The following is a 52564-nucleotide window of genomic DNA, read 5'->3' as shown; positions in this document are numbered from 1 at the left end:
GTCACCCGCGAGGAGGTGATCGAGTTCGCGCGCAAATACGATCCGCAGCCCTTCCATCTCGACGACGAGGCGGCGGCACAGACGCATTTCGGGCGGCTCTCGGCGAGCGGCTGGCATACCTGCGCAATGATGATGGCGATGCTGGTCGAGAACATGAAGACCACCCGCCAGGCGGGTCTGGGATCGCCCGGCATGGACAATCTGCGCTGGGTCAAGCCCGTCTATCCGGGCGACACCCTGCGCATCGAGACCACGATCATCGAGAAGCGCCGGTCAAAGAACCGTCCGGACATGGGGCTGTTCAAGTCCGATCTCGTCATCTTCAACCAGAATGACGAGCCGGTGATGACGCTGCGCAGCAACGGCCTGATCAAGGTCCGCAACCCCGAAGCACCGATCGAGGACTGAGCGCGCCCGCGCTCAGTTGCAGGCCCAGTACCCGTCCTTGTAAGCAAAGGCCGGTCCGTCGCTGTCACTGACCTGCATGCTCGCCGCGCTGCCCGCTGCCTCCTTGCCCGCGGCCGAGACCATCAGCGTCACGCCCTCGCCCGCAAAGCTGCCCCCGGTATGCTGAACCGGGCCGGACGGCGCAAGCTGCACTGTTCTGCCACCGACCGAGACCATCGCCTTGCCGCCGGTCTTGCTGGCAACCAGCACCGGCAGCGCGCCCTGGGCCGGGCTGAACCGGCACGCTCCGGTCTCCAGCCCTGCCTCACCGATCGCGCTGGAGAGCAGCGGTTCAAGCTTCGATCCCTCGGCGTCGACCGCCTGCACGCCGGTCGCCGGAGCAGGCGTCGTGCCACCTGCAGAGGCCGACACCGTGCCTTGCACGGCGGTTGCCCCACCGTCGAGCGTCACCAGCTCATCCTGCTTGGCAGGCTCGCTGCTGCACGCGGCCAGCAGCGCCAGCGGGAGAACCACGGTCAACCTTTTCATCAAGAAATGCTCCCTCAACCGGGCAGGATGCCCACCGCCAGTTCAGCCCAGACGAGCAGCAAGGCAAGTGCAATTGCCGCAAGCAGCATCGCCCGGTGTACCGGCTTGCGACCAAATCGCATGGCCAGCTCAACCGCGAGACCGCCAACCCCAATCAAAAGCGCCAACGCGGCAAAATCCTCGGCGCCCCAGTTCACCTCACGCGTGAACAGCATCGCGATGGCAGGCGCCACGAGCAACGCGGCCGCGAGGGACCACGCCATCTGGCGCGGCGTGAATCGGGCATTGTGCGCAGTCGTGATGTTCATCGTTCGATCTCCTGCCCCCGCGGGTCCAGATTATACTGGCAGTTCAGCGGCTTGCACAGCCCCTGCTGATGACCGGGCTACCACCGGGAAAAACAGGCCGTGAGCCCTCCCCGCCTCTCCCTCGATGGGAGAGGCAGTGAGACTTGGCCACGAAGGAGCCAAGTTGCAGCGGTGCAGGTGTGGGTGCGGCGGAGCGCAACGGCGCGGCCATGACAGCGGGGTACAATCCGGCGCGATCACCCCCACCCAACCCTCCCCCATCGAGGGGGAGGGCTGACGTAGCGATGCTGCAATCCGGGCGAGTTTACCCGTTCAAGACGTCTGAGATCTGACCGGCGACGGCATCCATGCTCGCCATGCCGTCGACGCGGCTGACGATGCTGCGCGCTTCGTAGATCGGCAGGATCGGTGCGGTCTTGGCGCGATATTCAGCCATGCGCGTGCGCACGGTTTCCTCGTTATCGTCGGGACGGCGCTTGAACTCGGTCGAGCCACACTTGTCGCACACGCCCTCTTTCGCGGGCAGCTTGTACCGGTCGTGATAACCCTCGCCGCAATTGGCGCAGGTGAAGCGGCCGGTGATGCGATCGACCAGCGCGTCCTCGTTCACCTCGAGCTCGATCACATGGTGCAGGGTGCGGCCACGCGCTTCCAGTATCTCGTCGAGCGATTCGGCCTGGGCCGCGGTGCGCGGATAGCCGTCGAAGATGATGCCGGTCTCGGGCGACAGCTCGTCGAGCGCATCGCCGATTATGCCGGAGACGATCTCGTCGGAAACGAGCTCGCCTGCCTCCATCACCGCCTTGGCCTTGAGCCCGATCGGCGTGCCCGCCTTGACCGCCGCGCGCAGCATGTCGCCGGTCGACAGCTGCTTCATGCCGCGTTCGTCGACCAGACGCTGGGCCTGGGTGCCCTTACCCGCGCCCGGAGGGCCCAAAAGAATGATATTCATGGGTAATCCATCCCCCAACGGGCCGGTTGTGCCCGGCCCCGACTATCCTCAAACACCGCGCTTAGCGCAAGCGTCCCTTCAGCTTCGCCTTCTTGATCAGGTCGGCATATTGATGCGCCAGCAGATGGCTCTGGATCTGGGTGATCGTATCGACGGTCACGTTGACGACGATCAGCAGGCTGGTACCGCCCAGGAAGAACAGCGGAATGCCGGTCTGCGCGATCACATATTCGGGCAGCACGCAGACAAAGGTTAGATAAGCCGCGCCGACCACCGTGATGCGGGTGAGCACATAATCCAGATAGGTCGCGGTGTTCTTGCCGGGACGGATGCCGGGGATGAAGCCGCCATTCTTCTTGAGATTCTCCGACGTCTCTTCCGGGTTGAACACCACCGCAGTGTAGAAGAAGCAGAAGAAGATGATGCCGAGCGCATAGAGCGTCATGTACAGCGGCTGGCCGTGCGCCAGATACTGGTTGAGCGTCTGGAGCACGCCACCGGCGGTCGAATTGGGATCGACCGAATTGCCCGCGAACTGCGTGATCGTCAGCGGCATCAGCAGCAGCGACGAGGCGAAGATCGGCGGGATCACACCGGCGGTATTGATCTTGAGCGGCAGGTGGCTGCGATCGGCCTGCATCACGCCGCGCTGCGTCGCGCGCTTGGGATACTGGATCAGCACGCGGCGCTGCGCGCGCTCCATGAAGCTGATCAGCAGCACCAGGCCGACGATCATCGCGATCATGGTGACGATGGCAAAGGGCGAGATCGAACCGGTGCGGCCGCCTTCGAACAGCTGTGCGCCGAACACGGGCATCTGCGCGACGATGCCCGCCATGATGATCAGCGAAATGCCGTTGCCGATGCCGCGCGCGGTAATCTGTTCGCCCAGCCACATCAGGAACATGGTGCCGCCGACAAGGCTGATCACCGCGCCGACGCGGAACATGATGCCCGGATCGATCACCGCCTGGATGCCGCTGGCACCGGCATAGGATTCGAGGCCCACGGCGATGAAATAGCCCTGCATGGCGGTGAGGAACACGGTGCCGTAACGCGTGTACTGATTGAGCTTCTTGCGGCCCGACTCGCCTTCCTTCTTGATCGCGGCGAGCTGCGGCGAGAGCGAGGCGGCGAGCTGCACGACGATCGAGGCAGTGATGTACGGCATCACGCCGAGCGCGATCAGGCTCATGCGCTCGAGCGAACCACCCGAGAACGTGTTGAAGATGTCGAGAACGCCGCCCTTGGTCTGCTGATACAGCGCGGCAAGCGCGGTGGGATCGACGCCGGGGAGCGGAACATAGCTCAGCAGGCGAAAGATGATGAGAGCACCGATGGTGAACCAGATGCGGTTCTTCAGATCGGTCGCCTGGCTGAATTTCGCCAGGCTGAAATTGCTAGCCAGATTGTCGGCCCGTGATGCCATGAAACCTGTATCCCAAAAAGCGGCCCATTGAGCGCCCATGCTGGCGCGTGGCCGAAAATTCTGTCCGAAGCGCCTAAGCCCCCGCGCCTGTCCGCCCCAGCGACAACAGAGCGCAGCGATACCGCCTTGGGGCGCTTCAAGCAAGACGCCCCGCGCTCACCATATCGGGAGGCGGGGCGTGCTTGACAAGCCGACCTTCGAGGTCAGGCTTTCTTTTCGCGTTCCGGCTTGCGATAGGGCTCGCGCGGAGCGATGATTTCAACCTTGCCGCCAGCCTTTTCGATGGCTTCGACCGCCGATTTCGACGCGCCGGCCACCGCGAAGGTCACCTTGGCAGTCAGTTCGCCCTTGGCGAGCAGACGCACGCCATCCTTGCCGCCGCGCGACAGACCGGCAGCGCGCAGCGCAGCCTGATCGACAGTGCCATCGGTGGCGAGCTTGCCGGCATCGATGAACTTCTGGATCATGCCCAGGTTGACGATGTCAAAGTCCTTGCCGAACGGATTGTTGAAGCCGCGCTTCGGAATGCGCATGTGGAGCGGCATCTGGCCGCCTTCAAATCCGGCGATCGACACGCCCGAGCGGCTGGTCTGGCCCTTCTGGCCGCGACCGCTGGTCTTGCCCTTGCCCGAACCGATGCCGCGTCCAACGCGCATACGGCCCTTGCGGGCGCCCTTGTTGTCGTTGATTTCGTTCAGTTTCATGGTTGCACTCGCTTTCGCTTTGTTCGCGCCAAATAAAAACTCTCTCCCCTTCAGGGGAGAGATACGCAGCCTTGCCAGCGTGCTGGCTAGGCGCAGTAGAGAGGGGCAGACGTCAACGCAAGTCCCCTCTCCCAACCCTCTCCCCTTCAGGGGAGAGGGCTAGTGAGATCAGTCGACGATGGTCACCATGTGACGGACCTTCTGGATCATGCCGCGAATTTCGGGCGTGTCCGTGTGTTCCACCACGCGGTTCATCTTGCCGAGGCCCAGGCCAGCCAGCACCTTGCGCTGCGATTCCGGGCGACGGATCGGCGATCCGGTCTGCTTTACCTTGATGGTTGCCATGTCGATTACTCCGTGATCGCGGCGGCTTCGACCTCGGCGACAGCAGCCGATGCTCCGCCACGGCCCAGCAGGTCGGCAACCTTCTTGCCACGACGCGCTGCCACCGACTTGGGGCTGGTCTGTTCGCCGAGCGCCTCGAAGGTCGCGCGGATCATGTTATAGGGGTTCGAGGTGCCGTTGGACTTGGTCACAACGTCGGCCACGCCCAGGCTTTCGAACACGGCGCGCATCGGACCACCGGCGATGATGCCGGTACCCTGGGGCGCGCTGCGCAGCGTCACCTTGCCGGCACCGAAATGGCCCTTGCCATCATGGTGCAGCGTGCGGCCTTCCTTGAGCGGGACGCGGATCATCTTCTTCTTGGCAGCGGCGGTCGCCTTGCTGATGGCTTCAGGCACTTCGCGTGCCTTGCCATGGCCGAAGCCCGCACGACCCTGACCGTCGCCGACCACGACCAGCGCCGCGAAACCGAAGCGCTTGCCGCCCTTGACGGTCTTCGACACGCGGTTGATGTGGACGAGCTTCTCGATCAGCTCTTCGCCCTGCTCTTCATCGCGCTTGTTGCGATCGTCGCGACGGCCACGGCCACCGCGCTCGCCGCCACGATCGTTGCCGCCACGGCCGCGACCGCGACCACCACGGCCCTGACGCTGCTCACCCTGGGGGAAGCCGTCGGTGCCGCCTTCTGCGTTGTTCAGTTCATCTGCCATCGCTTAAAACTCCAGACCGCCTTCGCGAGCGGCATCGGCCAGGGCCTTGACCCGGCCATGAAAAATGAAACCGCCACGGTCGAAGACAACGGTGGTGACACCGGCCTGCTTGCCGGCCTCCGCGATCTTCTTGCCAACGGCAATCGCATCGGCGACGGTCGCGCCGGTGCCCTTGCTGCCCTTGGTCAGCGTCGATGCCGAAGCCAGCGTCTTGCCGGCGGCGTCATCGATGATCTGCGCGTAGATGTGCTTGCCGGTGCGATGCACCGAAAGACGGGGACGTCCACCTGCCCGGGCCCGCAGCGAAGTGCGGACGCGCTGACGGCGACGATCGAACAAAGAGAGCTTCGCCATGGCTTACTTCTTCTTCCCTTCCTTGCGGAAGATAAACTCGCCCGCATATTTGATACCCTTGCCCTTGTAGGGCTCCGGCTTGCGCCAGCGACGGATCTCGGCAGCCACCTGGCCCACCTTCTGGCGATCGCTGCCGGAGATGTGGATGGTGGTCTGGTCCGGGGTCTTGATGTCGATGCCATCGGGGATGGCGAAATCGACGTCATGGCTGTAGCCCAGCTGCAGCTTGAGGTTGCTGCCCTGCACGTTGGCACGATAGCCGACACCGGTGATGTTCAGCGTCTTGGTGAAACCTTCGGTCACGCCGACCACCAGGTTCTGCACCAGCGTGCGCTGCATGCCCCAGAACGCGCGAGCGCGACGGGTGCCGTTGGCCGGCTTCACCGACAGCTCACCATCGGTGAGGTCATAGGTAATGTCGGGAACGGTCGGCATCGACAGTTCGCCCTTGGGGCCCTTCATGGTGATGACACCATCGCCCATGGTGGCGGTGACGCCTGCGGGAATTGCCACAGGCTTTTTACCAATGCGGCTCATATCAGAATACCTCCGCCAGCACCTCGCCGCCGACATTCTGTTCGCGCGCTTCAGCGTCGGACAGAACACCGCGGGGGGTGGATACGATGGTGATGCCAAGGCCGTTGCGCACGATCGGCAGTTCCTTGGAACCCGAATAGACGCGGCGGCCAGGCTTGGACACGCGCGCGACATGCTTGATCGCGGGCTGGCCCTCGAAATACTTCAGCTCGATGCGCAGGCCCTTGTGGCGGCCCAGCAGCTCCTCGCTATATCCGCGGATATAGCCTTCGCGCTGCAGCACGTCGAGAACGCGGGCGCGCAGGTTCGACGCCGGCGACATCACGCTGTCCTTCCTGGCCTGCTGGCCATTGCGGATGCGGGTGAGCATATCGCCCAGAGGATCGGTCATTGCCATATCATCAAATCCTTACCAGCTGGACTTCGTAACGCCCGGGATCAGGCCCTTGTTGGCCAGATCACGCAGCTCGATACGGCAGAGCCCGAACTTGCGGTAATAAGCGCGCGGACGACCGGTGGTGTTGCAACGGTTGCGCACGCGCGTGGGGTTCGCGTTGCGGGGCAGCTCAGCCATCTTCAGCCGGGCGATCAGACGCTCGGTCTCATCCAGGCTGGTGTCTTCTGCCTTCGCACGGAGACGCGCATAACGGCCAGCATATTGCTTGACCATCTTCTTGCGACGCTCGTTCTTGTTGATGGAACTCAGTTTCGCCATGACTTAAGTTCTCGCCTTTCTAAAATGCGAGACGGTAGGCAATCAAGCCGCCGCCTTTTCCTGGGTTTCCTCAACCGGGAACGGGAAGCCGAAGAGGCGCAGCAGTTCGCGCGCTTCATCGTCCGTCTTGGCGGTCGTGGTCACGATGATGTCCATTCCACGCACAGCGTCGATCTGATCGTAGCTGATTTCGGGGAAAATGATCTGCTCCTTCAGGCCCATGGCATAGTTGCCACGACCGTCGAAGCTCTTGGGGTTCAGGCCGCGGAAGTCGCGGATGCGCGGCATCGCGATCGTCACCAGACGATCGAGAAACTCGTACATGCGCTCCTTGCGCAGGGTCACCTTGCAGCCGATCGGCATGCCTTCGCGCAGCTTGAACTGGGCGATCGACTTGCGCGCCTTGGTGATCACAGGCTTCTGGCCGGCGATCAGCTCCATTTCGGCAGCGGCGGTGGTCACCTTCTTCTTGTCCTGGCTGCCTTCGCCGACACCCATGTTGATGGTGATCTTTTCCAGCTTGGGAACCTGCATCGGGTTCTTGTAGCCGAACTTTTCCTGCATCGCCTTGGCGATGACGTCGTCATAGCGCTGACGCAGACGGGGCACGTACTTATCAGCCATCGATCTTCTCCCCGGACTTCACGGCCACGCGGACCTTCTTGCCGTCGACGGTCTCGAAGCGGACGCGCGTGGGCGCACCGGTCTTCGGATCGGCCACGGCGACCTTGGAAATGTGCAGCGGAGCCTCGACGCGGTCCAGGCCACCCTGGGGGTTCGCCTGGCTCGGCTTGCGATGGCGGACCATCACGTTCAGGCCCGAAACGACGACCTTGTCGTCCTTCGGCATCACCTTGGTGACGGTACCGTTGCGGCCCTTGTCCTTGCCGGACAGGACGACGACCTTGTCACCCTTTTTGATCTTAGCGCTCGCCATGATTACAGCACCTCCGGAGCCAGCGAGATGATCTTCATGTGCTTGCGCGCGCGCAGCTCACGGACCACCGGGCCAAAAATACGGGTGCCGATGGGCTCATCGTTCTTGTTGATGAGCACGGCAGCGTTGCTGTCGAAGCGGATGACGCTGCCGTCGGCGCGGCGAACGTCCTTGGCGGTGCGCACGATGACGGCGCGGTGCACGTCACCCTTTTTCACGCGGCCGCGCGGAGCGGCTTCCTTGACGGAGACGACGATGATGTCGCCCACGCCGGCGAAGCGACGCTTCGATCCGCCGAGAACCTTGATGCACTGGACGCGCTTCGCGCCACTGTTGTCAGCGACATCAAGATTGGATTGCATCTGGATCATGGATCCGTTTCCTTCTTGTCTGGCTTGCCGGAACCGGTCCGGCAGTTCCTAATGGCTTACGCTTCGCTCGAAGCTTCGGGCGCCTTGTGGGTGTTCACCCGATCCAGCACCTTCCAGGTCTTCAGCTTGGAAATCGGAGCCGTCTCTTCGATGCGGACGGTTTCGCCTTCCTTGAAGCTGTTGTTCTCGTCATGCGCGTGATACTTTTTCGAACGACGGATGATCTTCCCGTACAGCGGGTGCTTCACCTTGCGCTCGACATTCACCACCACGGTCTTGTCGCCCTTGTCGGAGACCACCGTTCCGGTCAGAACTCGTTTCGGCATATCGGCCTCCTTACTTGGCTGCAGTGCGAGCGCGCTCGCTCTGCAGGGTCTTGATGCGGGCAATGGTGCGACGCACTTCGCGGACGCGTGCGGGACGCTCCAGCTGGTTGGTCGCGGCCTGGAAGCGCAGGTTGAACGCTTCCTTCTTCAGCGCACCCAGTTCAGCGGTCAGCTGATCGTCGGTCTTCTGCTGAAGGTCTTCAAAAATCTTGCTCATCACTCACCTCCCAGGTGCGACGTATCGCCCAGGCGTGCCACGACCTTGGTCTTGATCGGCAGCTTCATCGCTGCACGCTCGAACGCCACGGCGGCGATCGGACCGGGGACGCCATCCAGTTCGAACAGGATGCGGCCGGGCTTCACGCGGGCTGCCCAATATTCGACCGAACCCTTGCCCTTGCCCTGACGGACTTCGGCGGGCTTCTTGGTCACCGGCACGTCGGGGAACACGCGGATCCACAAACGTCCCTGACGCTTGATGTGACGCGTGATCGCACGACGGGCGGCTTCGATCTGGCGCGCGGTAATCCGCTCGGGCTCCAGCGCCTTCAGGCCGTACGACCCGAAATTGAGGCTGGTTCCGCCCGGCGCATTGCCGCTGATCCGGCCCTTGAAAGCCTTGCGGAACTTCATTTTCTTCGGTTGCAGCATGATGCTCTACCTTGTCTGTCTGTTCTGGGCTCAGCGGGCCGGGCGGACGCCGGAAGTCTGCGCTTCCATCATCAGCCGGTCCTGCGCCATCGGATCGTGACCAAGGATTTCGCCCTTGAAGATCCAGCACTTGATGCCGATGATGCCGTACGCGGTCAGCGCCTCGGCTTCGGCATAGTCGACATTGGCACGCAGCGTGTGCAGCGGAACGCGGCCTTCGCGATACTGCTCGGTGCGGGCGATTTCGGCGCCGCCGAGACGGCCGCCGCACATCACCTTGATGCCTTCTGCGCCCAGACGCATCGCCGACTGCATCGCGCGCTTCATCGCACGACGGAAGGCAACGCGGCGGATCAGCTGGTCGGCAATGCCCTGCGCGACGAGCTTGGCGTCGATTTCGGGCTTGCGGATCTCGACGATGTTGAGCTTGACCTCACCACCTTCGATCAGACCTTCCAGCGTCTTGCGCAGCTTCTCGATGTCCGCGCCCTTCTTGCCGATGATGACACCGGGACGAGCAGCGTAGATCGAGACGCGGCACAGCTTGGCCGGGCGCTCGATGACCACCTTCGAGATCGCGGCCTGGGGCAGCGTCTTCATGATGTACTTGCGCAGCTCGATATCTTCCTTGAGCAGACGCGCATAATCGCGACCTTCGGCGAACCAGCGGCTGTCCCAGGTGCGGTTGATCTGCAGACGCAGGCCAATCGGATTGCTCTTGTGACCCATGGCTTACGCTTCCTCTTGTTCGCGCACGACGATGCGCAGGCGGCTGAACGGCTTCACGATGCGGCTGGAACGGCCACGTGCGCGGGTCATGAACCGCTTCATCGTGATCGCCTTGCCAACGCTCGCTTCAGCGACGACCAGCGCGTCGACATCGAGGTTGTGGTTGTTTTCCGCGTTGGCAATAGCCGACGCGAGGACCTTCTTGGCGTCGACAGCCATGGCCTTCTTCGAGAAGGAAAGGATGTTCATCGCCTCTTCGGCCTTCTTGCCACGGATCAGGGCAGCCACGAGGTTGAGCTTCTGCGCCGAACCACGGATGGTGGTGCCGACGGCCAGCGCCTCATTTTCGCCCACGCGGCGCGGAGATTTTGCCTTGCCCATTAGCGCTTGCCCTTCTTGTCAGCAGCGTGGCCAGGGAAGGTGCGGGTCGGGGCGAATTCGCCCAGCTTGTGACCCACCATGTCTTCGTTGACCGCCACGGGAATGAATTTGTGGCCGTTGTACACGTTGAACGTCAGGCCGACGAACTGCGGCAGGATCGTCGAACGACGCGACCAGGTCTTGATCGGAGCACGGCCGCCAGCGTCCTGCGCCGCTTCTGCCTTCTTCAGCAGATACAGGTCGAAGAACGGCCCTTTTTTGATGGAGCGAGCCATGACTTACCTCTTCTTCTTCGCGTGACGCGACCGGATGATCATCTTGTCGGTCGACTTGTTCTTACGAGTGCGCATGCCCTTGGTCGGCTTGCCCCACGGCGTGACCGGATGACGGCCACCCGAGGTGCGGCCTTCACCACCACCATGCGGGTGATCGACCGGGTTCTTGGCAACACCGCGGGTCAGCGGGCGCTTGCCCATCCAGCGCTTGCGACCAGCCTTGGCGAAGTTCTGGTTGCTGTTGTCGGGGTTGGAAACCGCGCCCACGGTGCCCATGCAGGCGCCGGGGATGTAACGCTGTTCGCCCGAGTTCAGACGGACCATCACCATGCCGCGGTCACGACCGACGACCTGTGCATAGGTGCCTGCCGAACGTGCGATCTGACCGCCCTTGCCCGGCTTCATCTCCACATTGTGGATGATGGTGCCGACCGGCATCTGCGCCAGCTTCATGGCGTTGCCCGGCTTCACGTCGGTCTTTTCGCCAGCGATCACGGTGTCGCCCACGGCCAGACGCTGCGGCGCCAGGATGTAAGCCAGTTCGCCATCTTCGTACTTGATCAGCGCGATGAAGGCGGTGCGGTTGGGATCATATTCGATCCGCTCCACGGTGCCAGGAACATCGAGCTTGCGACGCTTGAAGTCGACAATGCGGTAACGCTGCTTGTGACCACCGGCGATGCCGCGCGAGGTCACGTGACCCTTGTTGTTGCGGCCACCGGTCTTGCGCTTGCCTTCGGTCAGCGCCTTGACCGGGCCACCCTTGTACAGGTCGCTGCGGTCGACAAGGATCAGGCCGCGACGGCCCGGGCTTGTCGGATTATAGGATTTGAGTGCCATATCTGTATCCTGTCAGCTTGCCGACCGCGCTCAGACGCCGGTGGTGACGTCGATCGACTGGCCTTCGGCCAGGCGAACAACGGCTTTCTTGATGTCGGTGCGGGTATAGGGACGACCCTTCCAGCGCTTGGTCTTGCCCTTCTGGACGAGGGTATTGACACCCACGACCTTGACATCGAACAGCGCTTCGACCGCAGCCTTGATCTGCGGCTTGGTGGCGTCCTGGCTGACCTTGAAGACCACCGAGTTGCTTTCGCTGAGCAGCGTCGACTTTTCGGTGATGTGCGGGGCCACGATCACGTCATAATGACGGGTATCGATGGTGTCGGATTTCTTAGCCATTGAACCGGGCCTCCAGCTTTTCAACAGCGGCGCGGGTCAGCACCAGCGTATCGTGTTTCAGGATGTCATAGACATTGGCACCGACGGCGGGCAGCACGTTCAGACCGATCAGGTTGGCCGAAGCCTTCTTGAAATTGTCGTTCACGGCATCGCCATCGATGAACAGCGCCTTCTTGCCCAGGCCGAGCTTGCCGAGCTGAGCAGCCAGCGCCTTGGTCTTGGCTTCGCCGAGATCGAGCGATTCCACGACGATCAGGCTTTCGCTGGCGACCTTCGAGGAAAGCGCCATCTTCAGGCCGAGCGCGCGGACCTTCTTGTTGAGCGCGGGGTTGAAGTCACGGACGCGGGGACCGTGAGCCTTACCACCGCCGACGAAGATCGGGGCACGACGATCGCCGTGACGCGCGGTACCGCCGCCCTTCTGACGACCGAACTTCTTGCCGGTGCGCGCAACATCGCTGCGCTCGCGGGCCGCACGGGCGGTGCCGCGGCGGTTTTCGAGCTGCCAGGTGATCACGCGGTGCAGAATGTCTGCACGCGGGGTCACGCCGAACACGTCATCGGCGAGTTCGATGTCGCCCTTGGCAGTGGCGTCGAGGGTTTGAACCTTGAGCTTCATGACCGATTAACCCTCCTGGCCGTCGGTTGCTTCCACGGCAGCCACGTCTTCAGCAGGCGTGTCGGCGGGAGCATTGTCGTTATTGCCCGCAGCAGAGCGGATCGCCGCGGGGTACGGAGCGTCGGCGTGGCGCGGAACCTTGACGGCATCGCGAACCATCAGCCAACCACCCTTCGAACCGGGGACCGAGCCCTTGACGAAGATCAGGCCGCGCGCCTCGTCGGTGCGGACGACTTCCAGGTTCTGCTGGGTGCGCTGACGGTCACCCATGTGACCGGCCATCTTCTTGTTCTTGAAGACCTTGCCCGGATCCTGGCGCTGACCGGTCGAACCGTGTGCACGGTGCGAGATCGAGACACCATGCGATGCGCGCATGCCCCCGAAGCCCCAGCGTTTCATGGCGCCGGCAAAGCCCTTGCCCTGGGTGTGGCCGGTAATGTCGACCAGCTGACCGGGGATGAAGTGGTTGGCGGAAATGGTGGCGCCCACGTCCAGGATCGCATCGTCGGCGACGCGGAACTCGGCCATCAGCATCTTGGGAGCGACTTCTGCCTTGGCAAAATGCTCGCGCTGCGGCTTGTTGACGTTCTTGGGCTTGGCAGCTCCGGCACCCAGCTGGACAGCGACGTAACCGTCACGGTCCTGGTTCTTCACCGAAACCACCTGGCAATCTTCTAGCGACAGGACGGTGACGGGCACGTGCCGGCCATCTTCCTGAAACAGGCGGGTCATCCCGACTTTTTTCGCGATCACGCCAGTGCGCATGATCATTCTCCCAATAGAGGCCCGTCTGCGTGATTGCTCGCGGGCGTATCCAACGAAAAACCCCCAAGGCGTGAACCTTGAGGGCCAACCCGAATTTTGATGATCACCCCGTCCGGGTTGGCTTTTTCCATATGCCCGAAGGCAGACCGGAAAAGACGGGGGACCAGAGCCGCAGCAATGGCTGCGCGGTATCCCTTAGGCCCCTGCCCTGTCGGGCAGAGATGCCCGGACCTGGGCCCGGGCGTTACTGGCCTCAGGCCAGCTTGATCTCGACGTTGACGCCAGCGGCCAGCTCGAGCTTCATCAGAGCATCGACAGTGGCCGGGGTCGGCTGAACGATATCCAGCAGACGCTTGTAGGTGCGCACCTCGAACTGCTCGCGCGACTTCTTGTCGACATGCGGGCCGCGGTTCACGGTGAACTTCTCGATGCGCGTCGGCAGCGGAATGGGACCACGAATGAGAGCGCCGGTGCGGCGGGCGGTGTCGGCGATGTCGCCGGTCGCCTGATCGAGCACGCGATGATCAAATGCCTTGAGGCGAATACGGATATTCTGCGTTTCCATTACCACTTTACCGATGCGAAAGAGCGAAAAACAAACCGCCCCAGAAACCCGTTGATCCCTGGTGGGACCGAACGCCGGGGCGGCCTATAAAAATTCCATCTCCCGGACGAATCAGTTCCGTCCGGGAGATGGCCCTATATTACTTGGTGATCGTGCTGACAACCCCCGAACCGACGGTACGGCCACCTTCGCGAATTGCGAAGCGCAGACCCGGATCCATCGCGATCGGAGCAATCAGCTTCACGCCGATCGTCACGTTGTCGCCCGGCATCACCATTTCGGTGCCCTCGGGCAGGATCACTTCACCGGTCACGTCGGTCGTGCGGAAGTAGAACTGCGGACGATAGTTGGCGAAGAACGGCGTGTGACGGCCACCTTCGTCCTTCGACAGCACGTAGACTTCTGCGTTGAACTCGGTGTGCGGCGTAACCGAACCGGGCTTGCAGAGAACCTGACCACGCTCGACTTCTTCACGGGCAACGCCGCGAACCAGTGCGCCGATGTTGTCGCCAGCTTCACCCTGGTCGAGCAGCTTGCGGAACATTTCGACGCCGGTCACGACGGTCTTGCGGGTGTCCTTCAGACCGACGATTTCGACTTCTTCGCCAACCTTGACGATGCCGGTTTCGACGCGGCCGGTCACAACGGTACCACGACCCGAGATCGAGAACACGTCTTCCACGGGCATCAGGAACGGCTTGTCGACGGGGCGAGCCGGCTGCGGGATGTACGAGTCAACAGCCGCCATCAGCGCGTTGATCGAGTCCTTGCCGATATTGTCGTCGCGACCTTCGAGAGCGGCCAGAGCCGAACCCTTGACGATCGGAATATCGTCGCCGGGGAAGTCGTACGAGCTGAGCAGTTCGCGAACTTCGAGTTCGACGAGCTCGAGGATTTCCTCGTCATCGACCTGGTCGACCTTGTTCATGTACACGACCAGCGCGGGCACGCCGACCTGACGGGCGAGCAGGATGTGCTCGCGGGTCTGCGGCATCGGGCCGTCAGCAGCGTTCACCACCAGGATCGCGCCGTCCATCTGGGCGGCACCGGTGATCATGTTCTTCACATAGTCAGCGTGACCCGGGCAGTCGACGTGCGCATAGTGACGGGCTTCGGTTTCATATTCGACGTGTGCGGTCGAAATGGTGATGCCGCGCTCGCGCTCTTCGGGAGCCTTGTCGATGTTCGCATAATCGGTGAAGGTCGCGCCGCCGGTTTCAGCGAGCACCTTGGTGATGGCTGCGGTCAGCGTGGTCTTGCCATGGTCGACGTGACCGATGGTACCGATATTGCAGTGCGGCTTGGTCCGCTCAAATTTAGCCTTGGCCATTTTTTCCTACCTTCGTTCTTTACTATCTGTGGGATAGTCCGGGCCGCGCTCTGGCCGGACTGCCCAAAACTGTCAACACCCTAATGAAAGCCCGACGCGCGTATCAGCGCGATTCGGCGGGCTAAGGTCGAGCGCCTATAGCGATTATGCCCGGCTTATGCCAGCTTCTCCTTGACCTCGGCCGCGACATTCGCCGGGACCTCGTCATAGTGAGAGAACTGCATCGTGTACTGCGCACGTCCCTGGGTGAAGGAACGCAGCTGGTTCACGTATCCGAACATGTTTGCGAGCGGCACGATCGCTTCCACCGCCTGCGCGTTGCCGCGCGTGTCGGTGCCCTGGATCTGGCCACGACGGCTGTTCAAGTCGCCGATGACATCGCCCAGATAATCTTCCGGGGTGACCACCTCGACCTTCATGATCGGCTCGAGCAGCTTGATGCCGGCCTTCTGCGCGGCTTCGCGCATACCTGCACGGCCCGCGATTTCGAACGCCAGCGCCGAAGAGTCGACGTCATGGTACGCACCGTCATACAGCTCGATCTCGAAGTCGATGATCGGGAAGCCGACCAGCGAGCCCGAAGCCGCCGTCTCGCGCATGCCCTTTTCGACAGCCGGGATATATTCCTTCGGAATGTTACCGCCCTTGACCGAGTCGACAAAGGTGATGCCCGCTCCGCGCTCGCCCGGCGTCAGCTTGAACTTGATGCGACCGAACTGACCCGAACCACCCGACTGCTTCTTGTGGGTGTAGTCGATGTCCACCGGCTTGGCGAGATATTCACGATACGCCACCTGCGGCGCACCCACGTTCGCTTCCACCTTGAACTCGCGCTTCATGCGGTCGACCAGGATTTCCAGGTGAAGTTCACCCATGCCCTTGATGATCGTCTGGCCGCTTTCGACATCCGACGACACGCGGAACGACGGGTCTTCGCGGGCAAGGCGGTTGAGCGCCACGCCCATCTTTTCCTGGTCGGCCTTGGTCTTGGGCTCGACCGACAGCTCGATCACCGGCTCGGGGAATTCCATCCGCTCGAGGATGATCGGCGCGTTCGAAGCGCAGAGCGTGTCCCCGGTGGTGGTTTCCTTCAGACCCGCCAGAGCAACGATGTCACCGGCATAGGCTTCCGAAATGTCTTCGCGGCTGTTGGCATGCATCAGCAGCATGCGGCCAACCTTTTCCTTCTTGTCCTTGACCGAGTTGGTCACCGAGGTGCCGGCTTCCAGCTTGCCCGAATAGATGCGGGCGAAGGTCAGCGTTCCGACGAACGGGTCGTTCATGATCTTGAACGCCAGCGCGCTGAACGGCGCATCGTCGGCGGGCGGACGGGTGTCCTTGGTCTCGCCGTCGAGCTTGACGCCTTCCACATCGGGAATGTCGAGCGGCGAAGGCAGATAGTCGACCACGGCGTCGAGCAGCGGCTGCACGCCCTTGTTCTTGAACGCCGAGCCGCACAGCACGGGGACGAACGAGAAGTTCAGCGTGCCCTTGCGGATCAGCTTCTTGATGGTGTCGGCGTCGGGCTCGTTGCCTTCCAGATACTGTTCCATCACCGCATCGTCCTGCTCGACGACGGTTTCGATCAGCTCGGCGCGCGCAGCTTCGGCGGCATCCTTCAGATCATCGGGGATGTCGGTATAGTCGAACTTCGCGCCCAGCGCTTCGTTCTGCCAGACGATGGCGCGGTTGTGCACCAGGTCGACCAGGCCGATGAACGAGCTCTCGATGCCGATCGGGAGGTACAGCACCAGCGGACGCGCGCCGAGACGGTCGCGGATCATCTCGACGCAGCGCTCGAAGCTCGCACCGGTACGGTCCAGCTTGTTGACGAAGCACATGCGGGGAACGCGATACTTCTCGGCCTGGCGCCACACGGTTTCCGACTGCGGCTCAACGCCGGCCACGCCGTCGAAACAGGCGACCGCGCCATCGAGCACGCGGAGCGAACGCTCGACTTCGATGGTGAAGTCCACGTGGCCCGGGGTGTCGATGATGTTGATGCGGTGATCGTTCCAGAAACAGGTCGTCGCAGCCGACGTGATCGTGATGCCGCGCTCCTGCTCCTGCTCCATCCAGTCCATGGTCGCAGCGCCGTCGTGCACTTCGCCGATCTTGTACGACTTGCCGGTATAATAGAGAATCCGCTCGGTCGTGGTGGTCTTGCCCGCATCGATATGGGCCATGATGCCGATATTGCGGTACTTCTCCAGGGGATGGCTGCGTGCCATGATCTCAAACTCCAAGATTTGGGGGCGTAATTTGCCGCGCCCTATAATGAAGCCCCGGCGCTTTGACCAGCGCGAATTGGCTCATGACGGGATGCAGCTCACTCCCCTCTCCACCAACGGAAGAGGGCATCTCGAACAGGCCCGGACACGAACCTGCTCCTTAGTCAAAAGGGGGTGACGACACCGATATGGTGCGCCCTCCCCTTTTCGGCAACACACGGTTGCTGCGTCCTCTCCCCATCAAAGGAGAGGACACATATTACCAGCGATAGTGCGAGAAGGCACGGTTCGCTTCGGCCATGCGGTGCGTGTCTTCACGCTTCTTGACCGCATTGCCGCGGTTGTTGGCGGCATCGAGCAGCTCGCCCGACAGACGCGCGGCCATCGTGGTTTCGCTGCGGTTGCGCGCAGCCGAGATCAGCCAGCGGATGGCGAGAGCCTGGGCGCGTTCGGGACGCACTTCGACGGGGACCTGATAGGTCGCACCACCGACGCGGCGGCTGCGCACTTCGATGCCGGGCTTCACGTTGTTAAGCGCATCGTGGAACATCGGCAGCGGGTCGGCCTTGGCCTTGGTCTGCATGGTTTCCAGCGCACCATAGACGATGCGTTCAGCGACGGACTTCTTGCCGTCCAGCATCAGGTTGTTCATGAACTTCGAGAGCGTCAGATCCCCGAACTTGGGATCGGGAAGAATGACGCGCTTTTCCGGGCGACGACGACGAGACATAGGTAACTCCTGAAAAAGGCCAGATCATCAAGCGGGGATAGGCCCCGCGAGGATCATTTCGGACGCTTGGCGCCGTACTTCGAACGGCTCTGCTTGCGGTCCTTGACACCCTGGGTATCGAGGACGCCGCGCAGCACGTGATAGCGCACACCGGGAAGGTCGCGCACGCGGCCGCCGCGGATGAGCACCACCGAGTGCTCCTGCAGGTTGTGGCCTTCACCCGGAATGTAGGTGATGACTTCGCGGCTGTTGGTCAGACGGACCTTGGCCACCTTGCGCAGCGCCGAGTTCGGCTTTTTCGGGGTCGTCGTGTAGACGCGGGTGCAAACGCCACGCTTCTGCGGGTTTGCATCCATTGCGGGCACCTTGGACTTCGCCTTCTGGGGTACCCGGCCCTTGCGGACCAGCTGGTTGATCGTTGGCATGTTTCTCTTCACCTGGTTGGTAGAGTATGAGGTTACTCTGCCGCCCGATACGTGACCTGCATGCGATGGTGTCGCACGCCGATATGGTGGAGGCTCCGCCTGTTGCCCACCCGCACCTTGCGCCAGTGTTCTGCTTGGTTTCGGTCGATACGGCCCTGAAGGCCCCGGCGATCGAAGCGCGGCCCTTAGCGGTGTTTGGCCGCGCGGTCAAGCCGCTGCGGACAGGCCCTGCGCCTTGGCGAGCACCGAGGACCGCAAGGCGGCCCAGTCCTCGAAATGCCAGAAATCGGGACGTTCGATCCCCAGAATCTGCGGTCCCTGGTCGGGCCGGACGATCAGCTCCTGCGGCTTGATCTGCTGTAGCCGCGACGTGCAATAGAAGGGAAGCACCCGGATGGCCAACAATTCTTCCGGGCAATTGTCGACGATCAGCGCCAGCCGGTGATCATTGAGCCGCACCAGCCCGCCTGCGGGATAGAGCCCCAGCGAGTTGATGAACACGCCCATCAGCCGCTCGTCGAAATGGCCCTGCCACTGGCCCATGCGGCCCAGCGCCATGGCCGGGGTCCACGGGTCCTTGTACGGACGGTTGGACGTGACCGCGTCATAGACATCGCAGATCGCGCCCATGCGCGCTGCCATGCTGATCTCGTCGCCCGCCAGACCGAACGGATAACCGGTGCCGTCGATCTTCTCGTGATGGTGCAGGCACACGTCGCGCGCCATATCGGGCACGTCGGGATTGTCGCCGATCAGCGCATGGCCGCGCTCGGGATGCGTGCGGATGGTCGAGAATTCCTCGTCGGTCAGCCGGCCCGTCTTGTCGAGGATCATCTGCGGCACCGCCATCTTGCCGAGATCGTGGAGCAGCCCGGACATGCCCATATGGCGGATCGTGGTCTCATCGAGGTCCAGCTTGCGTGCCATGTTGATCATCAGCGCGCACACCGCGACCGAGTGCATATAGGTATATTCGTCCTTGCTCTTCAGCCGGACGAGATTGGTGAGCGCCTTGTTGTTGCGCTCCACCGACTCGCGGATCTCGTCGATCAGCGGGGCGACATCCTTGATCTTGATCGCCTGCCCCATGCGCGCGGCCTCGAACATCGCGCCGACCTGCTTCTTCGATTTCTCGACGATCCTGGCGGCGCGCTTGGCCTCCTGCTTGAAGCCGGTGTTCTTGGCCGCGACCGAGGGCGGCGTATAGCGCGTCGCCATGGGATTGGGCTGGGTCGCGAGACGACGGACCGGCTCGGGTACCACCGGTGTCAGGCTGGGGCGATCAATCCGCGGTGCCAGGCCGCGCTCGTCATCGACGATGACCGCCTCGACCTTGCTTTCGCGGATTTTCACGAGGTCGTCCTCGTCCTCGATGACGAACTTCTTGCGCCAGAACGGGTGATCGAACCACGAGCCGACAAAGCCGTGGACGAACATCCCCAATTCTACCCGATCTGGCTTGATATGCTGAAGCATCCGCCCATCCGCCCCTGTGACAGCCCCCTTGCAACAGGCCGGGCAAGCCGAGTTGCAAAGATTTCATCAGGTGTCTTGGCGGAAAAACATTAACCGAGAGTAATAAGCGGACGACTCGGCACGATTTTACACTCCCCATTTGGGGGGGGTGTTTCATTATGGAGCGGTGACGCGGCGGGCGCTGATGATGCGCACCGGACTGCCGGGCATTTCGCCGGCGAACACGCCGCCGACCGTCTTGGCAGGATCGATCGGCGTGTCGAGAATGCGCGTCAGCACCTCGCGCCCCTTCACCACCTTGGCAAAGGCCGCATAGCCGAGATTGTCGCCCGGGGCGGACGGATTGGCATCCAGTCCGGTCTGAGCGCCCAGCATGATCGTGAACTCGCCGCGCGCCGATCCCGGCTCGAACCGCGCGACCGACAGCACGCCATCGGTATGGCTGAGCCCGGTCTGGGTGGTCGGCTCGTGCGCGATCGGCGGCAGCATGCGCTTGGGATCGCCAAGCCCGCCGAACTGCACGAAGCCGAAATTGTCAGCCGCCTTGACCACGCGATAGAAGACCACGCCGTCGAGCATCTTCTTGTCGACATAGGCGAGGAAGTTCTTGCCCGTGATCGGCGCGTGGCGCGTGTCCACCTCGACCGTCAGGTTGCCGACATCGGTGGCGATCTCGACCAGCGGCAGCGGCGGCGCGGGATCGGCGGCAGGCGCATCCTGCGCGAACGCGGGCGCAAGCAGCGCCAGCGTCGCTGCGATCAGCGCCAGCCAGCGCGTCATGCGGATAGCGCCTTTTTCAGCTGCTCGTTGACCAGCTGCGGATTGCCCTTGCCCTGCATCGCTTTCATCGTCTGGCCGACGAAGAAGCCGAACAAAGCTTCCTTGCCGCCCTTGTACTGCTCGACCTTGTCGGCATTGTCGGCCAGCACCTTGGCAATCGCGGCATCGATCGCGCCGGTGTCCGAGGTCTGCTTGAGGCCGCGCTCCTCGACGATCTTGCCCGCCGCATCGCCGGTCTCGAGCATGATCTCGAACACCTGCTTGGCGATGGTGCCCGAAATCGTGCCGCTGGCGACCAGCGCGAGCAACTCGGCCCCGGCGGCCTGGCTAACCGGGCTGTCCTCGATCGTCTTGCCCAGCCGGTTGAGCGCGCCGTAGAGCTCGGACAGCAGCCAGTTGGCCGCGGCCTTGGCCACCTCGGCCTCCGGCTTGCCCTGCGCCTTGGCGCATTCGGCGAGCAGCCCCTCGAACCAGCGCGCGGTCTCCGCCTCGGCGGTCAGCACCGCTGCATTATAGGCCGAAAGCCCCAGTTCGCTCGTATAGCGCTTGCGCTTGGCATCGGGCAGTTCGGGCAGCGAGGCCTTGCACTCGTCGAGAAACGCATCGTCGAGCTCGAGCGGCAGCAGGTCGGGATCGGGGAAATAGCGATAGTCGTGCGCATCTTCCTTCGAGCGCATTGAGCGGGTCTCGTTCTTGTCCGGATCGTAGAGCCGCGTTTCCTGGACGATCGTCCCGCCGCTTTCGAGCACGTCGACCTGGCGGTTCGCCTCATGCTCGATCGCCGCCATCACATAGCGCACCGAGTTGACGTTCTTCGTCTCGGTCCGCGTGCCGAATTCGTCGCCGGGCTTGCGCACCGAGACGTTGACGTCGGCGCGCATCGAGCCTTCTTCCATGTTTCCGTCGCACGAACCGACATAGCGCAGGATCGTGCGCAGCTTCTTCAGATACGCCCCCGCCTCTGCCGGAGAGCGCATGTCGGGGCGCGAGACGATTTCCATCAGCGCGACGCCCGAACGGTTGAGGTCGACATAGCTCATCGTCGGGTGCTGATCGTGCATCAGCTTGCCGGCATCCTGTTCGACATGGATGCGCTCGATGCCGATCGTCTTGGTCGCGGCATCGGGGTTCTTCTCGTCAAGGCTGATCTCGACCGCGCCCTCGCCCACCAGCGGGTGGTAGAGCTGGCTGATCTGATAGCCCTGCGGCAGATCGGCATAGAAATAGTTCTTGCGGTCGAAACGCGACCAGCGGTTGATCTGCGCGCCGATCGCCATGCCGGTGCGTACAGCCTGGCGGATGCATTCCTTGTTCGGCACGGGCAGCATGCCGGGCATTGCGGCATCGACAAGGCTGACCTGCGCATTGGGCTCGGCGCCGAATGCGGTCGCTGCGCCAGAAAAGAGCTTGGCTTTGCTGGTGACCTGCGCGTGCACCTCAAGGCCGATCACGACCTCCCATTCACCGGTGGCACCCTGGATACGATAGGTTGATTCAGTCATTCTGTGTCCGTTTCAGGCGTAATGAGAGGAACTTGCGGGAAATAGCTGCGATAGAAGCGTGGATCGCGGGTCAGGATGGTCGCGCCGATGGCTTGCGCATGGCCACCGATGAGGAAATCCGGCAGAATATTGGACACGATGTCCTTATTCGCGCGGCGGCGCTCACGATAGACCGCAAATGCTTCCCCTGCCGAGAAAGCCGCTTCCGGAGTGAGTTCGGTCAAGCGCGCGCCGATCGTCTCGATATTGTCCATGAACTTCGCCAGCGAACCAAGCCGGGGCGCCACCTCCGCCACGGCAACCACGTTCACCAAGAGCTCATCGGTTTCGCTGGCATGCTCGGCGGCTTGCGACGACCAGGCGTACCAGCCCTGCTCCGGCCCGAACAGATCGATCAGCACATTGGAATCGACCAGGATCACGGTTCCCAATCGCCCCGGAGCTCGCGCATATATTCGTCGGTCGTCAGGCCCTGCAGATCGATGGTTCCGCGAACCTTTTCCAAAGCCTGACGAAAACGCGTCCTGCGTTGCTCCGGCGTGTCTCCATTGCCATGCTCAGGAGGCAGGATCACCGTCTCACCGCGGTCGTTGATGCCGACGCGGACCGGTCCATTGGGGATCAGGCCGTTGAGATCGCGAACGACCTTGGGGATAAGGACCTGCCCCTTGCTCGTCATGTTGACGAGCGTTTCATGTTCGATCTTGCTATGGGCGTTCATGGCAGTTCTCCGGTGTTACCGAAAGTAACACCTCGCTGTGGCCAGCGCAATCGCCGGGCATGGGATCACCACCAGCGCTCGGGCCGCGCCGTGAATCCGGCGCGTTCCTCGATCGCCAGACCTGCATTGAGCACGCCCTGCTCGTCGAGCGGCTTGCCGATAATCTGCAGGCCGAGCGGCAGCCCCATGCTGTCGAGCCCACCGGGCACCGACATCGCAGGCAGACCCGCGAGCGAGGCGGGCACCGCGAACACGTCGTTCAGATACATCGCGATCGGATCGTCGCTATTCTCTCCCAGCCCGAACGCCGCGCTCGGCGCAGTGGGTGCAAGCAGCACGTCGCAATGCTCCCAGACCTGCGCGAAATCGCGGGCGATCAGCGCGCGGACCTTCTGCGCCTGGGTATAATAGGCGTCGTAGAAACCGGCGGACAGCACATAGGTGCCGATCATGATGCGGCGCTTGACCTCGGGGCCGAAACCGGCGGCGCGCGTCGCGGCATACATGTCCTGCAGGCCTGCACCATCGGGCAGGTTGCGCTGGCCATAGCGCACGCCGTCATAGCGCGCGAGGTTGGACGAGGCCTCAGCGGGCGCGATGATATAATAAGCGGGCAGCGCATAGCGGGTGTGCGGCAGCGACACCTCCACGATTTCGGCACCGGCGTCACGCAGCCATTCGGCGCCCTTGTCCCAGATAGCGGCAATCTCGGCATTCATGCCGTCCATGCGATATTCCCTGGGAATACCGACGCGCTTGCCCTTGAGATTGCTCGACAATCCGGCTTCCCATTGCGGCACCGGCAGGTCGAGCGAGGTCGAATCCTTGGGGTCGAAGCCGCTCATCGCCTCGAGCATGATCGCGCAGTCGCGCACGTCGCGCGCCATCGGGCCTGCCTGGTCGAGCGACGACGCAAAAGCGATCACGCCCCAGCGCGAGCAGCGGCCATAGGTCGGCTTGATGCCGCTGATGCCGGTGAACGCGGCGGGCTGGCGGATCGACCCACCGGTATCGGTGCCGGTCGCAGCCGGGCACAACCGTGCGGAAATCGCGGCCGAGCTGCCGCCGGATGAGCCACCGGGAGCCAGCGGTGCATTGCCGCCATCGTTGCGCCGCCAGGGCGAGATGACATTGCCGAACGCACTGGTCTCGTTCGACGATCCCATCGCGAACTGGTCCATGTTGAGCTTGCCCAGCATGCCTGCGCCCGCGTCCCACAGCTTCTGGCTGACGGTCGATTCATAGGTGGGCTTGAAGCCGTTGAGGATCTCGCTCGCTGCGCGCGCCTCTACGCCGACGGTGCAGAACAGGTCCTTCATGCCGATCGGCACCCCGGCCATGATCGGCAGCTCCTCGCCCGCCGCGCGCTTCGCGTCGATCGCGTCGGCGGCCGCCAGCGCGTGTTCGGGCGTGTCGATCAGAAAGGCGTTGAGCGCCTTGGCCTCGGCGACATTGGCATTGAATGCGGTCGCGACTTCGCGCGCGCTGAAGGTACCGGCGCGCACGCCGTTGCGGATGTCGGCAACGCCGAGATCGGTAAGGTCGGTCATGGTTATTCGATCACCTTCGGAACGCCGAAAAAGCCGTGTTCGGCTGCGGGCGCATTGACCAGCACCTTGTCGCGGATATTGCCGTCGGTGACGACATCCTCGCGCAGACGCAGGGTGTTGGGAATGACGGCGGTCATCGGCTCGACGCCGGTGACATCGACCTCGCCCAATTGCTCTACCCAGCCCAATATGCCGTTGAATTCCGGCACCATGGCTTCGACCTCGGCGTCGGTCATCGCGATCCGCGCCAGGCTGGCGATCTTCTTGACGGTTTTGCTATCTACAGACATGCCCCAGCGGCTAGCACCGGCCCGCGCAGCCATCAAGCGGGCAAATGCTGCATTTGCGCAATCCGCGCGCGGGCAACACTTTACTGGCAGTAACCGTAATCGGTTTCTATATGCGCCCCGAAGGCCCGCGTGTGCCCGCGCGCCTGCCCCGCACCGGAGACTGTCTTGGCCCGCAAGTTCCTGTACCTGATCGCGACGATCATCTTCCTGATTGTCGCAGCTTTCGCTGCCTACCGCCTGTTTCCGCAGCAGATTTTTGCCGCCGCCTTTGTGCCCTCGGCCGAGTTCGTGAAGCCCGAGGCGGTCGAGACCAGTGCCTATGCCGATCCGAAGATGTGGTTCTCGCGCCCTGGCATCACCGGCGATGCCAATCCGGCGCTCTGGACCCCGGAAGGCGTCGAGGTGACCAGGACGCCCAAGGTCGCGATCTTCTACATCCACCCGACCTCTTACATGAAGCGCGCGCTGTGGAACGCACCGCTGAACGACAAGGAATCGCAGGATCGCGCGCGCATCTTCCTGCGCAGCCAGGCGAGCGTGTTCAACGGCGTGGGCGAAATCTGGGCGCCGCGCTATCGCCAGGCCGCAATCGGCGCGTTCCTGACCACCCGGCCCGAGGCGCAGATGGCGTTCGACGCCGCCTATTCGGACATTCTCGCCGCGTTCGACGAGTTCGTCGCCGAAATTCCCAAGGACATGCCGATCATCATCGCCGGGCACAGCCAGGGTGGCCTGCACCTGACCACGCTGATGCGCCAGCGCGTCGTCACCCGCCCGCTCGCCGACCGGATCGTTGCGGCCTATGTGATCGGCTGGCCGGTATCGCTGACCACGGATCTGCTCGCCCTCGGCCTGCCGCCCTGCACCGCCCCCGACCAGGCGAACTGCATGATCGGCTTCCAGAGCTTCGGCGAACCCGCCGAGCCGCAACTTCTGCTCGACGCCTATGCCGCAAGCGTCGGGTTCGACGGAGAGCTGCGTGGCCAGAGCCCGATGCTGTGCGTCAATCCGATCACCGGGGTGCTCGGCGACGAGGCCCCGGCCGACCGCAACCTCGGCACGCTGGTGCCCAACGAGGAACTGACCGACGGCGTCATCACCCCGGCACTGGTGGGTGCGAAATGCGACGATCGCGGGCTGCTGCTGCTCGGCGGCGAGCCGCAGCTCGGCCCCTATGTGCTGCCGGGCAACAATTATCACGTCTATGATTATCCGCTGTTCTGGGCGAACCTGCGCGCCGACGCGGAACGGAGGGTAGCCGCATTTCTGGGCAAGTGATCACCACGCACGCAGCGGAATACCGTGCAGCGTTGCCCGCGGGCGGACGGCTGATCGGGCTCGATGTCGGCACCAAGACGATCGGCACCGCGTTCTGCGATGCCGGATGGAGCTTTGCGACTGCTGCCAAGACGATCAAGCGCACCAAGTTCGGTGCGGACAAGGCGGCGATCGAGCAGCTGGTGCGCGATCAGGAGATTCGTGGAATCGTCATCGGACTGCCGCTCAACATGGACGGCAGCGACAGCCCGCGCACGCAAAGCACCCGCGCCTTTGCCCGCAACATCGCGGTGCTGGGCCTGCCGGTGTTATTGTGGGACGAACGCTGGTCGACCCAGGCCGTCGAACGCGCGATGATCGATGCCGATATCAGCCGCGCCAAGCGCGCCGAACGCGTCGACAGCGCGGCTGCGGCTTTCATCCTGCAGGGCGCGATCGACGCGATGGCCGGCTGAGCCGCCAGCGCCGATCAACCAAGATCAGCGAAAATTATCGGCATAGGCCTGGATCTTCAGGCGGCGCGGCGGCGTCGGCTCGATCCGCGCGGTGATGCCGTATTTCTCGGCATAGGCTTTCGCCGCCTCCAGATCGGGAAATTTCAGTACGACCTGCTGCTGCGTATCACCCGAGCCCGCCCATCCGGTCAGCGGATCGGGCTTCTTGGCTTCGGCGGGCTCGAACTCGAGCACCCAAAGATCGGTCAGCGCGCGGCCCGACTGCATGGCGTTCTTGGGGCGCTGATAGATTCGTGCGGCCATTTTCTTGCTTCCGTCCCGGGAAAAAGGTGATGTCCGCGCCTTTGCTACACCGGGGCGGTGCGGGTCAAGCGCGGCGTGTCGCCGGTAGCCCGATCAATCGCCGCGCTGCGCCCGCACCATTAGCCCACCACGCTTGCGGATCGATCCCGGCATCCATTTTGCTGCAAAGGCCAGACGCTTGGCGGTCGGGCCGACATAGCTGTGCACGTGCTTGGGATCGTGCACCGCATTCCACGCCGCTTCGGCAACCAGCGAGACCGGCGCGATTTCCAGCCCTGCGGCGGTCACGCTGGCCCCGATCGACTGGTTGCTGTTGGCGGGCGTGCCCTGAAGCAGCGGCGTATCGATGAAGCTCGGCAGCAGCGCGCGAACGCGGATGTCGTCCGGTCCCCATTCGATATCGAGCGCCTCGGTAAGGCCGCGCACCGCGAACTTGGTCGCCGAATAGACCGACAGCCCGGCCGAGCCATAGATTCCGCTCGCCGAAGATGTGTTGAGCAGGCACGATCCGGGCGTGGCTTTCAGATATTTGTGCCCGATATGCGCGCCATAGACGACGCCCTTGAAGTTGATGTCGACCAGTTTCTCGATATCGTCCTCGCTGTGGTTTTCCAGCGGCCCGCCGATGCCCACACCGGCATTGTTGAACAATACGTGCAGCTTGCCGCCGCTCTTCTCGGTGAATGCCTCGAGCGCCTGGGTCCATTGCTCGCGGCTGCGCACGTCGAGCCGGTGGATCGACGCCATGCCCTGAGGCAGCATCGCCGCAGTCTCTTCCATGCCCTTCTGGTTGACGTCGGCCAGCCCGACGAACCAGCCGCGCTGCGCGAAATACCGCGCCACCTCGCGCCCGATGCCCGAGGCTCCGCCGGTGATGAAAATGTACTTGGTGTCGGTCATGTCGTCCCTCCTCAGGCGAGGCCCAACCCCATCCGCTCAGCCTGAGCTTGTCGAAGGCCCCGCGCCCACGCTGACCATATAGCGGGGCCTTCGACAGGCTCAGGCCGAGCGGGAATGGCTGGATCAGGCGCTTCTCGCTCTCGTTTGCGCCGGACGCTAAGCGCGCGACCCACCCCGCGCAAGTGGCTAGCCAGCCGCGCCGCCACCCGCCTATAAGCGTGCCCGCATGGCGACCTCCCCCATCCCCACCCGACCGCACGGCGCGCGCGGCCCTGCCGTAGCGTTCGAGGGCGTGGGCAAGCGCTATGGCGGCACGATCGCGATCGATCGGGTGCGCGCAGATATCCTGCCCGGCACGTTCGTCGCGATCGTCGGAAGCTCGGGATCGGGCAAGTCGACGCTGCTGAAAACGGTCAACCGGCTGATCGAACCCGATTCGGGCAGGGTGTGTATCGATGGCCTGGACGTCGGGACGCGCGAACCGCACCAGCTGCGCCGCTCGATCGGCTATGTCTTCCAGAATATCGGCCTGTTCCCGCACATGACCGTGGCGCAGAATATCGGGATCGGATCGCGGCTGGCGACGCGCAAGCAACTGGCTGCCGAGCGCGTGACGGAACTGCTCGATCTGGTCGATCTGCCCCGCGATTTTGCCACGCGCCTGCCCGAGCAGCTCTCCGGCGGGCAGAAGCAGCGCGTCGGCGTCGCACGCGCGCTGGCGGGCGAACCGGGGCTGATGCTGATGGACGAACCCTTCGGCGCGCTCGATCCGGTAACGCGCGAGGCGCTGGGCGAACAATATCGCGCGCTGCACGAACGGCTCGGCCTCACCACGATCATGGTCACGCACGACATGGCCGAGGCGCTGCTGTTTGCCGACCGCATCTGGGTGATGGCGGGCGGGCGGATCGTGGCGGACGCGACCCCTACCCAACTGATCGCCGGCGGCTGCGGGCCGGAAGCCGAGGCGCTGGTGGCGGTGCCGCGATTGCAGGCCGAGCGGATCACCGCGATGCGCGATGCTGAATGCTTGCAGTGACCATGGACTGGCCCCGCCTGATCGATCTCCTCGCGCAGCATGTGCAGCTGAGCTTTGCGGCGCTGGGGCTCGCACTGCTGATCGCGCTGCCCCTCGCCATCTGGTCGGTGCGCAACCGCACCGTGGCCGGCATCACCCTGGGTTTTGCCAGCCTGGTCCAGACCATCCCCGCGCTCGCCCTGCTCGCGTTGTTCTTCCCGCTGCTGCTCGCGCTGTCGGCCGTGTTCGGCGATGCGATTTCGCCGCTCGGCTTCCTGCCCTCGCTGCTCGCGCTGACGCTCTACGCGCTGCTGCCGATCCTGCGCAATACGGTCACCGGGCTGCGCTCGGTCGAACCCGCCATGATCGAGGCCGCCGATGGCGTCGGCATGACCTCCTTGCAGAAACTCTGGCTGGTCGAAGCGCCGCTCGCCTCGACCACGATCATGGCGGGGGTGCGCACCGCCGCCGTCTGGACCATCGGCGCGGCGACGCTCTCGACCACCGTCGGCCAGCCGAGCCTGGGCGACCTGATCTTTGCCGGGTTGCAGACGCAGAACTGGTCGCTGGTGCTCGAAGGGTGCCTTGCCGCTGCGGGCCTTGCGATCACCGTCGATCTTCTGCTGGGCCTGATCGAGAGCGGCATCGCGTATCGCCGCCATGCGCGCATCTGGGGCGCCGGGATCGCGCTCGCGCTCGGCCTGGCGCTCGCGCTCTGGCCCGCGCCGCAGAGCGACAAGCCGGTGGTAACCATCGGCGCCAAGCGCTTCTCGGAGCAGTATATTCTCGCGCGGCTGATCGGGCGACGGCTCGAGGCCGCAGGCTATGACGTGCGCTATCGCGAGGGGCTGGGCAGCGCCGTGGTCTATCGCGCATTGGCGAGCGACGAGGTGCAGGTCTATGTCGATTATGCCGGCACGATCTGGACCAATGAGATGCAGCGCCAGGACCCCGAACCGCGCGCGGCGATGATCGCCGAGATCGCGCGCTGGGCCAGGGCGCAGCACGGCGTCGAGCTGGTCGGTCCGCTGGGCTTCGAGAACACCTATGCCTTTGCGGTGCGCCCCGAGGATGCGAAGCGCCTGAACCTGCAGAGCCTTGACGATATCGTCCGCGTCGCGCCCGATTTCGTCTTCGGCACCGATGTCGAGTTTCTCGAACGCCCCGAATGGCAGATGGTGCAAAGGGCCTATCCCCTGCGTTTCAAGGGCCGCCGCGCGTTCGAGCCGACCTTCATGTACCGCGCGCTCTCGCTCGGCGAGGCGGACATTATCTCGGCGTTCAGTTCGGACGGGCGCATCGCCGCGAACGGTTTCGTGATTCTGCAAGATCCGAAGGGCGCGGTGCCCAGCTATGACGCGATCCTGCTCGCCAGCCGTTCCGCCGTCGCCGATGCGCGCCTCATCGCGGCGCTCCGGCCTCTGGTCGGCGCAATCCCGGTGGAAAAAATGCGTGAGGCCAATTATCGCGTCGACAGGGACAAGAACAAGCAAAGCCCGGCCGATTCGGCAGCTTGGCTCGACCGGGCCATTTCCGCCAAAAGCGAGGACCAAAATCCATGATGATCAAGCGCCTGCTGCTGACTCTTTTCATCGCGCCGATGCTGATGTGCGCGAATGCGGCGCATGCTGCGGTGACCATCACCTTCTACAGCCACGAACTGGGCAGCCAGTTCCCGCACGCCTTTGCGACGCTCAAGGGCAAGGTCGATTCGACCGGCGAGGTCGTCGACACCAATGTCGGCTTTACCGCGATCAGCACCGGCCCCAGCATCCTGTTCGGCTGGGTCGATGGCCGGGTAAGCGTCGTGAAGCCCAAATATATCGCCAGCAGCGCGCCGCATTTCAGCTATGAGCTGACCGATGCCGAATATCGCGCGGTGATGGCGGTCGCCGACAAATGGCGCAACAAGCCGCAGAAAAACTATAATCTCAACAAGGCCAATTGCGTGCACTTCATCAGCGAGATCGCGACAGCTGCTGGCCTGAAGATCAACCCCAAGAGCAAGTTCTTCAAGAAGCCAACCAGCTTTCTGAAAGAGGTCACGACGCTCAGCCGTGGCCGCCTGGCGAGCGGGCGCATCCTCTACAAGGGATAAGCCTTACAGCGCCGCGTTGTTGTAGCAATGCCAGGGCAGGATCGCGACCGCGCCGCGATGCGGTGACCACGGATCGGCGAGCAGACGCGTTTCCTTCTCCGAAGGCCGCGCCTCCAGCCCCAGGATGCGGCCGATGCCCGCCTGCACCGCCAGATCGCCAGCGGGCCAGATATCGGGGCGGCCTTCGGCGAACAGCAGATAGATTTCCGCCGACCAGCGGCCGATGCCCTTGATCTTCACCAGCTCGGCAATCGCGGCCTCATCGTCCTCGGGCAGGTTTTCCAGATCGAGCCCGCCGCTCACCACCAGCTCGGCGAGCGAGCGGGCATAGCCCTGTTTCTGTCGCGAAAGACCGCAGGCGCGTAAGGACTCGAAATCCGCCGCGATCAGCGCATCGGGCGCACAGCCGGTACCCAGCGCGGCTTCGAGCTTGTTCCAGACCGATGCCGCCGCAGCGACGCTGACCTGCTGGCCGACGATGGTGCGCAGCAGCGTCGCATAGCCACGGTCGCGGATGCGGGTTTCGGGATAGCCGGCGATTCCGATCGCGCGGGCGATCGCTGGTTCGGTCGCGGCCACCGTGTCCAAGCCGGTCGTCAACTGCTCTGCGGTCAATCCCATAACTGCATCCTCATCCATTCTGCCGCTTGCAATCGCGCTTGGCGTTGATCATAGCAACCGCGTTCGGGGGGCCAATGCCCGTTTCCACTCAATGGGGAGTTTCCATGCCAAAGCTGACCGTCATCAATCGCGCGGGCGAAGAGAGCACCATCGAAGCCGATACCGGCCTGTCGGTGATGGAAGCGATCCGCGACAACGGCTTTGACGAACTTCTGGCGCTGTGCGGCGGCTGCTGCTCGTGCGCGACCTGCCATGTCCATGTCGATGCCGCCTGGGTCGACAAGCTGCCCGCGATCAGCGCCGACGAGGACGACCTGCTCGACAGCTCGGATCACCGTAACGAAACCTCGCGCCTGTCGTGCCAGATCCAGCTGACCGACGCGCTCGACGGCCTTAAGGTCGCGATCGCGCCGGAAGATTGATCCAGACGAATTGATCAGATGCCGCCGGGCGTGACCTCGCGCCCGGCCGCTTCCAGCGATGCGGTCAGCGCTGCCGCGCAGGCATCGAGCGCCGCCTGGTCGACCGAGCGGATCACGAAATTCGCGCCGACCCGGCCTTCGCGGAAAAAGGGATAGCTGCCGATCTGGCACTGGTCGTGCGCGCGCTCGGTTGCGCCCAGCATACCCGCGACCTCGCTTTCCGCGACCCAGCAGCCCAAGGTCGCCGACAGCACCGGCAGCCCGCCTTCGAGCGTTCCGGTCAGCGCATCGAGCATCCCTGCGGTGATATGCGGCACGCCCGCCATCAGGAACACATTGCCGATGCGGATGCCCGGCGCGCCGGACATGCGGTTCTCGATCAGTTCGGCGCCTTCCGGGACCCGGGCCATGCGCAGCCGTCCTTCGGTGAGCCCGCCGCGCGTCGCGTAATAGCGCTCCAGCACCGCACGCGCGACCGGATGGATCACCACCTCCACGCCCAAAGCCTGCGCGATGGCATCGACGGTGATGTCGTCATGCGTCGGACCGATGCCGCCAGTGGTGAACAGATAGTCGTTGCGCGCGCGCAGTAAGTTCACCGCCTCGACGATCGCCTCCATGTCGTCGGCGACCACGCGCACTTCCTTCAGCCTTATGCCCTGCACGTTGAGCCAGGTTGCGACCTGCGCGACATTCTTGTCCTGGGTGCGGCCGGAGAGGATTTCGTCGCCGATCACGATCAGCGCGGCGGTCCAGATGCGGGGGGTGGAAGCGGTGGCGTCTGCGGTCATGCGCCGGTGTTTAGCGCGTGCGCAAACCGGCGCAAGCGGTTCGTGAAAGGCCCCGTTATTCGATCCAGAAGGTTCGGCAGCCAAGCGCCGCCAGCGCCGGATCGCGGGTGATGACGGTGAGGTCGTCGTGGATCGCCTGCGCCGCGATCATCCGGTCGAAGGGATCGCGATGCTCGCCAGGCAGGGAGCCTGCGAGCAAGCCAGTGGACACGCTGACGCCAAGTTCGAAAAAGCCGTCTGCTCGCGCCAGATGCTCGAACTTCTCGTATACCGGAATGGCAGCTTCCCATTTGCCGATGCGACATTTGGTTGCGACTTCCCAGGCAGACACGGCGCTCACGAATATGGTGTTGCGCTCGTCGCCAATTTCCTCCGCCACCGCGCGCGGCAAGGCCGGGTCCCCCAACCACCACCATACGAGTGCATGCGTATCGAACAGATAATCGGTCATTCCCAGGCGCGAAGCTCTTCTTCGGGCAGCGGATCGAAGAAAAAGCTGTCGGGAATGCGATTGGCAAGCTTCAGCCGACCCGGTCGACGCTCCACTTTGGGCCGCTCCAAAGGCACCAGCCGGGCATAGGGCTTGCCCGCCTTGGCCAGGATGATCTCCTCGCCGGCATGCGCGCGGTCGAGCAGCTTGGAAAAGTGCGTTTTCGCGTCATGGACGTTGACGATGCTGGTCATGGGCTTGAGGTTAGTCCATTGACCGGACTAAGTCAATGGACTAAGCCCGGTCCCAACCCGCCAGGAACGCGCAAGGGGTCGCCAAATCGCCGCCCCTGCCCTATATGGAATCACCATGAACCAATATGTCCACGTCACCAATGCCGACACGCCGATGCGCGATGGCACGATCAAGCTGCACGGCCCCGAGGGCTTCGAAGGCATGCGCAAGGCGGGGCAACTCGCCGCGCATGTGCTCGACGAGTTGACTTCGTTCGTTAAGGAAGGCGTGACCACCGAGGAGATCGACGCGAAGGCGCGCGAGCTGATGCTGGCCGGTGGCGGCATTCCGGCGACGCTCGGCTATCGCGGTTTCACGCATAGCTGCTGCACCTCGATCAACCATGTCGTATGTCACGGCATCCCCGGCGACCGCAAGCTCAAGGACGGCGATATCGTCAATATCGACGTGACCCCGATCGTCGATGGCTGGCACGGCGATACCAGCCGCATGTTCCTGATCGGCGATGTCGGCGTCAAGGCACGGCGGCTGGTCGATGTGACCTATGAATGCCTGATGCTGGGCATTGAGCAGGCCAGGCCCGGCAACACGATGGGCGATGTCGCGCACGCGATTCAGTCCTATGCCGAAAAGCACCGCTATGGTGTCGTCCGCGATTTCTGCGGCCATGGCCTGGGCAAACTGTTCCACGACGCGCCCGAAGTGGTGCATGTGGGGCGCCCAGGCACCGGGCCCGAGCTCAAGCCCGGCATGTTCTTCACCATCGAGCCGATGATCAATATCGGCAAGCATGCAGTGAAGATGCTCGAGGACGGCTGGACCGCCGTGACCCGCGACCGCTCGCTCTCGGCGCAGTTCGAACATTCGATCGGCATCACCGAGACTGGCTGCGAGATCTTCACGAAGAGCGCGAAGGGGCTGGACCGGCCGCCTTATTGATCAGTGGACCTGTGGGCCGCTCCAAAAATCTTGGTCTGATCCCGGGCACCATGGATGACCCGCACGATTTCGAGGACCTCGTGTCGAGCCCGATAAAAGATAATGTAGCTTCCGAAAGCGCGTCCACGCAAACCGGCCATCAGATCATCCCGCGGCGAGCCGATTCCGGGCCCATCGCAAAGCCGGTCGAACATGCCGGTCAGCTTTTCGATGAACTGTTCCGCTGCCGCGAGATCGTCGCGCGCGATATACTCTGCAATCGCGTCAAGGTCAGCCTGCGCTTCGATCGAGACTGATAGTCGGATCATTTGGCATATTTGGCACGAAGGCGCTGCTTCATGGCCTCAGGGTCCCACTCGACGACCCGCCCTGCCTCAATATCGTCGATACCCTTCTGGATTTCGCGGCGCAGATGCTCCAGCTCGGCCTGCTGCATCTGGCGTTCGAGTTCCCAACGGCGCAAGGCATCGCGGATCGCTTCGCTGATACTCGCGTATTCGCCTGCTTCGACGGCTGCATGCAGCAGCTTGTGATGCGCGTCGGTCAGGGTGATGCTGGCCTTTTCCATCGTCGTTCCTTTGCTGTGGTGCGATTATATCCCACCTGCCCCAGCGTGACAATTCCGCACTTTGCAATGGCTGCCTGCCCAAAAAACAGGCACCGCCCTGCAAGCTTGCCCGCAAATCGATCACGCCCCGCAATAATATTGCACCGCACACAAGCTTTTGTGGCGGAATGCGTCTTGGCACGTTAATTGTTTGGTAGCAGTCAATGGGGGACTCGGGGGACCGCGCCGCGTGCAGGTTGTCAAAGCCTCATACAGCCATATCATGACGCAGCGGTTCGCCGCTGTGTTGCTTCCCACAACCGCCCTGCCCTTGCGGGTCAGGCGGAAGACGACAGGATGATCAGGGACTTATGAAGAAGATCGAGGCGATCATCAAACCGTTCAAGCTCGATGAGGTGAAGGAGGCGCTGCACGAAGTCGGCGTCTCGGGCATCACCGTGACCGAGGCCAAGGGCTTCGGCCGCCAGAAGGGCCATACCGAGCTGTACCGGGGCGCCGAATATATCGTCGATTTCCTCCCCAAGGTGAAGCTTGAGGTCGTGGTCGACGACGCGCTGGCCGAGCGCGTGGTCGAGGCGATCGCCGCCGCCGCGCAGACCGGCCGCATCGGCGATGGCAAGATTTTCGTGATCCCTGTGGAAACCGCACTCCGCATCCGCACGGGTGAACGGGATAACGACGCGGTCTGATCAACAGGACGCGCGCAAAACCCAGGAGAGGCCTGCCCCGGCAAGGCCGCAACAATCAGATCAGTTCCACCCGAGGGGGGTCGCAAGGCCCGGATCGCAGATAGACGAAGAGGGAAAGCAACAATGGCAAAAACCGCCGCAGATATTCTGGCAATGATCAAGGAAAACGAGATCGAGTGGGTCGATGTCCGCTTCACTGATCCCAAGGGCAAGTGGCAGCACCTGACGATGTGCGCCGGCGTCATCGGTGAGGACGAGCTGGAAGACGGCCTGATGTTCGACGGCTCGTCGATCGAAGGCTGGAAGGCGATCAACGAATCCGACATGATCCTGCGTCCCGATCTGGACGCCGCCTATATTGATCCGTTCTCGGCCGATCCGATGCTGATCCTGTTCTGCGACATCGTGGAACCGGGCACCGGCGAGCTTTACGCGCGCGACCCGCGCAGCACCGCCAAGCGCGCCGAGGCCTATCTCAAGTCCACCGGCATCGGCGACACCGTTTATGTCGGCCCCGAAGCCGAATTCTTCATGTTCGACGATGTGCGCTTCTCGGACGGCTATAACGGTTCGATGTTCGCGATCGACGATATCGAACTGCCGACCAATACCGGCCGCAGCTATGACAGCGGCAATCTGGGCCACCGTCCGCGCGCCAAGGGCGGCTATTTCCCGGTCGCGCCGGTCGACAGCATGACCGACGTGCGCGCCGAGATGGTCAGCACCATGCTCGAAATGGGCCTGCCCTGCGACAAGCACCACCATGAGGTGGCCTCCGCACAGCACGAACTCGGCCTGACCTTCGGCACGCTGACCCAGACCGCCGACCGCATGCAGATCTACAAATATGTCGTGCACATGGTCGCCCAGGCCTATGGCAAGACCGCGACCTTCATGCCCAAGCCGATCAAGAACGACAACGGATCGGGCATGCACACGCACATCTCGATCTGGAAGGAAGGCAAGCCGCTGTTCGCCGGTAACGGTTATGCGGGTCTTTCGGAAATGTGCCTGTACTTTATCGGCGGCGTCATCAAGCATGCCAAGGCACTGAACGCCTTCACCAACCCGACCACCAACAGCTACAAGCGTCTGGTGCCGGGCTTCGAGGCACCGGTGCTGCTCGCCTATTCGAGCCGCAACCGCTCGGCCTCGTGCCGCATTCCGTATGGCACCGGCGAAAAGGCCAAGCGCGTGGAGTTCCGCTTCCCCGACGCGATGGCGAACCCCTATCTGTGCTATTCGGCGCTGCTGATGGCCGGTCTCGACGGCATCCAGAACAAGATCCATCCCGGCGAAGCCATGGACAAGAACCTGTACGACCTGCCGCCCGAAGAGCTGAAGGAAGTGCCGACCGTGTGCGGCAGCTTGCGCGAAGCACTCGACGCGCTGGCCGCCGATCACGACTTCCTGCTCAAGGGCGACGTGTTCCTCAAGGACCAGATCGAAGCCTATATCGAGCTGAAATGGGACGATGTGATCCGCTGGGAAACGACCCCCAGCCCGGTCGAATTCGACATGTATTACAGCTACTAAGTTCGCGTAGCTGCCAGAGACACGAAAGGCGCTCCGGGATCACCCGGGGCGCCTTTTCCTTTACTGCGATCAGCGGCAGCGCGCGCCGTTGCGGTCGATTGCCCGGCCAGCGGCAGCACCGCCCGCCGCGCCGAGGATCGTTCCCAGCGTACGCGAATCGCCCGGCGCGATGATGTTGCCGAGAATGCCGCCCGCGAGGCCGCCGACGATCAGCCCGGTCGTCCCGTCCGGTCGGCGACAATAATAGCGCCCGTCCTGCCCGCGATAGATCCGGTCGTTGCGCCCGAGGCGGCGTTCGCGATAGCGGCGGTCGTCGCGGTAGTAGCGTCCCGCGTCATAGCCACCATAGCTCGGATCGGGCCGGTTCCAGTCGTACTGACGATAGGATCCGAACCCGCGATCGTTATAGCCGGTCCCGGCACAGCCGCTCACCACGGTCGCCGCGATCAGCGCGGCGCCCAGCGACAGGCTCTTCCTGTTCAGCATGGTCATGATTTCCCTTGTGATGTGAATGCACAGGGGACGCGTCAGGGCGGCGATCCGTTCCCGCCCATGCGGCGAGCCGAGCGGACGCAATAGCATGATCCGGTGCATTCGCGCTTCCCCCTGGCGCGCTAAGACGGCAAACAGGCGGGAATGCGCGTGCTCCTCATCCTGCTGCTGTCTGCCCTGCTCGCGGCCTGTTCGGGTGCGAAGGCTCCGCAGGCCGCAACGCCCGGCCCCGACCGGCTGGTGCGGCTGGCCGATGCCGAGATTCGCGGGCTCGACCCGCAGGTCTATTCGGACCTCGCCTCGCTGCGCGTTGCGGCGGACCAGTTCGAGGGGCTGACCCGCTTCAATGTGTTCGGCATGGCGGTGACGGGGCTGGCGCGCGACTGGAAGGTATCCCCCGACGGGCTGACCTGGCGGTTCATCCTGCGTCCCGGCCTGCGCTTCTCCGATGGCACGCCGATCACCGCGGCGGTGTTCGCGCGCGGCTGGCAGCGGCTGAACGACAAGGCGACCGGGTCGCCGCACACCGCGCTGTTCGCCGCGATCCGGTCGGTGGAGGCCGATGGCGATGCAGCGGTTGTGGTGAGGCTCGCTGCCCCCTTCCCGCAGCTACCCGCTCTGCTCGCGCACCCGGCGATGGCGGCGCTGCCGCTGCATCGCGCGGGACAAGGCGCGGCGGACTGGACCGCCGAGCGCCCGCTGGTCACCTCCGGCCCCTATCGCACCCGCGACTGGCGGTTGAACGACCGGCTGGTGCTCGAGCGCAATCCGAACTGGCATCGCGGCCGCGCCCCGATCGGCACGGTGATCTGGAAGCCGGTCGACGATCCGCTCGCGGGAATGCGGCTGTTCCTGGCGGGCGAAGCCGATATTTCCGGGGACTATCCGCAAAGCCGCCATGATTGGCTCAAGCAGCAGCGCCCCAGCGCGGTGCGCACCGGCGATTATCTGGGCAGCTATTATTTCACGATGAACACGCGCAATCCGCCCTTCGATGACGTTCGCGTGCGCCGTGCGCTCGGCATGGCGGCGGACCGCGAATGGCTGGCGCGCGCGCTGCTGCCGATGGGCAATGCGCCGGCTTATGGTCTGGTGCCACCCGCGCTCTATGTCGGCTTGCCCGTACGCCCCGATTGGGCAAGCCTCTCGCTCAAGCGCCGCCAGGCCGAGGCGAAACGCCTGCTCGCTGCCGCCGGATACGGCCCCGCGCGCCCGCTGCGCTTCGAAATCCGCATCAACTCGTCCGCCGAACATCGCCGCATGGCGGTCGCGCTGGCGGCGATGTGGAAGCCGCTCGGCGTCGAGGCGAGTGTGCTCAACAGCGAGCCAGCGCTGCATTTCGCGGCGATGCGGCGCGGCGATTTCCAGATGGCGCGCTCTGGCTGGATCGCCGATCTGCCCGCGCCCGAGAATTTCCTCGCGGTGCACCGGTCGGATGCAGGCGAGGTCAACTATTCGGGCTTTGCCGATCCAAGCTATGACGCGCTGCTCGACCGGGCGATGGCCGAACCCGACCCCGCGCGCCGGATGACCGCGATGCGCGCCGCCGAGGCGCGATTGCTCGATGCGATGCCGGTCATCCCCCTTTGGTTCTATCGCAGCGGCGCGCTCGTCGCCCCGCGCGTGCGCGGCTGGATCGACAATCCCGGCAACATCCATCCGAGCGCGGCGTTGTCCCTCGCTCCAGCCCCTGCTATCGCGGCCAGGGGCAAGTGAGCGACGCGAGGCGAGGCATGACCGGCGCATGGAAAAAGGCCATTTCGGGCCTGATGGCTGCGGCGACGCTGGCGCTTTCGGCCTGCAGCAGCTCGGACAGCTCACCGCTCGGCATCTCGATCATCGATTCCTCCAGCCGCAACAATCTCGATGCTGCCGTGCTGGAGCCCGGCTCGGCCTATCTGCGCGCGGCGACCTCGCAGGGGCTCGTGCGGCTCGATGCGCTGGGCAACATCGTGCCGGGGCTCGCCGAGCGCTGGATCGTCACCGATGACGGGCTCAGCTATATCTTCCGGCTGCGCAACGCCCGCTGGGAGAATGGCGATCCCGTAACCTCCGAGCATGTCGCCGCCGCGCTCAAGCGCCGCTTGCAGATCGAGGCGAAGAGCGCGCTTGGGGCCGACACGGCGGAGGTTCGCGACATCCGCTCGATGACCGGGCGCGTCATCGAGATCCGGCTGCTCGCGCCCCAGCCCGAATTGCTGCGCATCCTGGCGCAACCCGAGCTGGGCATCCGCCGCAACGGCAGCGGCACCGGGCCGCTGGCCGCGGATCGCCAGACCTATTGGACGCTGCTGACCGAACGTGTCGACGATTCGATGGGGCCGGACCCGCGGCGCATGGTTCGCCCGCTCGAGGTCCGCACCGAACGCGCGGCGAGGGCGATCGCGCGATTTTCGATGGGCGAAACCGCGATGGTGCTCGGCGGGCGGTTCGAGCATCTGCCCTATCTGAGCGCGGCGGGCATTTCCGACAATGACGTGCGCGCCGATCCGGTCATCGGGCTGTTCGGGCTGCTGGTGGTCAACGGCAAGGGCTTTCTCAGCGACCCCGCCAATCGCGAGGCGATCGCGCTGGCGATCGATCGCGAGGCGCTGATGACCCCGCTGGGCATCGGCCAGTGGCAGGTGACCGCGCGCATCGTGCCCTTGGGTCTGCCGCGCTACCAGCCGCTGATCGGCGACCGCTGGACCGACCTGACCATCGAGGCGCGGCGCGATCTGGCGCGCGGGCGCATCGTGCGCTGGCGGCAGGCCAATGCAACGTTACCCATGCTGCGTATCGCCATGCCGCGCGGCCCGGGGTCGCGGCTGGTATTCGGCCGCATCCGGCGCGATCTGCAGACGATCGGGCTCGATGCCCGGATGGTGGCGCCCGACGCGGCAGCCGATCTGCGGCTGATCGACGAGGTTGCGCATTATCGCCAGCCCGGCTGGTTCCTCAACCAGCTCGCCTGCGCGGTGCGCCCGCTGTGCAACGAGGAAGGCGATGTGCTGCTGGCCCAGGCCCGGCGGGCGGTCGATCCGGCGGTGCGCATGGCCAAGATGGCCGAGGCCGAGGTCGCGATCACGTCGGCCAATATCTTCATCCCGCTGGGCACGCCGATCCGCTATTCGCTGGTGCGTGGGAACGTGCCCGGCTTTGCCATCACCGCCGATGGCTGGCACGCCTTGCCGGACATGGTCGTCATCCCCAGATAGGGCGCGCAAGGGGTTGCGGAGGTAACCTATGAAGACGATCCGGCCTGAACAGATGGAGCAGCTGCGCGCAGCCATGCCCGCGCTGTCGAACGATCCGCAGGCGATCCGCCAGCGTGTCGAGATGCTGGAAATGATGCTCGAGCGCAGCTTCACCCTGCCCGGCGTCAATCGCAAGGTGGGGCTCGATTTCGTGCTCGGTCTCGTCCCCGTGCTGGGCGACGTCATCACTGGCGCGATGGGCCTGTACATCGTCTGGGAGGCGCGCAACCTGGGCATGTCCAAATTCCAGCTCGCGCGGATGGCGGCCAATGTCGGTTTCGACAGCCTGATCGGCGCGGTACCGCTGGTGGGTGATGCGTTTGACTTCTTCTGGCGTTCGAACACGCGCAACCTGAAGATCATCCGCAAACATCTCGACAAGTACCATCCGGCGACGCGCACCATCACCTTGTGATTCGCGAATCGCGATTAGGATACTTTCGCTGTCGCTTGCCTGTCACCGCTTATGACACCGCTTACCTCGCACGACTGCAATCCTTTGCGGCGCCATCTCTTCGCAACTGCAAAAAAACCCCCGGAAATCAAAGGATTTGCCAAGCCCGATCGGCTGGGTTAGAGGCTGCGGCCACAGGCCATCCAGACATAAAAAAAGGGCCAGCCCGAAGGCTGACCCGATAAAGTTTTTAGGAGAGGATGCCTGAAAGGCATGATCAATATGGGTCAGGAGCCCTTATTGTGCAAGTGCGAAAAGATTGATTTGAGTTGCAAAGGATGCAACTGAGGTCGCGTAAAACCGCAGTCCGTCCATATTTGCAATTGCACATTTCCGCTGCACTGCAATAATGCGCAACACATGGCCATGCGACGTCTCCCTCCCCTGCGTTCCCTCGAAGCATTTCTGCGCGTCGCGCGGCTTGGCTCGGCCAAGGCTGCGGCGAGCGAGCTCGCGCTCTCGCCTTCCGCGCTCAGCCGCCGCATCGGTGGGCTGGAGGATTTCGTCGGCAAGAAGCTGTTCAAGCGCCATAACCAGCAGCTCAAGCTCAACGAGGCAGGCGAAGCGCTCTACGCCAGCGTCGCGCCCGCGATCGACGCGCTCGCGGACGCCGTCGCCGCGCATATGGACGACAGTCGTGTGCTGAGGCTGCGCCTGGGCATGCTGCCGCTGTTCGGAAGCCAGCGGCTGGTTCCGCGGCTGGGCGAACTCAGGCGGCTCTATCCGATGCTGCATATCGACGTGGACACATCGGGCCATGCCGAAGCGCGGCTAGGCGACACGCTCGACGCGGCGATCATCCTGGCCGAACACCCCGATCCGGCGCTGCATTCGGTGCGGCTCGACCGCAACTATGTCTATGCCATTGCCTCGCGGGAGCTGGTCGAAAGCATCGGCCCGCGCCCCGATCTTGCAACGCTCAACCGCCAGACCATCCTCGTGCACAACGAGATGGCGCATTCGTTCGACGCCTGGAAGCAGGCGCTGGGCCTCACGGACCTGCACCCGCAATCGATCGATCATATCGACAGCGGCCCGCTGATGCTCGAAGCGGCGGCCCAGGGCCTGGGCATCGCGATCATGCACGACGACCATCTCACCCGATCGGGCGATGCGCGGCTCGCCAAGCTGTTCGACGTGCGGGTCGAGAGCCCGTACAGCTACTGGTTCGTCTGCAAGCCGCGCGCGCTCGAGACGCGCGCGGTGCGGCTATTCCACGACTGGCTGGTGGAAGCGAATATCTGATTGTCGCGTGATGCAGCAACCTATGCCCCTCCCTGGCCAGGGAGGGGTTAGGGGTGGGTCGTCCGCGCCAGAGCTAGCCCGCAAACGCCTACCCACCCTCAGCCCCTCCCTCAAAGGGAGGGGAGTTTTACGTCATCAACCTCTCAGGCCACCGTTGCCGAGGCGATCACGCCGGGCTTGGCGGGCGGTTCGCCCTTGGGCAGCGCGTGGACATGCTCCATGCCTTCGATCACCTGACCCCAGACGGTGTACTGGCGATCGAGGAAGCGCGCATCGTCGAGGCAGATGAAGAACTGGCTGTTGGCGCTGTTCGGATCCATCGTGCGCGCCATCGAGCACACGCCCTCGACATGCGGCTCGTCGTTGAATTCCTGTTTCAGGTCGGGCTTTTTCGATCCGCCGGTGCCGGTGCCGTTGGGGCAGCCGCCCTGTGCCATGAAGCCGGCGATCACGCGGTGGAACTTCACGCCGTCGTAAAAGCCTTCCTGCGCCAGCTCGACGATGCGCGCGACATGGTTGGGCGCGAGGTCGGGGCGCAGCTTGATGACGATGTCGCCGCCATCCTGGATGTGAAAGGTAAGCGTTTCGGCGGTCATGATAGGTCCTTTGCGGCCGGAGAAATGGGTGCCGCCGATATAGCGGCGCGGGTGCGAATGTCACCCCTTGGCCGACGCGCCCGATCGGGATTGCTTTTGCAGGTGCGAAGCGCCAAACACGCGAAACGTTGCGGCACGCCCGCGCGTTCCCCATCCACCCCGCAGACAGGAGCAGGCCATGACCGACCCGACCGACGCGCCGCTCCGTGAGCCCGACCTCGCCGAGCTGGCCGACGCCAGCACCAGCCTGGACGAGGACAACCGCCTGCTGCCCGGCTTTGTCGATCAGGTCTGCGAGGCGCTCGACGCGGGCGATGACGAGGCGGCCTATGACCTGGTCGAGCCGCTCCACCCCGCCGATATTGCCGACCTTTTCGAGCTGGTCGAGCGCGACTATCGGGGTCCGCTGGCGCGTGCGATCACCGACCTGCTCGGCGCGGACGTGCTCACCGAGCTCAACGATTATGTCCGCGATGACGTGATCGACGCCCTGCCCGCCGCGCAGGTGGCGGAGCTCGCCGGGCAGCTCGAGACCGACGATGCCGTCGCGATCATCGAGGAGATGGAGGAGGAGGACCAGCGCGCGGTTCTCGCCGAGCTGGAACCGGCCGATCGCGCCGCGATCGTCGATGCGCTATCCTTCCCCGAAGAATCCGCCGGCCGCCTGATGCAGCGCGATCTGGTCGCGGTGCCGGAGCACATGAATGTCGGCCAGCTGATCGATTATCTGCGCGAGCATAGCGACCTCACCACCGAATTCTGGGAAATCTTCATCGTCGATCCGCAGCATCGCCCGGTCGGCACCTGCCAGCTGAGCTGGATCCTGCGCACCCCGCGCCATATCGCGCTTGCCGATGTGATGAAGCGCGATCAGACGCTGATCCCGACCGACATGGACCAGGAAGAGGTCGCGCTGCGCTTCCAGAAATATGCGCTGATCTCCGCCGCCGTGGTCGATGGCGCCGGACGGCTGGTCGGCCAGATCACCGTCGATGACATCATCCATATCGTCCAGGAAGAGGCGGGCGAGGACATTTTCCGCCTTTCGGGCGCGGGCGATGGCGACATTAACGAGCCCGTGCGCGAGACGTACAAGACGCGCGTGCGCTGGCTGATCGCGAACCTGGGCACCGCGCTCGTCGCTTCGAGCGTCATCGGCTTTTTCGGCGGTGCGATCGAGCAGATGGTGGCGCTGGCGGTGCTGATGCCTATCGTCGCGGGCGTCGGCGGCAATGCGGGCACGCAGACGCTGGCGGTGACGGTCCGCGCGCTTGCCACCAACCAGCTCACCGAATCGAACACCCGCCGCGCGATCCTGCGCGAGATGCGCATCGCGATGCTCAACGGCGCGACCATCGCGCTGATCGCGGGCACGGCAACCGCCTTGTGGTTCCATGATGCGCATCTGGGGCTGGTGATCGCTGCGGCGATGCAGACCAACATATTGCTCGCGGGGCTGGCGGGTGTTGTCATCCCGGTGGTGCTCGAGAAATTCGATCAGGACCCGGCGGTGGCGAGTTCGATCTTCGTCACCATGACCACCGATTCGATGGGCTTTCTCGCCTTTCTGGGCCTCGCGGTCGCGAGTGGCCTTGTGAGCCTGTAATGCCGCTGTCGATGACCAAGATCGCGTTCGGCGCGACCAGCGTGGGTTCGCTGCGCCAGTGGATCGAAAGCCACGCGCCGCTCGGCGAAGCGCGGCTGACGACGCGCTATCTGCCCAAGCGCCACGAGGAAATGGTCGGGGGCTCGCTCTACTGGATCCACAACCGCGCGATCGTCGGCCGCAGCCCGCTGATCGGCTTCATGGACAATGGCCAGGGCCGCATCTGGATCCGCATCGAACCCCGGCTGATCGCGGTGCAATCCATCCCCCGCCGCGCGCACCAGGGCTGGCGCTATCTCGAAGCGGCAGATGCGCCTGCGGACCTGGGCGACGGAATGAGCGAGGCGGAAGCGATGCCGGCGGAAATGCTCGGCGAACTGGCGCGGCTGGGGCTGGTATGATCGCCGTCTGCTCCGCCAACCCAATCACCCACGCTCGCTCAGCCGGAGCCTGTCGAAGGCCCCGCGCCGGGGGTCCGGACCATAGCAACCCCACCCCCACCTCTGCTCACCCTGAGCTTGTCGAAGGCCCGCGCTGAGCCAAGCATTGCAATTATCGTCACCCTGAACTGGTTTCAGGGTCCATTTCGCCCCACGCGGCTTCGGCTTATTGGTGCACGATGGATCCTGAAACAAGTTCAGGATGACGTCGCTATATCCGGAGACCAAATCGCGGACCTTCGACAGGCTCACGCTGAGCGGGTGGCAGTGACAGGGCTGCGCCCCCTCACGCCAGCGCCTTTTCCCGCACCTTTCGGATCACGTTGACGAAGGTCTCGGCCTCCTGCGCGCCGGGAACCAAATACTTGCCGTCGAAGATGATCGCGGGAACACCGCTGATCCCCTGTTCGATCCAGTGGTCGAGATGCGCGCGGACCTCCGCCTCGTTGTCGGGATCGTTGAGCACCGCGCGGCCCTCGTCCGCATCGAGCCCCGCTTCGGCAACGATCGACAGCAGCACCTCCTCGTCGCTCACATCGCGGTTCGCCTGGAAATAGGCCGCAAACAGCGCCAGCTTCAGCCGCGTCTGCGCCGCGCTGCCATAGCTGTCGCCCGCCCAGGTCAGCAGCTGGTGTGCCCTGAACGTGTTGTAGATGCGCATGTCGGGGCCATAATGAAAGCCGAAGCCCAGCTTGTCACCCAGATCGGTCAGCCGCTGGCGGTTGCTCGCGCTCTGCTGCGGCGTTGCGCCGTACTTGCGCGCGACATGCTCGGAAATCGCCTCGCCCTCGGGCGCCATCTTGGGGTTAAGCTCGAACGGGTGCCAGGTGATCTCCGCCTCGACCTCGTCGCCCACCGCTTCCAGCGCCTTTTCGAGCTGCTTGTAGCCGATGATGCACCAGGGACAGACCACGTCCGACACGATATCGATCTTGAGCTTGTGGGCGGTCATCAAAGGTCTCCGGGTTCTTGCAGCTGGCCTCCAGCCCCAATGTACCGCAAAGCGGCGGGGCTGTCAGCAAATGTTGACAGTCAGCGTGTCGGAACCGGGGTCTCGCCCGAATAGTCGTAGAAGCCGCGCTTCGTTTTGCGACCCAGCCAGCCAGCCTCGACATATTTGACCAGCAGCGGCGCGGGGCGGAACTTGGGGTCGCCGGTGGTGCTGTGCAGTACCTGGGTGATGCTGAGGCAGGTGTCGAGCCCGATGAAATCGGCGAGCGTCAGCGGCCCCATCGGGTGGTTGAGCCCCAGCTGCACCGCCGCGTCGATATCCGGCATCGTCGCCACGCCCTCGCCCAGCGCGAAGCACGCCTCGTTCAGCATCGGCAGCAGGATGCGGTTGACGATGAAGCCCGGCGCATCATTGGCCTGGACCACCCGCTTGCCGATACGCTCGGCATAGCCGCGCACCGCATCGACCGTCGCGTCCGAGGTGGCGAGCCCGCGGATCAGCTCGATCAGCCCCATGACCGGCACGGGGTTGAAGAAATGCACGCCGACGAAGCGCGCCGCATCGGGGCTGGCGGCAGCCATGCGGGTGATCGGGATCGACGAGGTGTTGCTCGCCAGGATCGCTTGCGGGCCAAGCACCTTGCCGACAGCCTCGAAGATCGCGCGCTTGATGTCCTCGCGCTCGGTCGCCGCCTCGATAATCAGGCCTGCATCGGCCATCGGGCCATAATCGCCGACGGGCTGGATGCGGCCCAGCACCGCGTCGGCCTCGCTCGCCTCCATCTTGCCCTTTTCGACCGCGCGCGCCAGCTGCTTGCCGATGCCTGCCTTGCCCTTTTCCGCCAGATCGACCGACACATCGGAGAGAAACACATGGTAGCCCGCCTGCGCGCTAACCTGCGCAATCCCTGCGCCCATCTGGCCTGCGCCGATGACTGCCACTTTATCCATGTTGCGCCTCTTTCTGCTGTTGCCGGAATCGGATAGGCGGGGCGCATAACCGAAGACCGCGAGTCTTGCTAGGAGCGATAATCCCAAGATGTTGAGCCCGTTTCTGCTGCTGGCCGCCGCCGCCGCCTCCCCCACTGGTCCCGTTCCCGGCGAGGTGAAGATCTTCAAGGACTGGTATGTCGCCTGCGACAATATCTGGTCGTGCGAGGCGGGAACGCTGTCCGACGATGCGTCCGAACTGTTCACGGCGCAGGTCGTGCGCATCCGCCGCGAGGGCGGCCCCGATGCACCGTTCCGCATCGAGCTCACCCCGCAGGAGGAGCAGGCCAAGGGGCCGGCGCGGCTGGTGATCGATGGCGGCAAGCCGCACTCGGGCACGCCCGACAGCGAAGGCGACACCTGGCTCGACGAGGCGCAGTCGATGGCGATTGCGCGCGGCCTGGCGAATGGCCAGTCGGCAAAGGTCCTGCTGTCCGATGGCAAGGCGATCCCGATCTCGCTCGCCGGATCGTCGGCGGCGCTGCGCTATATCGATGCGATCCAGCAGCGCGCGGGGACCAGCGGCGCCATCGTCGCGACCGGCGCGAAGCCCGATACCGCGCAGCCGCCCGAAACGCCGCAATTGACCGCGCGCGCCGCGACCAGCCTGATCGAGCTGCCCGATCTCAAGGCCTATCCCAAGGTCATCGCCGATAGCGGCTGCGAATTCCGCATGGAAGGCGCCGAGGACAGCGTCGAGCCGCTCGGCCAGCATAACGGCAAGGACATGGCGCTGGTGCTGATCGCCTGCGATTCGGGCGCATACAATTTCGGATCAGCGGTGATGATCGCCGAACGCCCTATGGAAGACCCCAATGCCCGCTGGACCTTCCGCAATGCGAAATTCGACGGTGAAACCGGCTGGGGCGACGAGGAACAGGTCGCGCAAGTTGTGAATGCCAGTTTCGATCCCGCAACCGGCACCCTTTCGGAATTTGCCAAGGGGCGCGGGCTTGGCGATTGCGGCACGGCGAACAGCTATGCCTGGGACGGCGAGCAGTTCCGGCTATCCGAGCGCCATGAAATGGACGATTGCCGCGGCGCGTGGGACTGGCCGCGCGTCTGGGTGGCCGAGGTGTCGGTCGTCAAGTGAGCGTCACAGCGTGCGCGTCATGCACATGCTGAACGGGTCCTCGGTATAATCGCCAAAGGGCGGGCATTCGGCAAAGCCGTGCCTGCGATACAGCGCGTGCGCTGCATGGAAGGGCTCCGGCTTGCCGGTTTCGAGCGAGAGGCGCGTATAGCCCCTCGCCCGCGCCTCGGCTATCAGATGCAGCAACATCGCCTCGCCCAGCCCGCGCCGAAGGAAATTGGGGTCGGTGCGCATCGATTTCAGCTCGCCATGGTCCGCGTCGATCTGCTTGAGCGCGCCGCATGCGGCGAGCTGCCCGTCGATGCGCAGCGCATAGAAGGTGACATCGGGTTGCCGCAGTCGCTCGACGGGAAAGGCATGGACCGAACAGATCGGCGAATGCTGGACCATCTGACCCAGATGATAGCGCAGCAAGGCCACGATATCCTCGCCGGTCAGGTCGTCTTCCTCGATGGTGATCGTCTGCTGCATGTCCAAGCCCCCCGGAACCTTTCTTCACGTCCGGACATTGCGATGGAAACCGCGCGCAATCCACACAAAGTTGCGCGGCTCGCCAAAGCCGCCTAATCGCGGCAGCTCAATTCCCGCCTGATCCGGAGCCTGTCCCCATGTCGCATCCCTCGACTGAAACCACCGGCCACAGCGGCTGGTCGCTCGTCATCCATGGCGGATCGGGCCAGTTCGAGCGCGGCCGCCTGAGCGCAGAGGCCGATGCCGGTGCACGCGCCGGGCTCGACCGCGCGCTCGTGGCCGGGTCTCAGGTGCTTGCCGCAGGCGGCAGCGCGCTCGACGCAGTGCAGGCGGCGATCATCGTGCTCGAGGACGACCCGCATTTCAACGCCGGCCACGGGTCGGTCTATACCTATGAGGGAAAGATCGAGCTCGACGCCGCGGTGATGGACGGCACCAACCGCGCCGCTGGTGCCATCGCCCGCGCGCACCACACGAAGAACCCGATCCTGCTCGCGCGCAAGGTGCTCGAGGACAGCCCGCACGTGATGCTCTCGGGCGAGGGCGCGGACCGGTTCTCGGCGGAATCGGGCTTGTCCCAAGTCGACAACGCCTATTTCGGCACGCCCGAGCGCAAGCGCCAGCTCGAGGAGATGAAGGCCAAGACCAGCGGCTGGTTCGACATCGACATGAAATACGGCACCGTCGGCGCGGTCGCGCGCGACAGCCATGGCCATGTCGCGGCGGGCACCTCGACCGGCGGACTCACCGGCAAGCGCTATGGCCGGATCGGCGATTCGCCGCTGATCGGCGCGGGCACCTATGCCGACGACCGTTCGTGCGCCGTCTCCGCCACCGGCGCGGGCGAGTTTTTCATCCGCGTCGGCGTGGCGCACGAAATCTGCACCCGCATCCGCCTGAAGGCCGAAGCCCGCGCCGAGTTCCTCGCGCACGAGGCCGAGCGCGGCGGCACGATCCTCGACGAAGCGGCGCGCGCCAGGCTGCTCGCCACCGCGCTGACGGCGGACGAGGTGCAGGAGATCGTCGACGCAGTTATGGCCGAGATGGTGGGCCTGGGCGGCACCGGCGGGCTGATCTATCTCACGCCCTGGGGCCATCAGGGCTATGCTTTCCGCACGCCCGGCATGTATCGTGGGATGGCCAGCAGCGACGGCGCGCGCAGCGTCGCGGTCTATGGCGACGAATAAGCAACGATAACAGCAAGGCGAGGAACTTCATGACCGGCATTTCCCCCCGCACCGGCGGGCGCATTCTTGTCGACCAGCTGGTGGCGCAGGGCTGCGACCGCATCTTCACCGTGCCGGGCGAGAGCTTTCTCGCGGTGCTCGATGCGCTGCACGACGTGCCCGAAATCGACACCGTGGTCTGCCGTCAGGAAGGCGGCGTGACCTTCATGGCCTGTGCCGATGGCGCGATGACCGGACGGCCCGGCGTCGCCTTCGTGACGCGCGGCCCGGGCGCGACCAATGCCAGTATCGGCGTGCATGTAGCCATGCAGGACAGCAAGCCGATGGTGCTGTTCATCGGCGATGTCGACCGGGGGATGAGGGACCGCGAGGGCTTTCAGGAGGTCGATTTCCAGGCGATGTTCGCGCCGCTCGCCAAATGGGCGGCGCGGATCGACGACGCGGCGCGCATCCCCGAATATGTCGCGCGCGCCTTTTCGGTGGCGATCTCGGGCCGCCCCGGTCCGGTGGTGCTGGCGCTGCCCGAGGACATGCTGAAGGACGTTGTCGAAACCGCCGACCGCCCGCGTGTCACCCGCCCTGCCCAGCCGGTCTGCCCCAACGGCTTTGCGGTGCTGATGGAGATGCTTGGCCAGGCCAAGAACCCGATCGCGATCGTCGGCGGCGCGGACTGGAGCCCCTCGGCGCGCGCCAATTTCCAGATCTTCGCCGAGCGCATCGGCCTTCCCGTCGCCTGCGCCTTTCGCCAGCAGGACGCTTTCGACAACGCCTCACCGGTCTGGGCGGGCAATCTCGGCTATGGCCCCAACCCGAAGCTGGTCGCGCGGGTAAAGGCCGCGGACCTGATTCTCGCGGTCGGCGCGCGGCTGGGCGAAGCGACCACCGATGGCTACACGTTGATCACCACCGAGCATCCCGGCCAGACGCTGGTGCATGTCCATCCCGACCCGAACGAGCTCGGCCGAGTCTATCGCACCGACCTGCCGCTGTGCGCCGACATGGAAGAGTTTGCCGAAGCTGCCGCGCTGTGGGACGAGGACGACGTGCATTTCGACAGCGGCGCCGAGGCGCATGCCGAATGGCTCGCCTTTTCCGACCCGCAGCCGACTGGGGCTGCGCTCGATCTCGGCCAGTGCGTCAAGGCGATGCGTGCGGCGATGCCCGCCGATACCGTCATCTGCAACGGCGCGGGCAATTTCTCGGGCTGGTGGCACCGCTACTGGCCTTATGGCGAAAAGCCGAGCCAGCTCGCCCCGACCGCAGGCGCGATGGGCTATGGCGTGCCCGCTGCCGTCGCAGCGGCGCTGCGCCTCACCGACCGCAAGGTGGTCGCGCTGGCGGGCGATGGCGATTTTCTGATGAACGGGCAGGAATTGGCGACCGCGGTGCAATATGGCGCGGAGCTGCTGGTGCTGGTGATCGATAACGGCGCGTACGGCACCATCCGCATGCACCAGGAGCGCGAATATCCGACTCGGCTCTCCGCCACGACGCTCCACAATCCCGATTTCGCAATGCTTGCGCGCGCTTATGGCGGCTGGGCGGCAACGGTCGAACGCACCGAGCAATTCGCCCCCGCGCTCGCAGAGGCGCTGGCGCAGCCGGGGCTCAAGCTGCTGCATCTCAAGACCGATATCGAGAATATCGCAGCGAGCGGGGCTACGGTGACGGGTCTACGGGGGCGCTGAGCGAACAAACCTTCTCCCTTGAAGGGAGAAGGATACGAAGCCTTGCTGAGCGCAGCGCGGTTAGGCGGAGTTGGATGAGGGTGATGTGCGTGAACGCCTGCGCATTTTCACCCTCACCCAGCTTCGACTAATTCGCTTCGCTCATAAGTCTTCGCAGCCCTCTCCCTTCTAGGGAGAGGGATTCGGAAGCGCAAAAAACCGGCCCTCTTGCTAGCGGAAGAGAGCCGGTCCTTTTGAATTCAGCGAAGCTGGATCAGAAGATCACACCTTGTCGCCGAATGCGCCCTTGACGTCGCCGGCAAGCTTCTGGGTCTTGCCCTTAAGCTGCTGCGCCTCGCCTTCGGCTTCGAGTTCGGGGTTGTTGGTGGCAGCACCGATGCCTTCCTTGACCTTGCCGGCCAGATCATTTGCGGTGCCTGCGGCCTTGTCCTTGAGTTCGCCCATGATATTGCTCCTTCACTTGGCAAGACGGGGAGGCTTGCCTTCGGAGTACTTACGCAGGTTAGAAAGACGCGTTCCCCGCGAGGCGCATGATTTCCCCCCATTCGTCGCATGTTACGCCAGCGACCGACAGGCGCGACTGGCGCAGGATCGCCATGTTGGCCAGCTTCGGATTCGCCTTGATCGCCTTGAGCGTCACCGCGCGCCTCAGCGGCTCGACCGGCTGCACCTTCACCGCGACCCAGCGTCCGCTCTCATCCTTGGGATCGGGGAACGCCGCCGCGCTCACCCGCATGATCCCCACCACCTCAAGCCCCGTGCGCGAATGGTAGAACAGCGCCAGATCGCCCTCGCGCATCGCCTTCAGGTTGTTCGAAGCCTGCGCATTGCGCACCCCGTCCCAGGTCCCCTCGCCGTCGCGGACCAGGTCGTGCCAGCCATATTCTTCGGGTTCGGACTTCATCAGCCAATATTGGGTCATGATTTTTCCGTTAGCGTCCGCGCTCGTGGTGTAATTTCTGGTGTAGATTGAGGTGATCGCGCGG

General features: G+C 64.0%; 70 protein-coding genes (1 of these 70 cut by a window edge). 19 read left to right on the top strand and 51 right to left on the bottom strand.

The features are described 5' to 3' along the window. On the top strand, window positions 1–408 hold the 3' portion of the coding sequence (locus AX725_RS00420) for a MaoC family dehydratase (protein WP_060979908.1). It extends 57 nt beyond the left edge of the window; only the last 408 of its 465 coding nucleotides appear in the window; its start codon lies off the left edge, out of view; it ends in the stop codon at window positions 406–408. Between the two features lie 12 nt (window positions 409–420). On the opposite strand, the gene AX725_RS00415 is transcribed toward AX725_RS00420, so the two are convergent. The 36 genes from AX725_RS00415 to gatC form a co-directional block, all read right to left on the bottom strand. Further along, window positions 421–936: a DUF6692 family protein gene (locus tag AX725_RS00415; RefSeq protein ID WP_060979882.1), complete on the bottom strand. Its 516-nt coding sequence runs from the start codon at window positions 934–936 to the stop codon at window positions 421–423. Between the two features lie 14 nt (window positions 937–950). Continuing rightward, the gene (locus tag AX725_RS00410) at window positions 951–1244 is read right to left on the bottom strand and encodes a hypothetical protein (RefSeq protein WP_067512924.1); all 294 of its coding nucleotides are present in this window, start codon (window positions 1242–1244) and stop codon (window positions 951–953) included. Between the two features lie 304 nt (window positions 1245–1548). Continuing rightward, window positions 1549–2196, bottom strand: coding sequence for an adenylate kinase (locus AX725_RS00405; RefSeq protein ID WP_060979881.1), 648 nt, complete (start codon window positions 2194–2196; stop codon window positions 1549–1551). Window positions 2197–2257: 61 nt separating this feature from the next. Then, window positions 2258–3625, bottom strand: a complete 1368-nt coding sequence (gene secY, locus AX725_RS00400) for a preprotein translocase subunit SecY (RefSeq protein WP_066114867.1) — start codon at window positions 3623–3625, stop codon at window positions 2258–2260. 203 nt (window positions 3626–3828) lie between these two features. Continuing rightward, on the bottom strand, window positions 3829–4329 hold the full coding sequence (rplO, locus tag AX725_RS00395; protein ID WP_060979879.1) for a 50S ribosomal protein L15: 501 nt from the start codon (window positions 4327–4329) through the stop codon (window positions 3829–3831). A gap of 168 nt (window positions 4330–4497) precedes the next feature. Beyond that, window positions 4498–4674 carry a 50S ribosomal protein L30 gene (rpmD, locus tag AX725_RS00390; RefSeq protein WP_023837771.1) on the bottom strand — a complete coding sequence of 59 codons (177 nt, stop codon included), beginning with the start codon at window positions 4672–4674 and terminating at the stop codon, window positions 4498–4500. Window positions 4675–4679: 5 nt separating this feature from the next. Then, entirely contained in the window at window positions 4680–5384 is a 705-nt protein-coding gene (gene rpsE / locus AX725_RS00385) for a 30S ribosomal protein S5 (protein ID WP_060979878.1), read from the bottom strand. Window positions 5385–5387: 3 nt separating this feature from the next. Then, window positions 5388–5738, bottom strand: a complete 351-nt coding sequence (gene rplR / locus AX725_RS00380) for a 50S ribosomal protein L18 (protein WP_060979877.1) — start codon at window positions 5736–5738, stop codon at window positions 5388–5390. 3 nt (window positions 5739–5741) lie between these two features. Further along, window positions 5742–6275: a 50S ribosomal protein L6 gene (rplF, locus tag AX725_RS00375; protein ID WP_031318019.1), complete on the bottom strand. Its 534-nt coding sequence runs from the start codon at window positions 6273–6275 to the stop codon at window positions 5742–5744. Window position 6276: 1 nt separating this feature from the next. Further along, window positions 6277–6672: a 30S ribosomal protein S8 gene (rpsH, locus tag AX725_RS00370; RefSeq protein WP_060979876.1), complete on the bottom strand. Its 396-nt coding sequence runs from the start codon at window positions 6670–6672 to the stop codon at window positions 6277–6279. 12 nt (window positions 6673–6684) lie between these two features. Beyond that, entirely contained in the window at window positions 6685–6990 is a 306-nt protein-coding gene (gene rpsN, locus AX725_RS00365; RefSeq protein ID WP_023837776.1) for a 30S ribosomal protein S14, read from the bottom strand. A gap of 42 nt (window positions 6991–7032) precedes the next feature. Further along, window positions 7033–7614 carry a 50S ribosomal protein L5 gene (gene rplE, locus AX725_RS00360; RefSeq protein ID WP_034515879.1) on the bottom strand — a complete coding sequence of 194 codons (582 nt, stop codon included), beginning with the start codon at window positions 7612–7614 and terminating at the stop codon, window positions 7033–7035. Then, on the bottom strand, window positions 7607–7927 hold the full coding sequence (gene rplX, locus AX725_RS00355; protein WP_023837778.1) for a 50S ribosomal protein L24: 321 nt from the start codon (window positions 7925–7927) through the stop codon (window positions 7607–7609). Before rplX ends, rplE begins: the two co-directional genes overlap by 8 nt. A 2-nt stretch (window positions 7928–7929) precedes the next feature. After that, the gene (gene rplN / locus AX725_RS00350; protein ID WP_023837779.1) at window positions 7930–8298 is read right to left on the bottom strand and encodes a 50S ribosomal protein L14; all 369 of its coding nucleotides are present in this window, start codon (window positions 8296–8298) and stop codon (window positions 7930–7932) included. 56 nt (window positions 8299–8354) lie between these two features. Further along, a complete protein-coding gene (gene rpsQ, locus AX725_RS00345; RefSeq protein WP_023837780.1) occupies window positions 8355–8624 on the bottom strand; it encodes a 30S ribosomal protein S17 in 270 nt (89 codons plus the stop codon). Window positions 8625–8634: 10 nt separating this feature from the next. Next, entirely contained in the window at window positions 8635–8841 is a 207-nt protein-coding gene (rpmC, locus tag AX725_RS00340) for a 50S ribosomal protein L29 (protein ID WP_060979875.1), read from the bottom strand. After that, window positions 8841–9275: a 50S ribosomal protein L16 gene (gene rplP, locus AX725_RS00335; RefSeq protein WP_031318020.1), complete on the bottom strand. Its 435-nt coding sequence runs from the start codon at window positions 9273–9275 to the stop codon at window positions 8841–8843. The genes rpmC and rplP overlap by 1 nt, the downstream gene beginning before the upstream one ends. 30 nt (window positions 9276–9305) lie before the next feature. After that, complete coding sequence (gene rpsC, locus AX725_RS00330) at window positions 9306–10004, bottom strand: 30S ribosomal protein S3 (protein ID WP_023837783.1); 699 nt, start codon at window positions 10002–10004, stop codon at window positions 9306–9308. A gap of 3 nt (window positions 10005–10007) precedes the next feature. Next, a complete protein-coding gene (rplV, locus tag AX725_RS00325) occupies window positions 10008–10385 on the bottom strand; it encodes a 50S ribosomal protein L22 (protein WP_060979874.1) in 378 nt (125 codons plus the stop codon). After that, window positions 10385–10660 (bottom strand): 30S ribosomal protein S19, encoded by a 276-nt coding sequence (rpsS, locus tag AX725_RS00320; protein ID WP_023837785.1) that lies wholly within the window; start codon window positions 10658–10660, stop codon window positions 10385–10387. The genes rplV and rpsS overlap by 1 nt, the downstream gene beginning before the upstream one ends. A 3-nt stretch (window positions 10661–10663) precedes the next feature. Beyond that, the gene (gene rplB, locus AX725_RS00315; protein ID WP_060979873.1) at window positions 10664–11500 is read right to left on the bottom strand and encodes a 50S ribosomal protein L2; all 837 of its coding nucleotides are present in this window, start codon (window positions 11498–11500) and stop codon (window positions 10664–10666) included. Window positions 11501–11530: 30 nt separating this feature from the next. After that, window positions 11531–11842, bottom strand: a complete 312-nt coding sequence (locus tag AX725_RS00310) for a 50S ribosomal protein L23 (protein ID WP_060979872.1) — start codon at window positions 11840–11842, stop codon at window positions 11531–11533. After that, the gene (gene rplD, locus AX725_RS00305) at window positions 11835–12461 is read right to left on the bottom strand and encodes a 50S ribosomal protein L4 (RefSeq protein ID WP_060979871.1); all 627 of its coding nucleotides are present in this window, start codon (window positions 12459–12461) and stop codon (window positions 11835–11837) included. The genes AX725_RS00310 and rplD overlap by 8 nt, the downstream gene beginning before the upstream one ends. 6 nt (window positions 12462–12467) lie before the next feature. After that, window positions 12468–13226, bottom strand: a complete 759-nt coding sequence (gene rplC / locus AX725_RS00300; RefSeq protein WP_031318022.1) for a 50S ribosomal protein L3 — start codon at window positions 13224–13226, stop codon at window positions 12468–12470. 253 nt (window positions 13227–13479) lie between these two features. Beyond that, a complete protein-coding gene (rpsJ, locus tag AX725_RS00295; RefSeq protein WP_017670443.1) occupies window positions 13480–13791 on the bottom strand; it encodes a 30S ribosomal protein S10 in 312 nt (103 codons plus the stop codon). 139 nt (window positions 13792–13930) lie between these two features. Further along, on the bottom strand, window positions 13931–15121 hold the full coding sequence (tuf, locus tag AX725_RS00290) for an elongation factor Tu (protein ID WP_060979870.1): 1191 nt from the start codon (window positions 15119–15121) through the stop codon (window positions 13931–13933). Between the two features lie 155 nt (window positions 15122–15276). Then, on the bottom strand, window positions 15277–17352 hold the full coding sequence (gene fusA / locus AX725_RS00285; RefSeq protein ID WP_060979906.1) for an elongation factor G: 2076 nt from the start codon (window positions 17350–17352) through the stop codon (window positions 15277–15279). Between the two features lie 259 nt (window positions 17353–17611). Beyond that, on the bottom strand, window positions 17612–18082 hold the full coding sequence (gene rpsG, locus AX725_RS00280) for a 30S ribosomal protein S7 (RefSeq protein WP_023837792.1): 471 nt from the start codon (window positions 18080–18082) through the stop codon (window positions 17612–17614). A gap of 53 nt (window positions 18083–18135) precedes the next feature. After that, the gene (gene rpsL / locus AX725_RS00275; RefSeq protein WP_017670439.1) at window positions 18136–18507 is read right to left on the bottom strand and encodes a 30S ribosomal protein S12; all 372 of its coding nucleotides are present in this window, start codon (window positions 18505–18507) and stop codon (window positions 18136–18138) included. A 207-nt stretch (window positions 18508–18714) separates the two neighbouring features. Next, window positions 18715–19983 (bottom strand): cyclic di-GMP phosphodiesterase, encoded by a 1269-nt coding sequence (locus AX725_RS00270; protein ID WP_066271158.1) that lies wholly within the window; start codon window positions 19981–19983, stop codon window positions 18715–18717. 156 nt (window positions 19984–20139) lie between these two features. Next, a complete protein-coding gene (locus AX725_RS00265) occupies window positions 20140–20763 on the bottom strand; it encodes a peptidylprolyl isomerase (RefSeq protein ID WP_082730743.1) in 624 nt (207 codons plus the stop codon). Further along, a complete protein-coding gene (gene gatB / locus AX725_RS00260) occupies window positions 20760–22265 on the bottom strand; it encodes an Asp-tRNA(Asn)/Glu-tRNA(Gln) amidotransferase subunit GatB (protein ID WP_060979868.1) in 1506 nt (501 codons plus the stop codon). Before gatB ends, AX725_RS00265 begins: the two co-directional genes overlap by 4 nt. Beyond that, on the bottom strand, window positions 22262–22687 hold the full coding sequence (locus tag AX725_RS00255) for a type II toxin-antitoxin system VapC family toxin (RefSeq protein ID WP_060979867.1): 426 nt from the start codon (window positions 22685–22687) through the stop codon (window positions 22262–22264). Before AX725_RS00255 ends, gatB begins: the two co-directional genes overlap by 4 nt. Continuing rightward, a complete protein-coding gene (locus tag AX725_RS00250; RefSeq protein WP_060979866.1) occupies window positions 22684–22986 on the bottom strand; it encodes an AbrB/MazE/SpoVT family DNA-binding domain-containing protein in 303 nt (100 codons plus the stop codon). Before AX725_RS00250 ends, AX725_RS00255 begins: the two co-directional genes overlap by 4 nt. Before the next feature lie 65 nt (window positions 22987–23051). Further along, complete coding sequence (gene gatA, locus AX725_RS00245; RefSeq protein ID WP_060979865.1) at window positions 23052–24536, bottom strand: Asp-tRNA(Asn)/Glu-tRNA(Gln) amidotransferase subunit GatA; 1485 nt, start codon at window positions 24534–24536, stop codon at window positions 23052–23054. A 2-nt stretch (window positions 24537–24538) separates the two neighbouring features. After that, window positions 24539–24826 carry an Asp-tRNA(Asn)/Glu-tRNA(Gln) amidotransferase subunit GatC gene (gatC, locus tag AX725_RS00240; RefSeq protein WP_060979864.1) on the bottom strand — a complete coding sequence of 96 codons (288 nt, stop codon included), beginning with the start codon at window positions 24824–24826 and terminating at the stop codon, window positions 24539–24541. Window positions 24827–24991: 165 nt separating this feature from the next. Here gatC and AX725_RS00235 point away from each other — a divergent pair, with 165 nt between their 5' ends. Both AX725_RS00235 and ruvX read left to right on the top strand, forming a co-directional pair. After that, a complete protein-coding gene (locus AX725_RS00235) occupies window positions 24992–26104 on the top strand; it encodes a DUF3089 domain-containing protein (RefSeq protein ID WP_060979863.1) in 1113 nt (370 codons plus the stop codon). Next, a complete protein-coding gene (gene ruvX / locus AX725_RS00230; RefSeq protein WP_060979862.1) occupies window positions 26101–26559 on the top strand; it encodes a Holliday junction resolvase RuvX in 459 nt (152 codons plus the stop codon). Before AX725_RS00235 ends, ruvX begins: the two co-directional genes overlap by 4 nt. Window positions 26560–26583: 24 nt before the next feature. Here ruvX and AX725_RS00225 read toward each other — a convergent pair whose 3' ends face one another. Both AX725_RS00225 and AX725_RS00220 read right to left on the bottom strand, forming a co-directional pair. Beyond that, window positions 26584–26862, bottom strand: coding sequence for an ETC complex I subunit (locus AX725_RS00225; RefSeq protein WP_060979861.1), 279 nt, complete (start codon window positions 26860–26862; stop codon window positions 26584–26586). Between the two features lie 93 nt (window positions 26863–26955). After that, a complete protein-coding gene (locus AX725_RS00220; RefSeq protein WP_060979860.1) occupies window positions 26956–27762 on the bottom strand; it encodes an SDR family oxidoreductase in 807 nt (268 codons plus the stop codon). A 226-nt stretch (window positions 27763–27988) separates the two neighbouring features. Here AX725_RS00220 and AX725_RS00215 point away from each other — a divergent pair, with 226 nt between their 5' ends. From AX725_RS00215 to AX725_RS00205, 3 genes are read left to right on the top strand one after another with little or no spacing between them, the layout of a single operon-like run. Continuing rightward, on the top strand, window positions 27989–28801 hold the full coding sequence (locus tag AX725_RS00215; RefSeq protein ID WP_066043723.1) for an ATP-binding cassette domain-containing protein: 813 nt from the start codon (window positions 27989–27991) through the stop codon (window positions 28799–28801). Window positions 28802–28803: 2 nt separating this feature from the next. Continuing rightward, window positions 28804–30342 carry an ABC transporter permease/substrate-binding protein gene (locus AX725_RS00210; protein WP_208597830.1) on the top strand — a complete coding sequence of 513 codons (1539 nt, stop codon included), beginning with the start codon at window positions 28804–28806 and terminating at the stop codon, window positions 30340–30342. Next, window positions 30339–30878: an aldo-keto reductase family protein gene (locus AX725_RS00205; RefSeq protein WP_060977483.1), complete on the top strand. Its 540-nt coding sequence runs from the start codon at window positions 30339–30341 to the stop codon at window positions 30876–30878. Before AX725_RS00210 ends, AX725_RS00205 begins: the two co-directional genes overlap by 4 nt. Window positions 30879–30881: 3 nt before the next feature. Here AX725_RS00205 and AX725_RS00200 read toward each other — a convergent pair whose 3' ends face one another. After that, window positions 30882–31499 (bottom strand): DNA-3-methyladenine glycosylase family protein, encoded by a 618-nt coding sequence (locus tag AX725_RS00200; protein ID WP_060977482.1) that lies wholly within the window; start codon window positions 31497–31499, stop codon window positions 30882–30884. 104 nt (window positions 31500–31603) lie between these two features. Here AX725_RS00200 and AX725_RS00195 point away from each other — a divergent pair, with 104 nt between their 5' ends. Continuing rightward, window positions 31604–31921 (top strand): 2Fe-2S iron-sulfur cluster-binding protein, encoded by a 318-nt coding sequence (locus AX725_RS00195; RefSeq protein ID WP_060977481.1) that lies wholly within the window; start codon window positions 31604–31606, stop codon window positions 31919–31921. A gap of 14 nt (window positions 31922–31935) precedes the next feature. Here the strand turns inward: AX725_RS00195 and AX725_RS00190 are convergent, their stop codons facing one another. From AX725_RS00190 to AX725_RS00180, 3 genes are read right to left on the bottom strand one after another with little or no spacing between them, the layout of a single operon-like run. Next, window positions 31936–32712 carry a competence/damage-inducible protein A gene (locus tag AX725_RS00190; protein WP_060977480.1) on the bottom strand — a complete coding sequence of 259 codons (777 nt, stop codon included), beginning with the start codon at window positions 32710–32712 and terminating at the stop codon, window positions 31936–31938. A 55-nt stretch (window positions 32713–32767) separates the two neighbouring features. Then, window positions 32768–33163 (bottom strand): type II toxin-antitoxin system VapC family toxin, encoded by a 396-nt coding sequence (locus AX725_RS00185; protein ID WP_060977479.1) that lies wholly within the window; start codon window positions 33161–33163, stop codon window positions 32768–32770. Next, the gene (locus tag AX725_RS00180) at window positions 33160–33396 is read right to left on the bottom strand and encodes a type II toxin-antitoxin system Phd/YefM family antitoxin (RefSeq protein WP_060977478.1); all 237 of its coding nucleotides are present in this window, start codon (window positions 33394–33396) and stop codon (window positions 33160–33162) included. The genes AX725_RS00185 and AX725_RS00180 overlap by 4 nt, the downstream gene beginning before the upstream one ends. Before the next feature lie 115 nt (window positions 33397–33511). On the opposite strand from AX725_RS00180, the gene map reads away from it, so the two are divergent. Next, a complete protein-coding gene (gene map, locus AX725_RS00175) occupies window positions 33512–34336 on the top strand; it encodes a type I methionyl aminopeptidase (protein WP_060977477.1) in 825 nt (274 codons plus the stop codon). Here map and AX725_RS21665 read toward each other — a convergent pair. Together AX725_RS21665 and AX725_RS00165 are read right to left on the bottom strand one after the other, a co-directional pair. After that, the gene (locus tag AX725_RS21665; protein ID WP_081096962.1) at window positions 34330–34644 is read right to left on the bottom strand and encodes a type II toxin-antitoxin system RelE/ParE family toxin; all 315 of its coding nucleotides are present in this window, start codon (window positions 34642–34644) and stop codon (window positions 34330–34332) included. The two genes, map and AX725_RS21665, sit on opposite strands and share 7 nt — an antisense overlap. Next, on the bottom strand, window positions 34641–34904 hold the full coding sequence (locus tag AX725_RS00165; RefSeq protein WP_060977475.1) for a type II toxin-antitoxin system ParD family antitoxin: 264 nt from the start codon (window positions 34902–34904) through the stop codon (window positions 34641–34643). Before AX725_RS00165 ends, AX725_RS21665 begins: the two co-directional genes overlap by 4 nt. A 350-nt stretch (window positions 34905–35254) precedes the next feature. Here AX725_RS00165 and AX725_RS00160 point away from each other — a divergent pair, with 350 nt between their 5' ends. Continuing rightward, window positions 35255–35593 carry a P-II family nitrogen regulator gene (locus AX725_RS00160; protein WP_060977474.1) on the top strand — a complete coding sequence of 113 codons (339 nt, stop codon included), beginning with the start codon at window positions 35255–35257 and terminating at the stop codon, window positions 35591–35593. A 123-nt stretch (window positions 35594–35716) separates the two neighbouring features. Next, window positions 35717–37129, top strand: a complete 1413-nt coding sequence (gene glnA / locus AX725_RS00155) for a type I glutamate--ammonia ligase (protein ID WP_060977473.1) — start codon at window positions 35717–35719, stop codon at window positions 37127–37129. 69 nt (window positions 37130–37198) lie between these two features. On the opposite strand, the gene AX725_RS00150 is transcribed toward glnA, so the two are convergent. Then, the gene (locus tag AX725_RS00150; protein ID WP_081096961.1) at window positions 37199–37621 is read right to left on the bottom strand and encodes a glycine zipper 2TM domain-containing protein; all 423 of its coding nucleotides are present in this window, start codon (window positions 37619–37621) and stop codon (window positions 37199–37201) included. 144 nt (window positions 37622–37765) lie between these two features. On the opposite strand from AX725_RS00150, the gene AX725_RS00145 reads away from it, so the two are divergent. The 4 genes from AX725_RS00145 to AX725_RS00130 all read left to right on the top strand — a co-directional run bounded on the left by AX725_RS00145 (window position 37766) and on the right by AX725_RS00130 (window position 42556). Next, on the top strand, window positions 37766–39337 hold the full coding sequence (locus AX725_RS00145) for a peptide ABC transporter substrate-binding protein (protein ID WP_060977472.1): 1572 nt from the start codon (window positions 37766–37768) through the stop codon (window positions 39335–39337). A 17-nt stretch (window positions 39338–39354) separates the two neighbouring features. Then, window positions 39355–40818 carry an ABC transporter substrate-binding protein gene (locus tag AX725_RS00140; protein ID WP_060977471.1) on the top strand — a complete coding sequence of 488 codons (1464 nt, stop codon included), beginning with the start codon at window positions 39355–39357 and terminating at the stop codon, window positions 40816–40818. 52 nt (window positions 40819–40870) lie between these two features. Further along, window positions 40871–41272 carry a DUF4112 domain-containing protein gene (locus AX725_RS00135; RefSeq protein ID WP_099046474.1) on the top strand — a complete coding sequence of 134 codons (402 nt, stop codon included), beginning with the start codon at window positions 40871–40873 and terminating at the stop codon, window positions 41270–41272. Window positions 41273–41671: 399 nt separating this feature from the next. Beyond that, window positions 41672–42556 carry a LysR substrate-binding domain-containing protein gene (locus AX725_RS00130; protein ID WP_082730742.1) on the top strand — a complete coding sequence of 295 codons (885 nt, stop codon included), beginning with the start codon at window positions 41672–41674 and terminating at the stop codon, window positions 42554–42556. A gap of 143 nt (window positions 42557–42699) precedes the next feature. Here the strand turns inward: AX725_RS00130 and AX725_RS00125 are convergent, their stop codons facing one another. Further along, on the bottom strand, window positions 42700–43152 hold the full coding sequence (locus tag AX725_RS00125; RefSeq protein WP_060980099.1) for a peptidylprolyl isomerase: 453 nt from the start codon (window positions 43150–43152) through the stop codon (window positions 42700–42702). A 178-nt stretch (window positions 43153–43330) separates the two neighbouring features. On the opposite strand from AX725_RS00125, the gene mgtE reads away from it, so the two are divergent. Together mgtE and AX725_RS00115 are read left to right on the top strand one after the other, a co-directional pair. Then, the gene (gene mgtE, locus AX725_RS00120) at window positions 43331–44758 is read left to right on the top strand and encodes a magnesium transporter (RefSeq protein WP_060980098.1); all 1428 of its coding nucleotides are present in this window, start codon (window positions 43331–43333) and stop codon (window positions 44756–44758) included. Next, window positions 44758–45159 (top strand): DUF1489 family protein, encoded by a 402-nt coding sequence (locus AX725_RS00115; protein ID WP_060980097.1) that lies wholly within the window; start codon window positions 44758–44760, stop codon window positions 45157–45159. The genes mgtE and AX725_RS00115 overlap by 1 nt, the downstream gene beginning before the upstream one ends. A 325-nt stretch (window positions 45160–45484) precedes the next feature. Here the strand turns inward: AX725_RS00115 and AX725_RS00110 are convergent, their stop codons facing one another. Beyond that, complete coding sequence (locus tag AX725_RS00110) at window positions 45485–46150, bottom strand: DsbA family oxidoreductase (RefSeq protein WP_060980096.1); 666 nt, start codon at window positions 46148–46150, stop codon at window positions 45485–45487. An 80-nt stretch (window positions 46151–46230) separates the two neighbouring features. After that, on the bottom strand, window positions 46231–47100 hold the full coding sequence (locus AX725_RS00105) for a 3-hydroxyacyl-CoA dehydrogenase NAD-binding domain-containing protein (protein ID WP_060980095.1): 870 nt from the start codon (window positions 47098–47100) through the stop codon (window positions 46231–46233). An 88-nt stretch (window positions 47101–47188) separates the two neighbouring features. Here AX725_RS00105 and AX725_RS00100 point away from each other — a divergent pair, with 88 nt between their 5' ends. Next, a complete protein-coding gene (locus AX725_RS00100) occupies window positions 47189–48232 on the top strand; it encodes a DUF1176 domain-containing protein (protein WP_060980094.1) in 1044 nt (347 codons plus the stop codon). Window positions 48233–48235: 3 nt separating this feature from the next. Here AX725_RS00100 and AX725_RS00095 read toward each other — a convergent pair whose 3' ends face one another. Then, a complete protein-coding gene (locus tag AX725_RS00095) occupies window positions 48236–48703 on the bottom strand; it encodes a GNAT family N-acetyltransferase (protein WP_060980093.1) in 468 nt (155 codons plus the stop codon). Window positions 48704–48840: 137 nt separating this feature from the next. On the opposite strand from AX725_RS00095, the gene AX725_RS00090 reads away from it, so the two are divergent. Continuing rightward, the gene (locus tag AX725_RS00090; protein ID WP_060980092.1) at window positions 48841–49890 is read left to right on the top strand and encodes an isoaspartyl peptidase/L-asparaginase family protein; all 1050 of its coding nucleotides are present in this window, start codon (window positions 48841–48843) and stop codon (window positions 49888–49890) included. A 29-nt stretch (window positions 49891–49919) separates the two neighbouring features. Beyond that, window positions 49920–51578, top strand: a complete 1659-nt coding sequence (locus AX725_RS00085) for a thiamine pyrophosphate-binding protein (RefSeq protein ID WP_060980091.1) — start codon at window positions 49920–49922, stop codon at window positions 51576–51578. Window positions 51579–51839: 261 nt separating this feature from the next. Here the strand turns inward: AX725_RS00085 and AX725_RS00080 are convergent, their stop codons facing one another. Together AX725_RS00080 and AX725_RS00075 are read right to left on the bottom strand one after the other, a co-directional pair. Further along, complete coding sequence (locus AX725_RS00080) at window positions 51840–52022, bottom strand: CsbD family protein (protein ID WP_060980090.1); 183 nt, start codon at window positions 52020–52022, stop codon at window positions 51840–51842. 58 nt (window positions 52023–52080) lie between these two features. Next, a partial coding sequence (locus tag AX725_RS00075; RefSeq protein ID WP_353646835.1) for an EVE domain-containing protein occupies window positions 52081–52564 on the bottom strand: 484 nt, incomplete at its 5' end.

The organism is Blastomonas sp. CCH9-A1 (assembly GCF_001557175.1).
Taxonomy (GTDB): domain Bacteria; phylum Pseudomonadota; class Alphaproteobacteria; order Sphingomonadales; family Sphingomonadaceae; genus Blastomonas; species Blastomonas delafieldii_A.
This window is presented reverse-complemented; position numbering and strand designations above follow the sequence as displayed.

Excerpts from the sequence above, each read along its gene's own strand:
- AX725_RS00415 (WP_060979882.1), bottom strand. The coding sequence starts at position 936 with ATGAAAAGGTTGACCGTGGTTCTCCCGCTGGCGCTGCTGGCCGCGTGC.
- AX725_RS00410 (WP_067512924.1), bottom strand. The coding sequence starts at position 1,244 with ATGAACATCACGACTGCGCACAATGCCCGATTCACGCCGCGCCAGATG.
- AX725_RS00405 (WP_060979881.1), bottom strand. The coding sequence starts at position 2,196 with ATGAATATCATTCTTTTGGGCCCTCCGGGCGCGGGTAAGGGCACCCAG.
- secY (WP_066114867.1), bottom strand. The coding sequence starts at position 3,625 with ATGGCATCACGGGCCGACAATCTGGCTAGCAATTTCAGCCTGGCGAAA.
- rplO (WP_060979879.1), bottom strand. The coding sequence starts at position 4,329 with ATGAAACTGAACGAAATCAACGACAACAAGGGCGCCCGCAAGGGCCGT.
- rpmD (WP_023837771.1), bottom strand. The coding sequence starts at position 4,674 with ATGGCAACCATCAAGGTAAAGCAGACCGGATCGCCGATCCGTCGCCCG.
- rpsE (WP_060979878.1), bottom strand. The coding sequence starts at position 5,384 with ATGGCAGATGAACTGAACAACGCAGAAGGCGGCACCGACGGCTTCCCC.
- rplR (WP_060979877.1), bottom strand. The coding sequence starts at position 5,738 with ATGGCGAAGCTCTCTTTGTTCGATCGTCGCCGTCAGCGCGTCCGCACT.
- rplF (WP_031318019.1), bottom strand. The coding sequence starts at position 6,275 with ATGAGCCGCATTGGTAAAAAGCCTGTGGCAATTCCCGCAGGCGTCACC.
- rpsH (WP_060979876.1), bottom strand. The coding sequence starts at position 6,672 with ATGGCAATGACCGATCCTCTGGGCGATATGCTCACCCGCATCCGCAAT.
- rpsN (WP_023837776.1), bottom strand. The coding sequence starts at position 6,990 with ATGGCGAAACTGAGTTCCATCAACAAGAACGAGCGTCGCAAGAAGATG.
- rplE (WP_034515879.1), bottom strand. The coding sequence starts at position 7,614 with ATGGCTGATAAGTACGTGCCCCGTCTGCGTCAGCGCTATGACGACGTC.
- rplX (WP_023837778.1), bottom strand. The coding sequence starts at position 7,927 with ATGGCGAGCGCTAAGATCAAAAAGGGTGACAAGGTCGTCGTCCTGTCC.
- rplN (WP_023837779.1), bottom strand. The coding sequence starts at position 8,298 with ATGATCCAGATGCAATCCAATCTTGATGTCGCTGACAACAGTGGCGCG.
- rpsQ (WP_023837780.1), bottom strand. The coding sequence starts at position 8,624 with ATGCCGAAACGAGTTCTGACCGGAACGGTGGTCTCCGACAAGGGCGAC.
- rpmC (WP_060979875.1), bottom strand. The coding sequence starts at position 8,841 with ATGAGCAAGATTTTTGAAGACCTTCAGCAGAAGACCGACGATCAGCTG.
- rplP (WP_031318020.1), bottom strand. The coding sequence starts at position 9,275 with ATGCTGCAACCGAAGAAAATGAAGTTCCGCAAGGCTTTCAAGGGCCGG.
- rpsC (WP_023837783.1), bottom strand. The coding sequence starts at position 10,004 with ATGGGTCACAAGAGCAATCCGATTGGCCTGCGTCTGCAGATCAACCGC.
- rplV (WP_060979874.1), bottom strand. The coding sequence starts at position 10,385 with ATGGGCAAGGCAAAATCTCCGCGCCGCGTGGGCGAAAATGAGGCGCTG.
- rpsS (WP_023837785.1), bottom strand. The coding sequence starts at position 10,660 with ATGGCTCGCTCCATCAAAAAAGGGCCGTTCTTCGACCTGTATCTGCTG.
- rplB (WP_060979873.1), bottom strand. The coding sequence starts at position 11,500 with ATGGCACTCAAATCCTATAATCCGACAAGCCCGGGCCGTCGCGGCCTG.
- AX725_RS00310 (WP_060979872.1), bottom strand. The coding sequence starts at position 11,842 with ATGGCTAAGAAATCCGACACCATCGATACCCGTCATTATGACGTGATC.
- rplD (WP_060979871.1), bottom strand. The coding sequence starts at position 12,461 with ATGAAGCTCAAGGTTCAAACCCTCGACGCCACTGCCAAGGGCGACATC.
- rplC (WP_031318022.1), bottom strand. The coding sequence starts at position 13,226 with ATGCGCACTGGCGTGATCGCGAAAAAAGTCGGGATGACCCGCCTGTTT.
- rpsJ (WP_017670443.1), bottom strand. The coding sequence starts at position 13,791 with ATGGAAACGCAGAATATCCGTATTCGCCTCAAGGCATTTGATCATCGC.
- tuf (WP_060979870.1), bottom strand. The coding sequence starts at position 15,121 with ATGGCCAAGGCTAAATTTGAGCGGACCAAGCCGCACTGCAATATCGGT.
- fusA (WP_060979906.1), bottom strand. The coding sequence starts at position 17,352 with ATGGCACGCAGCCATCCCCTGGAGAAGTACCGCAATATCGGCATCATG.
- rpsG (WP_023837792.1), bottom strand. The coding sequence starts at position 18,082 with ATGTCTCGTCGTCGTCGCCCGGAAAAGCGCGTCATTCTTCCCGATCCC.
- rpsL (WP_017670439.1), bottom strand. The coding sequence starts at position 18,507 with ATGCCAACGATCAACCAGCTGGTCCGCAAGGGCCGGGTACCCCAGAAG.
- AX725_RS00270 (WP_066271158.1), bottom strand. The coding sequence starts at position 19,983 with ATGCTTCAGCATATCAAGCCAGATCGGGTAGAATTGGGGATGTTCGTC.
- AX725_RS00265 (WP_082730743.1), bottom strand. The coding sequence starts at position 20,763 with ATGACGCGCTGGCTGGCGCTGATCGCAGCGACGCTGGCGCTGCTTGCG.
- gatB (WP_060979868.1), bottom strand. The coding sequence starts at position 22,265 with ATGACTGAATCAACCTATCGTATCCAGGGTGCCACCGGTGAATGGGAG.
- AX725_RS00250 (WP_060979866.1), bottom strand. The coding sequence starts at position 22,986 with ATGAACGCCCATAGCAAGATCGAACATGAAACGCTCGTCAACATGACG.
- gatA (WP_060979865.1), bottom strand. The coding sequence starts at position 24,536 with ATGACCGACCTTACCGATCTCGGCGTTGCCGACATCCGCAACGGCGTG.
- gatC (WP_060979864.1), bottom strand. The coding sequence starts at position 24,826 with ATGTCTGTAGATAGCAAAACCGTCAAGAAGATCGCCAGCCTGGCGCGG.
- AX725_RS00225 (WP_060979861.1), bottom strand. The coding sequence starts at position 26,862 with ATGGCCGCACGAATCTATCAGCGCCCCAAGAACGCCATGCAGTCGGGC.
- AX725_RS00220 (WP_060979860.1), bottom strand. The coding sequence starts at position 27,762 with ATGACCGACACCAAGTACATTTTCATCACCGGCGGAGCCTCGGGCATC.
- AX725_RS00215 (WP_066043723.1), top strand. The coding sequence starts at position 27,989 with ATGGCGACCTCCCCCATCCCCACCCGACCGCACGGCGCGCGCGGCCCT.
- AX725_RS00210 (WP_208597830.1), top strand. The coding sequence starts at position 28,804 with ATGGACTGGCCCCGCCTGATCGATCTCCTCGCGCAGCATGTGCAGCTG.
- AX725_RS00205 (WP_060977483.1), top strand. The coding sequence starts at position 30,339 with ATGATGATCAAGCGCCTGCTGCTGACTCTTTTCATCGCGCCGATGCTG.
- AX725_RS00200 (WP_060977482.1), bottom strand. The coding sequence starts at position 31,499 with ATGGGATTGACCGCAGAGCAGTTGACGACCGGCTTGGACACGGTGGCC.
- AX725_RS00195 (WP_060977481.1), top strand. The coding sequence starts at position 31,604 with ATGCCAAAGCTGACCGTCATCAATCGCGCGGGCGAAGAGAGCACCATC.
- AX725_RS00190 (WP_060977480.1), bottom strand. The coding sequence starts at position 32,712 with ATGACCGCAGACGCCACCGCTTCCACCCCCCGCATCTGGACCGCCGCG.
- AX725_RS00185 (WP_060977479.1), bottom strand. The coding sequence starts at position 33,163 with ATGACCGATTATCTGTTCGATACGCATGCACTCGTATGGTGGTGGTTG.
- AX725_RS00180 (WP_060977478.1), bottom strand. The coding sequence starts at position 33,396 with ATGACCAGCATCGTCAACGTCCATGACGCGAAAACGCACTTTTCCAAG.
- map (WP_060977477.1), top strand. The coding sequence starts at position 33,512 with ATGAACCAATATGTCCACGTCACCAATGCCGACACGCCGATGCGCGAT.
- AX725_RS21665 (WP_081096962.1), bottom strand. The coding sequence starts at position 34,644 with ATGATCCGACTATCAGTCTCGATCGAAGCGCAGGCTGACCTTGACGCG.
- AX725_RS00165 (WP_060977475.1), bottom strand. The coding sequence starts at position 34,904 with ATGGAAAAGGCCAGCATCACCCTGACCGACGCGCATCACAAGCTGCTG.
- AX725_RS00160 (WP_060977474.1), top strand. The coding sequence starts at position 35,255 with ATGAAGAAGATCGAGGCGATCATCAAACCGTTCAAGCTCGATGAGGTG.
- glnA (WP_060977473.1), top strand. The coding sequence starts at position 35,717 with ATGGCAAAAACCGCCGCAGATATTCTGGCAATGATCAAGGAAAACGAG.
- AX725_RS00150 (WP_081096961.1), bottom strand. The coding sequence starts at position 37,621 with ATGACCATGCTGAACAGGAAGAGCCTGTCGCTGGGCGCCGCGCTGATC.
- AX725_RS00145 (WP_060977472.1), top strand. The coding sequence starts at position 37,766 with ATGCGCGTGCTCCTCATCCTGCTGCTGTCTGCCCTGCTCGCGGCCTGT.
- AX725_RS00140 (WP_060977471.1), top strand. The coding sequence starts at position 39,355 with ATGACCGGCGCATGGAAAAAGGCCATTTCGGGCCTGATGGCTGCGGCG.
- AX725_RS00135 (WP_099046474.1), top strand. The coding sequence starts at position 40,871 with ATGGAGCAGCTGCGCGCAGCCATGCCCGCGCTGTCGAACGATCCGCAG.
- AX725_RS00130 (WP_082730742.1), top strand. The coding sequence starts at position 41,672 with ATGGCCATGCGACGTCTCCCTCCCCTGCGTTCCCTCGAAGCATTTCTG.
- AX725_RS00125 (WP_060980099.1), bottom strand. The coding sequence starts at position 43,152 with ATGACCGCCGAAACGCTTACCTTTCACATCCAGGATGGCGGCGACATC.
- mgtE (WP_060980098.1), top strand. The coding sequence starts at position 43,331 with ATGACCGACCCGACCGACGCGCCGCTCCGTGAGCCCGACCTCGCCGAG.
- AX725_RS00115 (WP_060980097.1), top strand. The coding sequence starts at position 44,758 with ATGCCGCTGTCGATGACCAAGATCGCGTTCGGCGCGACCAGCGTGGGT.
- AX725_RS00110 (WP_060980096.1), bottom strand. The coding sequence starts at position 46,150 with ATGACCGCCCACAAGCTCAAGATCGATATCGTGTCGGACGTGGTCTGT.
- AX725_RS00105 (WP_060980095.1), bottom strand. The coding sequence starts at position 47,100 with ATGGATAAAGTGGCAGTCATCGGCGCAGGCCAGATGGGCGCAGGGATT.
- AX725_RS00100 (WP_060980094.1), top strand. The coding sequence starts at position 47,189 with ATGTTGAGCCCGTTTCTGCTGCTGGCCGCCGCCGCCGCCTCCCCCACT.
- AX725_RS00095 (WP_060980093.1), bottom strand. The coding sequence starts at position 48,703 with ATGCAGCAGACGATCACCATCGAGGAAGACGACCTGACCGGCGAGGAT.
- AX725_RS00090 (WP_060980092.1), top strand. The coding sequence starts at position 48,841 with ATGTCGCATCCCTCGACTGAAACCACCGGCCACAGCGGCTGGTCGCTC.
- AX725_RS00085 (WP_060980091.1), top strand. The coding sequence starts at position 49,920 with ATGACCGGCATTTCCCCCCGCACCGGCGGGCGCATTCTTGTCGACCAG.
- AX725_RS00080 (WP_060980090.1), bottom strand. The coding sequence starts at position 52,022 with ATGGGCGAACTCAAGGACAAGGCCGCAGGCACCGCAAATGATCTGGCC.